This is a genomic window from Streptomyces sp. NPDC057950, assembly GCF_042887295.1.
In the GTDB taxonomy this organism is placed as follows: domain Bacteria; phylum Actinomycetota; class Actinomycetes; order Streptomycetales; family Streptomycetaceae; genus Streptomyces; species Streptomyces kaempferi.
Genome location: NZ_JBHVPP010000021.1, coordinates 113,320 through 170,050, shown reverse-complemented (window position 1 = coordinate 170,050; position 56,731 = coordinate 113,320). Strand labels below are relative to the sequence as shown.

The window sequence follows — 56,731 nt, the reverse complement described above, 5'->3', positions numbered from 1 at the left end:
GGCGCACGCGATGTCGGCGTGGCGCACGCGATGTCGGCGTGGCGCACGCGATGTCGGCGTGGCGCACGCGATGTCGGCGTGGCGCACGCGATGTCGGTGATGATCACCGACACGGGGGCGGTGAAGCAGGGGGTGGGCGTGGGTATCGCCTACTGGGCCGACGCGAATCGGCCCGACACGGCCTAGAGGCGCACGCCGACCGTCACCGGTTCGTTGACCAGGGTGATCCCGAAGGCGTCACGCACCCCGGCGACGACCTCCCGGGCCAGCGCGAGGAGGTCCTCGGTGGTGGCCCGGCCGCGGTTGGTGAGGGCCAGTGTGTGCTTGGTGGAGATCCGGGCGGGCCCGGAGCCGTACCCCTTGGTGAATCCTGACTTGTCGATCAGCCAGGCCGCGGACGTCTTGGTGTGTCCTTCGCCAGCCGGGTAGGCGGGCGGCACGACGTCGAAGCCGAGTCGCCGCGTCACGCGCGCGTGGAACGCGGCGAACTCCTCGTCGGTGAGGATCGGATTGGTGAAGAACGACCCGGCGGACCAGGTGTCGTGGTCCTCGGGGTCGAGCACCATGCCCTTGCCGGAGCGCAGCTTCAGGACGGTCTCGCGAGCGGCGGTGAGGGGCACGCGGTCGCCGGGCTCCACGCCCAGCGCGCGGGCCGTCTCGGCGTACTTGACCGGTGCCGACAGCCCCGCCGCGTCCTCCAGCTCGAAACGGACGCGCAGCACGACATGACGCTCCGGGTCGGCCTTGAAGCGGCTGTGGCGGTAGGAGAAGGCGCAGTCGGCGTTCGTGAGGGTGACCGTCTCGCGCGTCTTCCGGTCGTACGCGATCACTTCGGTGATGGTCGACGACACTTCCTGGCCGTACGCGCCGACGTTCTGGATCGGGGTCGCGCCTGCGGAACCGGGGATGCCGGCGAGGCACTCGACGCCCGCGAGTCCGGCCTCGACGGTGCGGGCGACCGCGTCGCTCCACACCTCGCCCGCGGCCAGCTCCAGCCCCGTCCCGTCGAGCGCGAACCCGCTCGTCGCGATGCGCAGGGCGGTTCCGGCGAAGCCGTCGTCGCCGATGACGAGGTTCGATCCGCCGCCGATCAGCAGCAGCGGGGCACCGGTGTCGTCGGCCTCGCGGACCGCGGCGATCACCTCGGCGTCGGTCGTGGCGGTGATCAGCCGGGTCGCGGGCCCCCCGAGCCGGAAGGTGGTCAACGGGGCGAGCGGGGCGTCGTGGAGTTCCTGCACGCGCCCAAGACTACGAGAAGGCTGGGCGCTCCCGGCCCGCGGTACGCGCGGTGCGCGCCGTGCGGACGGCGGGCCACCGCTCGCGTCGACGGATTGCATGCGCAGGGCGCGGGACGGACGGCGTGCGGCGCTGGCGTGCGGCGTGCGGGGCTGGCGTGCGGCGTGCGGGGCTGGCGTGCGGCGTGCGAACGGCCCCGCCGAGGAGGCGGGGCCGTTTCATGTCGTACGGGCCGCGGGGTCGTACGGGCCGCGGGCAGGCGGTTCAGCGGGAGGCGGTCTCCAGGGCCGGGGTGAGGATGGGGACCGGGCCCTCGGCCACGGTCTGCGACCGCGCCGCACGCCGTGCCGACGGGATGAGCAGCACCGCGACTCCCGCCAGGGCGACCATCGCGGAGCCCACCACCAGTGCGGGCCGCAGGCCGTCCACGAAGGTCTTCGCCGTCTCGTAGCCGCCCTGCGCGGAGAAGATCGACGACATCACCGCGATGCCGAGCGCGCCGCCCACCTCGCGCAGCGCGTTGTTGGCGCCGGAGGCGATGCCCTGCTCCTGCGGACGGACGCTGGACATGACCAGGTTGGACGCCGGAGCGAAGTACAGGGACATCCCGATGCCGCTGATGATCAGGGCGGGCAGCTGCTCGGCGTACGAGACGTCGGCGGCGACCACCACGGCGTAGTAGGCGAGCCCGACGGCTTGCAGGAAGAGGCCGGTGGCGACCACGGGGCGTCCGCCGACGCGGTCGGAGAGGTAGCCGGCGATCGGCGCGACGAGCATCGGCATACCGGTCCAGGGCAGCATCCGCAGCCCCGCCTCGGTGGGCGAGTAGCCGAGGACGCCCTGCATGTACTGGCTGAGAAGGAAGATCGAGCCGAACATCCCGAGGAACATCAGCAGGCTCGCGGCGTTGATCCCGGCGAAGGCGCGGGAGCGGAACAGCCGCATCGGCAGCATCGGGTTCTTCGCCCGGATGCCGTGCAGGACGAAGGCGGTGAGCAGCGCGGCGCCGGCGAGCAGGCCGGTCAGTACGACCGGGCTGGTCCAGCCGTCGGCGGGTCCGCGGACCAGGCCGTAGACGATTCCGAAGAGGCCGCCACTGGCGAGCAGTGTGCCGGGGATGTCGAGCCGGGCACCGGCGCCGTGGGACTCGGCCAGCCGCAGCCGGGCGAGCGGGAGGAGGGCGAGGCCCAGCGGAACGTTCAGCCAGAAGATCCAGTGCCAGGACACGTGTTCGGTGAGGCTGCCTCCGATGAGGGGCCCGGAAGCGACCGCGAGTCCGTTCACGGCCCCCCAGATCCCGTACGCCATCCCGCGCCTGACGGCCGGCACGGCGGCCGTCAGCAGGGTCAGCGTCAGCGGCATCATGATGGCGGCGCCGACGCCCTGGACCGCGCGGGCGGCGATCAGCGAGTCGATGCCGGGGGCCATGGCCGCGGCCGCGGAGGCGCCGGTGAAGACGGAGAGACCGACGAGGAAGAGCCGGCGGCGGCCGAAGCGGTCACCCAGCGCCGCGCCGAACATCAGCAGGACGGCGAAGGTGAGCGTGTACGCGCTCACCGTCCATTCCAGGTCGTCCAGCGCTCCCCCCAGGTCCTTGCGGATGGAGGGCAGCGCGGTCGTGACGACGAGATTGTCGAGAGCCGCCATGAATCCGGCGACGCTGGTGATGACGAGGGCCCAGGTGGCTCCCCCGCGCCGTGCTGTCTGCTGTGACATCGCTCCCCCAAGAGTGATTCACTCGAGTTGATTAGTTATTGATGACTAACTTTCGCGCTCATGAAAAGGCGAGACCCGCCGCCTTCCCCATGAACGTCTATCCGCCCGAAGCCCCGGCGCGTCCGGCCACTCGCGCCTCCGGATAGATCCCTTCCCAGACCCGGTGGCCGGCCGGAAACCCCATGGCCACGAAGCAGTTGATGAGCATCCCGTACGCCAGGAAGTTCGTCGTCTCACCCACGTCGGCCCCGAGCGGCAGATGAACCGTGTCCCACAGCCGCGTCCAGCCGCCCCGCACCGCCTCGCCGAACTCCCGGTCGCCCGCCTCCTCGGCGGCCGCCACCGCGGTGTACGTCTGCATCTGCATGAGCAGCCGCTCCGGATGCTCCGCGATGACCCGCGTGTACGCGGTCGCCATGGAGTGCAGGGCCTCCTCGCCCTCCAGCCCCTCGGAGGCATCCTCGAAGGTGCGGCGGATGTCCTCGAGACAGCGTTCGGCCGCCGCGAGGAAGATCGCCTTCTTGCCCGGGAAGAGCCGGAAGAGGTACGGCTGCGAGACGCCCACACGCTTGGCGATCGCCTCGGTGGAGGTGCCGTAGTAGCCGCCGCGGGCGAACTCGCTGATCGCCGCGCGGATGACGCTTTCGCGCCTGTCCTCTGCGCTCATCCTGACCATGCGAGAAAGTTAGTACTCAATCACTAACTACGTCAAGAGGGTTCTGGGAATGGGGCGGAACGTGTCCCGTGGGGCTCGTGGGGCCCGGTGTGACGCGTGCGGGGCGCGCAGCGAAGTGAGCGGGGCGCGCCGTGAGCCGAGCGGTGGGGGCCGCGAGCCGAGCGGTGGGGGCCGCGGACTGAGAGCCGTGGGGCCGCGAGTCGCATGGTGAGGCGTGCCGGTGAGGACGGGTAAGGGGCGTCCGCTAGGGACGGACGCCCCTTACCGCTGCCGGATGGCGGCTGCCGGATGCCGGTCGCAAGTCACCGGTCGTTAGTCGCCGGTTGCTGACTGCCGGTCGACGGTCACGTCGCCGGTGCCGGTCGCCGGTCGGCCCGGACATACGAGCCGCCGCCGGAACCGAACCGGTCGCCCGACCCGCCGTCAGGCCAGTCGTACGACCGCTCGCGACATGCCCAGGACCTTCTGGCCCGCGCTCATGGCGGTGAGGTCGACGCGGACGGTGTTGTCGTCCAGCTTGGCCCCGACCTTGGCGCTGACCTCGACGGTCGCCCCCTTGTCGTCGTTCGGCACGACGACGGGCTTGGTGAACCGCACGCCGTACTCGACCACCGCGCCCGGGTCGCCGACCCAGTCGGTGACGACGCGGATCGCCTCGGCCATGGTGAACATGCCGTGCGCGATGACGTCGGGGAGACCGACCTCGACCGCGAACTTCTCGTTCCAGTGGATCGGGTTGAAGTCCCCGGACGCGCCCGCGTACCGCACGAGTGTGGCGCGAGTCACGGAGAAGGTCTGGGGCGGCAGCTCCGTACCGACCTCGACGTCACCGTAGGTAATCTTCGCCGCCATGATCAGCCCTCCGCCCGCGCCACGAGTTTGGTGATGGCCGTCACCACGTGCTCGCCCGTCTCGTCGTGGACCTCACCCCGGATGTCCAGGATGTCGTTGCCGGCCATGGACTTGATCGCCTCGATGGTCGAGGTGACCGTGAGCCGGTCGCCCGCGCGCACCGGGCGGGTGTAGGCGAACTTCTGGTCACCGTGCACCACGCGGCTGTAGTCGAGACCCAGCTGGGGGTCCTCGACGACCTGCCCCGCGGCCTTGAAGGTGATGGCGAACACGAAGGTCGGGGGGGCGATCACATCGGCGTGCCCGAGCGCCTTGGCGGCTTCCGGGTCCGTGTACACCGGGTTGGTGTCCCCCACGGCTTCCGCGAATTCGCGGATCTTCTCCCGGCCCACCTCATAGGGCTCGGTGGGCGGGTAGGACCGCCCCACGAAGGACTGGTCGAGCGCCATGGGCCCGGAACCTCCTGGTCTTCAGCCGGTGCGGCGTCTGCCGCGGTGCAGCGGATCCCGGCCGGTGTCCGGCGCCGTCGCTACGGCACGCGGAACTGGCCGGCGGCCGATGCCGGGCGTTCGACACGCCCGGCATCCGACCGTTGAACGACGCGAGGCCGCCCCCGTTACTGGGGACGGCCTCGTGTACGAGCCTGAAATTATCGCGTTTCGCGGTGCGCGGTGTGCGCGTTGCAACGCGGGCAGTGCTTCTTCATCTCCAGTCGGTCCGGGTTGTTACGCCGGTTCTTCTTGGTGATGTAGTTCCGCTCCTTGCACTCCACGCAGGCCAGCGTGATCTTCGGGCGGACGTCGGTGGCAGCCACAGGAGTGCTCCTTGACGAACGGATGGGACATTAAGACGTTTAACGCATAGAAGAGTAGCCGATCGAAGGACCGACCCCACAATCGGCTACTGTCTGTAGCGGTGACCGGACTTGAACCGGTGACACAGCGATTATGAGCCGCTTGCTCTACCGACTGAGCTACACCGCTGTGATGCGATCGGACCCCGTCTCGCGACGGGGACCTCCCACACCAGAGCCCCAATACGGAATCGAACCGTAGACCTTCTCCTTACCATGGAGACGCTCTACCGACTGAGCTATTGGGGCGAGCGATGAAGACATTACACGCTCGCCCGCCGATCGCCCAAATCCGTTTCGCGGCACCCGCCCCGGCCTGTTCCCGGCCGCTTCCCGACCGCTCGGCGGCCCGTCTCCCACCCGTTCCTCACGCCCCTCGCGGACGGTGCGCCACACCCGCGACACACGGATCTCACGCCCCCCGCGTCACGACGCATCCCCAGGTCCGGGGCCCTCTCCCGAGCGAGGGACCACACCGGTACGACTATTGCGCTCCTCCCCGACGAGAGCGGGTCGCCACCCTAGGCTCGACCCACACTGCGTGATCTTGACCGCCTACCCTCCGTCACTGAACCGTCCGCGACAGCACTCTCCGCAACCGACTCCCCGCAGTCGCCCCCGAGCCCCAGGAGCGCGATGCCCGACAGTCAGTCGCAGCCGCCCCACTCCTCGTCCTCCCCCTGCGGGCGGACCGACACCGCCACCCTGTTGCTGTGCGGAGCGCGGCTCACCGACGGCCGGACCGTGGACGTGCGGCTCGGCGGCGGGCGCATCGAGGCGGTCGGCACCGCGGGCAGCCTGGCGACGGAGTCCTCCGGAGCACGGACCCCGAAGGTGGACCTCGACGGCCATCTGCTCCTGCCGGCCCCCGCCGAACCCCACGCACACGGCGACACGGCCCTGACGGCCGAGGGCGACGGCCCGGTCTCGTACGACCCGCACGAGGTCCAGCGCCGGGCCACCGAGGCCGCGTTGCTGCAGCTCGCGCACGGGGCGACGGCACTGCGCTCGCACGTGCGCGTCGGCGACGTACAGGGGCTCGGCGCACTGGACGCGGTGCTCCAGGCACGGCGGGCGCTGCGAGGGCTCACCGAACTGTCGGTGGTGGCGATGCCGCGCGTACTCAGCGGGATCGCCGGGGCCGACGGTCTCGCGATGCTGCGGGACGCCGTGAAGATGGGCGCCTCGGTGGTGGGCGGCTGCCCGGATGCCGACCCCGATCCGACGGGGTACGTGGAGGCGGTCCTCGAACTCGCCTCCGAGTACGGCTGCCCGGTCGACCTGCACACGGACGCCACCGACGCCGCCCGGCTCGGACGGCTCGCGGCGATGGCGGGCGGGCTGCGGTCCGGGGTGACGCTGAGCCCGTGCGCCGGGCTCGGCCGGCTGCACGCCGGGGCGGCCGCCCTGGCGGCCGACCAACTCGCCGCAGCGGGCGTCACCGTGGTGTGCCTGCCGCAGGGCGGCTGCGGGGCTTCGGAGCGTCGCGGGACGGCCCCGGTACGGCTGTTGCGGGCTGCCGGAGTACGGGTCGTGGCGGGCGGCGGCGCACTGCGGGACGTGGCGAACCCGGTGGGCCGCGGGGACCCCCTGGACACGGCGTACCTGCTGGCCTCGCGGTACGGGCTGCGCCCCGAGGACGCCTACGACGCCGTGAGTTCCGGGGCGCGATGCGCGCTCGGGCTGCCCGAGGTGCGCGTGGAGGCGGGATTCCCGGCCGAGTTGCTCGCGGTGCGCGGGGACGGGCTCGCGGGAGCGCTGTCGCTCGCGTACAGCCGGATCGTGGTGCACCGGGGGCGCGTGGTGGCGCGGACCAGCGCTGTGCGTGAGTACTGCGACTCGGTGGTGGGCCTGGACCTGCCACGGCAGGGCTACGGGGATCCCTCTTGAGCGACTCTCGATCTTTCGGACCCTCAGAAGCGTTCCGCTGAACGTGCGTTGGGAATCGGGACACGGGGCGCGAGAAGCGAGAGGCGAGAAGCGGAAAAGGCCCGCCCTTCTCGTGTCCGATCACCCGTTCGCAAGATCACTCTCGTGACCGGTGAGTTGTCCACAGGTCATGCGGCGAACGCGTGCGTCCGGGCGTACGGTCGGAAACATGCGCATTGTCATCGCTGGAGGTCATGGTCAGATCGCGCTGCGGCTGGAGCGCCTGCTCGCCGCACGCGGTGACGAGGTCGCGGGGATCATCCGCCGCGCCGAGCAGGGCGACGATCTGCGGGCGGCCGGTGCGGAACCGGTTCTGTGCGATCTGGAGTCGGCCTCGGTGGAGGAGGTCGCGGCACATCTGCGGGGTGCGGACGCGGCCGTCTTCGCGGCGGGCGCGGGGCCGGGCAGCGGCACGGCCCGCAAGGACACGGTGGACCGCGGCGCCGCGGTCCTGTTCGCGGACGCGGCGGAGCAGGCGGGCGTGCGGCGCTACGTGGTCGTGTCCTCCATGGGCGCGGACGCGTCCCATCGGGGCGACGAGGTGTTCGACGCGTACCTGCGCGCCAAGGGCGAGGCCGACGAGTACGTGCGCGGCCGTACGGCCCTGGAGTGGACGATCGTGCGTCCCGGCGGCCTGATCGACGACGCCGGAACGGGCCTCGTACGCCTGGAGGCCTCGACCGGCCGCGGCACGGTTCCGCGCGACGACGTCGCGGCCGTCCTCGCGGAGCTGGTGGACACACCGGCCACGGCCGGGCTGACCTTGGAGCTGATCAGCGGTTCGACGCCCGTCTCGGTGTCGGTCAAGTCAGTGGCTGGGAACTGACCGCGTACGCCCATCCGGGCCGCGGAAAGGGGACAGGGATCCGGGACGCGGAACCGGAACGGGGAACTGGTCGCCTGTCCCGGGCTCCCGGTGTTCCGATGTCCCGGGCTCCCGGGCTCCCGGTGTTCCGACGTCCCTGTGTCCCAGGTCGCCGCCAGGCTGTCTGCGGCGCGTGGCCGGAACCGAACCGTTCAGAACAGCGGGAGCTGACCGGGGAACTCCGCGACGACGTAACCGTCCAGTGCCGGCTGTGCGGCCCCCAACTGCGCCTGCCTGCGCGAGCCGGGACACGAGACCAGTTCCCCGTTGCCCCGCGCGCCCGGCGGATCGTGACGGGCGAACCGTCCGGCGACAACGGCGATCTCCCGGCGGCACTCGGGGCAGTTCCTGCGACGCGACGACATGAGATCAGTGTGCCCTCGCGACACCCGGCCGTAGGGACAGCAGCCGCCGCGAGCACACGGGCCCGACAACGAAGAAACCCCCTCTGATCTGCTTCAAAGCAAATCAGAGGGGGTTTACCTTCATGTGGCGGCGCCAGGATTCGAACCTGGGAAGGCGAAGCCGGCAGATTTACAGTCTGCTCCCTTTGGCCGCTCGGGCACACCGCCGGGGTCGCTGCCCTGAGACCGCTTTTCGGCGGTGCTCTCTGGCAACGACGTAAACGATACCTGATGCCCAGGGGTGCTCCGCCACCCGATTGATCTGCGCTCGAAGGGGAGCGGGTGACTAGGCTTATGCGGATGCGGCCGGGGGCCTACGCCGGGCTCGACCGCCGCCCCTACGCACCCCGATACAAGGAGCCACAGGACATGGCCGACTCCAGTTTCGACATCGTCTCGAAGGTCGAGCGGCAGGAGGTCGACAACGCCCTCAACCAGACCGCCAAGGAGATCTCGCAGCGCTACGACTTCAAGAACGTCGGTGCCGCCATCTCCTGGTCCGGCGAGAAGATCCTCATGGAGGCGAACTCCGAGGAGCGGGTGAAGGCCATCCTCGACGTGTTCCAGACCAAGCTGATCAAGCGCGGCATCTCGCTGAAGTCGCTGGACGCCGGTGAGCCGCAGCTCTCCGGCAAGGAGTACAAGATCTTCGCGTCGATCGAGGAGGGCATCTCCCAGGAGAACGCGAAGAAGGTGGCAAAGATCATCCGTGATGAGGGCCCGAAGGGCGTGAAGGCTCAGGTGCAGGGCGAGGAGCTGCGCGTCAGCTCGAAGAGCCGTGACGACCTGCAGGCCGTCCAGGCCCTGCTCAAGGGCAAGGACTTCGACTTCGCACTGCAGTACGTGAACTACCGGTAGTCGTCGGTCCGTTGCGCGTGCGGCGCGTGCGACCGCGTGTACGAGGAAGGGTGGGCGCCCGGAGTGCCCACCCTTCGCGTCTGCCGGCCGCGGTCCCAGGGACGCGCGGTCAGCGGCGCGAGTCGCCGAACAGGATGCGGTAGAGGATCAGCAGGACGAGCGAGCCGCCGATCGCCGCCGCCCACGTGGCACCGTCGTAGAAGTGTTTGCTGACCGGGTGGTCCAACCAGCGCGCGGATATCCAGCCGCCCAGGAATGCCCCCGTGACCCCGATGAGGGTCGTGCCGATGAAACCGCCCGGGTCACGACCCGGCAGCAGGAATTTGGCGATGGCTCCGGCCAACAGTCCCAGAATGATCCAGCTGATGATGCTCATGCCCTGAACCTGCCTCTCCGCGCTGTGCCTGTGCTGTCCTCCTGCTCCGGCCTGGCCGTGTCCATGCCTTTCACTTCGAGCAGTCGGTGGTGGATACCGGTGTTCGTGGCGCGTTGCCGGGGAGGACGCCTGGTCGGCACCGGGTGGTTGCAACGATCAATAGGGTGCGGCACATGACACACTCCGGTTCTTCTCTGCGGCGCACGCTGGGCACGGTGGACGCCGTGGTCGTCGGCCTCGGCGCGATGGTCGGAGCGGGGATCTTCGCGGCGCTCGGCCCCGCGGCGAGGGCGGCCGGTTCGGGGCTGCTTCTCGGGCTCGCGGTCGCCGCCGTGGTCGCTTACTGCAACGCGATGTCCTCGGCGCGGCTGGCCGCCCTGTATCCCGCCTCCGGCGGCACCTATGTGTACGGGCGCGAGCGGCTCGGAGCCTTCTGGGGGTATCTGGCGGGCTGGTCGTTCGTCGTCGGGAAGACGGCCTCCTGCGCGGCGATGGCGCTCACCGTCGGCGCGTACGTCTGGCCGGAGCAGGCGCACGCGGTGGCGGTCGCGGCCGTGGTGGCCCTCACCGCGGTGAACTACGGCGGCGTGCAGAAGTCCGCCTGGCTGACGCGGGCGATCGTGGCGGTGGTCCTCGCGGTCCTCGCTTCCGTGGTGGTCGTATGTCTCGGCTCGGGCGCCTCCGACGCCGGACGGCTGGAGGTCGGGGTCTCCGACGGCGTGGGCGGCGTGCTCCAGGCGGCAGGGCTGCTGTTCTTCGCCTTCGCGGGGTACGCGCGGATCGCCACGCTCGGGGAGGAGGTTCGGGATCCCGCACGCACCATTCCCCGCGCGATCCCTACGGCACTGGGCATCACGCTGGTGGTGTACGCGGCGGTCGCGGTTTCGGTCCTTTCTGTGCTGGGTCCGCACGGGCTCGGGCAGGCTCCGGCGCCCCTCGCCGACGCGGTACGGGCGGCCGGTGTGCCGGGTCTCGTGCCGGTGGTGCGGATTGGTGCGGCCGTCGCGGCGCTGGGTTCCCTCCTCGCTCTGATCCTGGGTGTGTCACGGACGACGCTGGCCATGGCCCGCGACCGTCATCTGCCGGGTGCCCTGGCCGCCGTGCATCCCCGCTTCCACGTGCCGCACCGGGCGGAGCTGGCCGTGGGCGCGGTGGTGGCGGCGCTGGCCGCGACGGTGGACGTCCGGGGTGCGATCGGGTTCTCCTCCTTCGGTGTGCTGGCGTACTACGCGGTGGCCAACGCGGCCGCCTGGACGCTGAGGCCGACTCCGGTGGCGCGGGTCGTTCCGGTCGTGGGATTCGTCGGATGCGTGACGCTGGCGTTCGCCCTGCCCTGGGTTTCCGTGGTCGTGGGTGCGGCCGTACTGGGGGTCGGCGCGGCCGCGTACGGCGTGCGGAAGAGAGTGGCTTCGCAGTAGTCGCGGGCGCGGGCCGCCGCCGACTGTCGGTCGTTGCTTGTCGGTCGTTGCGGTCGTTGCTTGTCGATCAACAGTTGTCGGTCGACGGTTGTCGGTCGTCGGTCGCGGTGGCTCGAGGGCGGAGGAGCGGCAGGGCTGGGAAAGGGTGGACCTGGGAAGCGGTGCAGCCCCGCTCGTCGCAAGGCGAACTGCTACGAGGTCGGTGCCGCCGTCGTGCGGGTGCGGAAGTCGGGCCAAGGGGACAGGTCCGCGTCGTCGCTGGACTCCTCGTACCAGCCAGTGCCTTCCAGCCAGATACGCAGCCATGCCTCGAGGTCGGGTGCGTCCACGTACCACGCGTGGTCGGCCTCGTCGGCGTTCGGCTCGAACAGCAGGACCGTGGCCCGGGGGCTGCGGCAGTCCACGCACGCGTACATCCCGCAGCCCCAGTGGGATATCGGCAGGACGCCCTCTGGCCAGGGCCAGTCCGGGTCCTTGCGTCCGCTCTCGCGGTGCGCGAGGTACTGCGGGACGGCGGCCGGCTCACCGGACGGGGAGCCGTCGAGCAGCGGCAGCAGACCGTACTCCGGGCCGAATCCGCCGTCCCCTATCCGCAGATAGAGCGTGGCGAGCAGGGGCGGCAGCGCGAAGCCCAGGGCGGCCTCGGCACGGACGACCGACGCCGCGTCCACGGGCTCGGGGAGCGAAGGCCAGCCCCACGGACGGGTGTTGTGGGCCTCCGTGCCGACCCTTGCCAGCAACTGCTCGATTTCGGTCATGGATTCATGATGCAGCGCGCCACCGACATTCGGGCAGCCTGTGGATAACCCTCTGACGGGGATGGACAGCCTTCGCGGGCGACGCGGGCACCGACGCGCTCTTCGCCGCGCGCCGGGAGGGGCCTAACGTGCAGCGAACGGCTGGTCAGTCCGCACGATTTCGCGGCCCAGCGGGAGCAGCGAGACCGGGATGAGCTTGAAGTTGGCGATGCCGAAGGGGATGCCGATGATCGTGACGCACAGCAGGACGCCGGTGACGATGTGGGCGAGGGCGAGCCACCAGCCGGCGAGGACCAGCCACAGGACGTTGCCGACGCAGGAGGGCGCGCCCGCGTCCTGACGCTCCACCGTCGTATAGCCGAAGGGCCACAGGGCGTAGACGCCGATACGGAAGGCGGCGATGCCAAAGGGAATGCCGATGATCGTGACGCACAGGAGCACGCCCGCGGCGAGGTACGCGAGAAACAGCCAGAAGCCGCTCAGGACGAGCCAAATGACGTTCAGAATTGTCTTCATCGCTGGCGACCTGCCATCTGCTCGAGCCGGGAGATGCGCTCCGCCATGGGCGGGTGCGTGGAGAACATCTTCGACATTCCCTGCCCGGGACGGAAGGGGTTCGCGATCATCATGTGACTCGCCGTCTCGATGCGCGGCTCCGGGGGCAGGGGCAGTTGCTTGGTGCCCGCGTCGAGCTTGCGCAGGGCGCTCGCGAGGGCCAGGGGGTCGCCGGTGAGCTGGGCGCCGGAGGCGTCCGCCTCGTACTCCCTGGAGCGGCTGATGGCGAGCTGGATGAGGGACGCGGCGAGCGGGCCCAGGATCATGATCAGCAGCATGCCGAGAATGCCGGGGCCTTCGTCGTCGTTCGAACGTCCGATCGGGATCAGCCAGGCGAAATTGACCAGGAACATGATCACGGAGGCGAGGGCGCCCGCGACCGACGAGATCAGGATGTCGCGGTTGTAGACATGGCTGAGTTCGTGGCCGATGACACCGCGCAGCTCGCGCTCGTCCAGGATGCGCAGAATTCCTTCGGTACAGCACACCGCCGCGTTGCGTGGATTGCGGCCCGTCGCGAACGCGTTCGGTGCCTCCGTCGGTGAGATGTACAGGCGCGGCATGGGCTGGCGGGCCTGGGTCGAGAGCTCGCGGACCATGCGGTACAGCGCCGGGGCCTCGAACTCGCTCACCGGGCGCGCGCGCATCGCGCGTAGAGCCAGTTTGTCGCTGTTCCAGTACGCGTACGCGTTCGTCCCGATCGCGATGAACAGCGCGACGACGAGGCCGGTACGCCCGAAGAAGCTGCCGATGACGATGATGAGTGCGGACAGTCCCCCGAGGAGTACGGCGGTCCTGAGCCCGTTGTGCCGGCGGTGCACGGTACGCCCTCCAAGTGGTGCGGCAGGGGAACCCTTTGCTTGTCGAATGTGCTCTGCTTCCACTCTTCAGTGGACCCTCCCGTACTGGTCAACGCCAGGCGGGGAGCACTAGTTCCCTTGTGCGCACGGCGGCGCGTGTCGGCCGTCCGGGTGACTGCCGACGCCATCCCACGCGTCGGAGGCTCCTGCGTGCCGCGCGCGTGGACCCCACGACCGCCGCACGCGGGCGCCACGGGAGCGTCAGAACAAGCTGGTCGCCGAGAAGCGCAGGATCAGTTGGGGCGCCCCGGAAAGGGCGATGCCCAGGACCGCCGTCAGAGCGATCGCCGCGGTCAGCGGGGCCGGTGCCGGGTGCCTCGCGGCCTCGCCATCGGGGGCGCGGAAGAGCAGGGTCGTCCATTGGAGGTAGTAGAAGAGCGCGATGACGACGTTCACGGCCATGACCACGGCGAGCCAGCCGAGTCCCGCGTCGACGGCCGCCGAGAAGACGGTGACCTTGGCGAAGAGCCCGATGATGCCCGGTGGCAGTCCTGCCAGGCAGAGCAGGAAGAAACCGAGGAGGAGGGCCGAGAGGGGGCTCTCCGCGTACAGGCCCCGGTAGTCGCTGATGCGGTTCAGGGGCCTTGTGCGGGCGACGAGGGCGGCCACCGCGAAGGCGCCGAGGTTCACGGCCGCGTACATCAGGGCGTACGCGACGGTGGAGCCGATGGCCTTCTCGGCGTCCTTGGAGTAGGCGGCGGACGCGATCGGCACCAGGAGGTACCCGGCCTGGCCGACCGAGGACCAGGCGAGCAGCCGTACCGCGCTCTGCGCGCGGGTGGCCCGCTGCCGCAGGGCGCCGACGTTGCCGACGGTCATGGTGAGGGCGGCCAGCGCGGCGAGCGCCGGGCCCCAGACGTCCGCGTAGGACGGGAAGGCGACGACGGTGACGAGGATCAGTCCGGAGAAGCCGACCGCCTTGCCGACGACCGACAGGTAGGCGGCGATCGGCAGGGGCGCCCCCACATAGGTGTCGGGCACCCAGAAGTGGAAGGGCACGGCGGCCGTCTTGAAGGCGAAGCCGACGAGGGTGAGGACGACGCCGGCCTGGGCGAGCGTGTGGAACTGTCCGTCGACGTGCTGGATCCTGTCCGCGATCCGGGTGAGGTAGAGGGTCCCGGTGGTGGCGTAGACGAAGCTGACGCCCATGAGGCTCACGGCGGTGGCGGTGACCGAGGACAGGAAGAACTTCAGGGCCGCTTCGGAGGACTTCTTGTCGCCGTGCTTGATGCCGACGAGCGCGAAGGCGGGCAGTGAGGCGACTTCCAGGGCGACGATGAGGGTCGCGAGGTCCCGGGAGGCGGGCAGCAGGGCGGCGCCCGCGGCGGAGGAGAGCAGCAGGAACCAGTACTCCCCCTCGGGCAGTCCCTTGTCGGCGTCCTTCAGTGCGGTGACCGAGAGGAGCGCGGCCAGGAGGGCTCCGCCGAGGACGAGGAGCTGGATGACGAGCGTGAAGCGGTCCGCCGTGTAGCTGCACAGGCGGGTGTCGCCCGTCAGGCAGAAGGTGGCGCGGTCGCCGCCGCGGAGGGGCAGCAGCATGAGCGCGGAGGCGGCGAGTCCGGCGACCGAGACCCAGCCGAGGAGCGCCTTCCTGCCGTCGCCCACGAAGAGGTCGGCGACGAGCACGACGAGTCCGACGACCGCGGTGATGGTGGGCGGCGCGATCGCGAGCCAGTCGACGGACTGGACCATGGAGCTCATCGGGTGCCTCCTGCGAGGAGCTGCTGTACGGCCGGGTCGGTCAGCCCGAGGAGGGCCTTGGGCCAGAGGCCGGCGACGACGGTGAGGACGACGAGCGGCGTCCAGGCCGCGAACTCGTAGCTGTGGACGTCGGCGAGCTTCGGGGTCTCCGGCCGCGGGGTCGCGCCCATGCACACCCGGCGTACGACGAGGAGCATGTACGCGGCGGTGAGGAGGGTGCCGAAGGCGGCGATGGCCATGAAGGTCAGGAACGCCGGACGGCTGAGGTCGTCGGCGGGCTTGAACGCGCCGAACAGCGCCAGCATCTCGCCCCAGAACCCGGCGAGGCCCGGCAGTCCGAGCGAGGCGACGGCGCCGAAGGCGAGCAGCCCGCCGAGCCGTGGGGCCTTGCCGTACAGCGCGGCTCCGGTCTCCTCGGCGAGGCTGTCGAGGTCGGTCGTGCCCGTACGGTCCTTCAGCGCCCCGACGAGGAAGAAGAGCAGGCCGGTGATCAGGCCGTGGGCGATGTTGGCGAACAGCGCGCCGTTCACTCCGGTCGGGGTCATGGTGGCGATGCCGAGCAGGACGAAGCCCATGTGGCCGACGGACGAGTAGGCGATGAGCCGCTTGAGATCGCCCTTCGCACCCTGTTTGACCAGGGCCAGACAGGCCAGGGATCCGTAGATGATCCCGACCACGGCGAAGGCGGCGAGGTAGGGGGCGAAGGTGTGCAGGCCGTCCGGTGCGATCGGCAGCAGGATCCGGACGAAACCGTACGTGCCCATCTTCAGCAGCACACCGGCCAGCAGTACCGAGCCGACGGTGGGCGCGGCGGTGTGCGCGTCCGGCAGCCAGCTGTGCAGCGGCCACATCGGCGTCTTGACCGCAAGCCCGATCCCGATCGCCAAAACGGCGATGACCTGCACGGACGTGGTCAGCGACCGGCCGTTGTCAGTGGCGAGTGCCACCATGTCGAACGTGCCCGCCTTGATTCCGATCAGGAGCAGGCCCAGCAGCATCACGACCGACCCGAGCAGGGTGAAGAGGATGAACTTCCAGGCGGCCGCCTGGCGCTGTGCACCGCCCCAGCGGGCGATGAGGAAGTACATCGGGATGAGCACCATCTCGAACGCGAGGAAGAACAGCAGCAGATCGAGGACGGCGAAGGTCGCGAGGGTGCCGGACTCGAGCACGAGGACGAGTGCGACGAATGCCTTCGGGGTCGGGCCCGCGGGCATCTTGAAGTAGCTGTACAGCGCGCAGAGGAAGGTCAGCAGCGCGGTCAGGACCAGAAGGGGGAGGGAAATGCCGTCGGTGCCGAGGTGGATCCGCACGTCGAGTGCGGGGATCCAGCTGATGTCCGTCGTGGCCTGCATCTTCGACGGGTGGTCGTGGTCGAAACCGAGCGCGAGGACGATCGCCGCGATGAGCACCGCGCCGGTGACGATCACACCGTGCCGCAGCACGGCCTGCTCGGGCGACTTCCCCTTCAGTCCGGGCGGGGCCGGCAGCAGAGCGGCGGCGGCGCCGATGAGCGGGCCGACGACGATGAACGCCAGAAGGATCTGCATCACGGATTCACTGATATCGATCACGCCAGCTCACGCTCCTGTGGCGACGAGGAGGGCGGCGACCACCAGGACGACGGTGCCGGCGAGCAGCGCGCTCACATAGGTCTGCACATTGCCGGTCTGCGCGCGCCGTACGGCGGCACCGAGCCAGCGGGGTAGGTCGCCCGCGGCGCGGACGTAGGTGTCGACGACCTCGCGGTCGAGGAACCGGACGAGTGAGGCTGCGGCCTGGACCGGGCGGACGAACAGCACGGTGTACACGGCGTCGAGGTGGAAGCCGACGGCCGCGTGCCGGTGCAGCGGGCCGAGCAGCAGCCGGCCCGGGTCCGCGGGATCGGGCACGTAGGCCACGTCTCCGAAGGCGGGCTCGTGACCGGCGATCGCCTCGGCCTCGACCTGTCCGCCGTCGGCGTCGGGGTGGGCGGCGACGGCGCCCAGCGGGACGCGGGCCGCGAGCACGGTGGTCTGCCGCCAGGCGCCATAGGTGACGAGTCCGCCGACCAGGGCGAGTCCCGTGCCGAGGACGGAGGTGGTGAGTACCGGTGTCAGGTCGCGGCCGTCGAACCAGTCGGGCAGCGGCCCGTACAGCAGGCCGAAGGCGAGGGACGGGACGGCGAGCACCCACAGTACGGCGGTCATGGTGACGGGCTGCCTGCCGTGGTCGGGAGCTTCGGCGCCCTGCCCGCGGAAGGCCAGCAGCCACAGTCGGGTGGCGTACGCCGCGGTGAGCACGGCCGTGATCAGACCGGCGACGAGGACGATCCAGCCCGCGGCGCCGGGGGCGTGCTCGGTGTGGCCGGTGGCGACGTGTTCGGCGGCGCCGAGGACGGCTTCCTTGGAGAAGAAGCCGCTGAACGGCGGGATCGCGGTGAGTGCGAGCAGTGCCACCGTCATCGTCCAGTAGGCGTCCGGGACGCGGGTGCGCAGGTCCTTCATCCGGGACATGACGGCGAGTGAGTTGGTGCCGGAGGCGTGGATGATCACGCCGGCGGCGAGGAACAGCAGCGCCTTGAAGGCGCCGTGCGCGAGGAGGTGGAAGACGGCGGCACCGCGGTCGCCGACGGCGAGGGCGCCGGTCATGTAGCCGAGCTGGCCGATCGTGGAGTACGCGAGGACGCGCTTGATGTCGTCCTGGGCGAGTGCGGCGAGTGCGGAGCCGGCCATCGTGACGGCGGCCATGACGGCGAGGACGGTCATCGCGGCCGACGATGCCTGGAAGACGGGGAGGAGCCGGGCGACGAAGTAGACACCGGCGGCGACCATCGTCGCGGCGTGGATCAGCGCGGAGACGGGCGTCGGGCCGGCCATGGCGTCGGGCAGCCAGGTGTGCAGCGGGAACTGCGCGGACTTGCCCGCGACACCGGCGAGGAGCAGCAGGGCGATCAGCGTCGGATGGTGCAGTCCGCCGCTCGCGACGGTGCCGAGGACCGTGCTGACGCGGAAGGACCCGGCGTCGGTGGCCAGGGCGAACAGGCCGATGAGGAAGGGGACGTCGCCGAGTTTGGTGACCAGGAATGCCTTGAGGGAGGCGGCGCGGGCCTCGGGGGTCTCCCAGTAGTGGCCGACCAGGAAGTACGAACAGATGCCCATGACCTCCCAGCCGACCAGCAGCACGATCAGGTCGCCCGAGTACACGACTAGGAGCATCGCGGAGGTGAACAGGGAGACGAGAGCGGCGTAGGAGGGGTAGCGGGGGTCGTCGCGCAGATAGCCGGTCGAGTAGATCTGCACGCAGGTGGCGACGACGCCGACGAGTACGGCGACGAGGGCGGCGAAGCCGTCGATGTACAGGGCGAGCTCGATCGGGACCGAGCCGGTGGGCGTCAGCTCGGCGGCGGCGCTGATGGCCTGGTCGCCGCCCTGGCGCACGGCGACGAGGACGGCGATGACGAGCGACGCGAGGGGCGGGAGTACGGCGAGGGGACGCACGAAGCCGGGGGCCGTGCGGCCGAGGAGGAGTCCGGCCACGGCGCCGAGGAACGGCAGGAGGGGGACGAGGACGGCGAGGCTGGTCGTGGTCACGCGGCGGCCTCGGCCTTCTCGTCTGCCGGGACGGGGGCTTCTTCGGAGCCGTCGTCGGGGCCGTCGCTGTCCGGGCCGTGACGGTCCGGGCCGCCGCCGTCGGGGCCGCCCGTCTCGGGGCCCTCGGCCGTGTCGCGGAGTCGGTCGATGTCCGAGGTGCCGCGGTTGCGGTGGACGGCGAGGACGATCGCCAGGCCGATGCCGATCTCGGCGGCGGCGATGGCGATGGTGAACAGGGTCAGTGCCTGTCCGGAGTGGAGCGTGTCGCGGGCGGCTTTGGAGAGCCAGACGTCGAAGGCGACGAGGTTGAGGTTGACGGCGTTGAGCATCAGCTCGACGGACATCAGGACCAGGATCGCGTTGCGGCGCGCGAGGACTCCGTACAGGCCCGTGCAGAAGAGGAGGGCGGCGAGCACGGCGGGATAGGCGAGGTGCATCAGCGGGCCTCTTCCTTCTCCGAGGACTTCGCCTTGCGGGAGAGGACGATCGCCCCCACCAGGGCGGCGAGGAGGAGGACGGACAGCGCTTCGAAGGGGAGCACCCAGTTCTGGAAGAGGCTCGCTCCGGTCACTTCGGTGGAGCCGGCGGCGGGACCCGCCAGGTCGACCCAGGTGGTGCGGAAGGCGTCGACGACGACCCAGACGAGGGCGGCGGCCGCGGCGACGGCCACCGTCAGGGCCGCCCAGCGGTTCCCGGAGTCGGCGTCCGGGGAGCGGCCGATCGGGGCCCTGGTGAGCATCAGGCCGAACAGGAGGAGGACGACGACGGAACCGACGTAGATGAGGACCTGCACCCAGGCGATGAACTCGGCCGTGAGCAGGAGGTATTCGACGGCGAGACCGCCGAGCGCCACCACCAGCCACAGGGCGGCGTGCACCAGCTGCTTGGTGGTGACGGTGACGATCGCGGCGCCGAAGGTGACCAGGCCGACGAGGAGGAAGGCGATCTCGACGCCGGTCGGGGAGAGGAAGCCGTGGCTCCCGGCGGCGGTGGTCGTGACGCGCGCCGCGAGGGTGGTGGCTGCGGTGGCCGCGGTGGCTGCTGCGAGGCTCACGCGTCACCGTCCCGTGGTGCGGCGGGCTTGGACGGATCCGATGCCTCGGCCGCTTCGGCCGCCTGGGCGGCGAGTTTCTCGGCCTCGGCCGCGAGCTTGTCGGCGGTCTTGCGGGCGGCGGCCAGTTCCTTCGGCTCCTCGGCGCCGGCGTCGAGGGCGGGCGGGGCCGGGACCGTCCACATCCACTCGCGCAGCTTGTCGCGCTCGTGGGTGAGTTCGTGGATGTCGGTCTCCGCGTACTCGAACTCCGGTGACCAGAACAGCGCGTCGAAAGGACAGACCTCGATGCAGATACCGCAGTACATGCACAGGGAGAAGTCGATGGCGAAGCGGTCGAGGACGTTGCGGCTGCGCTCGCGTCCACCGGGGGCGGCGGCCGGGACCGTCTCCTTGTGGGAGTCGATGTAGATGCACCAGTCCGGGCACTCGCGGGCGCACAGCATGCAGACCGTGCAGTTCTCCTCGAAGAGGCCGATGACGCCGCGGGAGCGGGGCGGCAGTTCGGGCTGGACGTCCGGGTACTGCGCGGTGACGGTCTTCTTCGTCATCGTGCGGAGGGTGACGGCCAGGCCCTTGGCCAGGCCTGAGCCGGGGAGGGGGGCCATGGTTACGAGATCACCACCTTGACGATGCCGGTGAGGGCGATCTGGGCGAGGGAGAGGGGGACAAGGAGGGTCCAGGAGAGTTTCTGGAGCTGGTCCTCGCGCAGGCGGGGATAGGTGACACGGAGCCAGATCACGACGAAGGCGAGGACCGCGGCCTTCAGCAGGGTCCAGACCCAGCCGAGGCCGTCCGCGCCCCAGGGGCCGTGCCAGCCGCCCAGGAAGAGAACGGTGGTCAGACCGCACAGGACGACGATCCCGGCGTATTCGGCGAGGAGGAAGAGCGCGAAGCGCAGGCCCGTGTACTCGGTGTACGCGCCGAAGATGATCTCCGAGTCGGCGACCGGCATGTCGAAGGGGGGACGCTGGAGTTCGGCGAGGCCCGCCACGAAGAAGACGATCGCGCCGACGATCTGCCACGGCAGCCACCACCACTGGAACGCGTCGACGATGCCGGGGAGGGAGACCGTGCCCGCCGCCATCGCGACGGAGGCGGCGGTCAGCAGCATCGGGAGTTCGTACGCGAGCAGCTGGGCGGCGGTACGCAGGCCGCCGAGGAGGGAGAACTTGTTGGCCGAGGCCCAGCCCGCCATGAGCGAGCCGAGGACGCCCACGCCCATCACGGCGAGGACGAAGAAGACGCCCGCGTCGACGACCTCGCCGACGGCTCCCTCGCCGGGACCGATGGGAATGGCGAGCAGGACGAGGAGGTACGGGAGGAGAGCGACGGCCGGGGCCAGCTGGAAGATACGGCGGTCCGCGCCCGCCGGGACGATGTCCTCCTTCTGCGCGAACTTCACACCGTCGGCGACGAGCTGGGCCCAGCCGTGGAAACCGCCCGCGTACATCGGGCCGAGGCGGCCCTGCATGTGGGCCATCACCTTGTGCTCGGTCTGACCGACGATCAGGGGGAACGTCAGGAAGACGACGAAGACGACGACGAGTCGCAGGGCGACGTCGAGGGCGTCGTTCACTGCGTGCCTCCAGAGGGGTCGTCGGGGTCGGGCTGACGTTCGGCGGGCTGACGTTCGGCAGGGTGCTGCTGCTCGGACTCCGGTGTGCTCTCGGCCGTGCTCTTCGAGGTGTCCTCGGGCGCACCTTCCGTCGGCTCGGTCGGCTCCGGCGGCCCGGTCGGGCTCTTCGGCGCTTCCTCGCTCTTCGAGGTGTCCTCGGGCGCACCTTCCGTCGACTCGGTCGGCTCCGGCGGCCCGGTCGGGCTCTTCAGCGCTTCCGTGCTCTTCGAGGTGTCCTCGGGCGCACCTTCCGTCGACTCGGTCGGCGCCGGCGGCCCGGTCGGGCTCTTCGGCGCTTCCTCGGGCGTGCCCTCAGCCCTGTCCTCAGCCGTGTCCTCAGCCGTGTCCTCGGAAGGCGGCTCCGACCGTGGCTGGGGCTGCGGCCGTGGTTCTGGTTCCGGCTCGTCGAAGGCCGGGCGGGCGTGGTGCCACGGGGCGTCCGAGTCGCGTGGCGCTGTGGGCCTCGGCGGCGCCTCGGGGGCCGTCGGCCCGTCGGCGCTCATGGGCGTCGCCGCCGGGGTCTCCCCCGTTCCCTCGGCCCGCTGGGAAGCCGACCCCTGACCCGCACTGCGCGCGCGACGGGGGCCGGCAGGCGCTGCCGGAGCCGTCGGCCGGTCGGCGTCCGGAACCGCGGTCTGTTCGTTCGCGGAGCCTCGACCCACGGGTGCCTGACCCGCGGGGCTCTGGCTCGCGGGACTCTGGCTCGCGGAACCCTGACTCGCGCTGCGCGCGCGACGGGGCGATGCCGCGGCACCCGTGCCGGCACCCGCACCTGCACCTGCACCCGCACCCGCACCCGCACCCGCACCCGCACCGACTGCATCGACGCCGGCCCCAGCACCGGCATCGGCACTGCCACCGCTACCCCCCGCTCCAGCGGTGGGCGCCTGGCCGGCGGGACCGTCTCCCGCCGTACGCGCCCGGCGCACCGGGCGGTCACCCGCGGCGGCGCGGGCGCCGCCTCGGGCCGGACGGGCGGGAGCCGGCGGGAGCTGGCCCTTCAGCGGACCCCAGTCGTTGGGGTCGGGGACGCCGGGCGGAAGCATCTGGCGGCGCTTCGGACCGCCGTGGTCGGACTCCCCCGGCTCCTTGGCGCCGGGCCATGCCTTGGCCACGCGGGCGGCGAGGACGAAGTCCTTGCGGAGGGGGTGGCCTTCGAAGCCCTCGGGAAGGAGGAGCGGGTCGAGGCCGGGGTGGCCCTCGAAGGTCACGCCGAACATCTCGTGGGTCTCGCGCTCGTGCCAGCCGGCGCCCGCGTACACGGAGACCGCCGACGCCAGGACGGGCGCCGCGTGCGGGACGGTCGTACGGACGAGAAGGCGGCGTACCGGGGACAGGGCCACCACGTGAGCCGCGACGCGGAAGCCCGTACCGGGTTCGTCGACGGCGCTCAGCCAGTCGAAATAGCTGCAGCCGAGGGTGGTCCGGGCCGTGTCGAGGGCCGCGATCCAGGAAGCGGGCGGCACGTCGACCGTCAGGACGTCGTACGACTCCTCGGCCGTGGCCTCCGGGCCGAAGAGTTCCTCGACGGGTGCGGGGAGCCAGCCGGTCACTTGTCGCCCTCCCCGGAAACCGGATTCCCGCCGGAAACCCCGTTCTCGCCGGAAACCCCGTTGCCCCCGGAAACCGGTGTCTCCGCGGACACCCGGGTCTCCTCGCCCGGCGCGACCGGCGGAGTCACCAGCCCGCTCTGGAGCGCGGCCGCCGACGGCCGGTGCGAGGAGCCGTAGCGCTCTCCCAGCGACTCCCTGGCGATCTTCTCCTGAAGCTTGAGAATGCCCTGGAGCAGCGCCTCGGGCCGGGGCGGGCAGCCGGGCACGTAGACGTCGACGGGGATGATCTGGTCGACGCCCTTGGTGACGGAGTAGGAGTCCCAGTAGGGGCCGCCGCAGTTCGAGCACGCGCCGAAGGAGATGACGTACTTGGGCTCGGGCATCTGCTCGTACAGGCGCTTGACGGCCGGGGCCATCTTGTCCGTGACCGTGCCGGAGACCACCATCAGGTCGGCCTGGCGCGGGCCCGGCGCGAACGGGATCACGCCGAGCCGGATGAAGTCGTGCCGGGCCATCGACGCGGCGATGAACTCGATCGCGCAGCAGGCGAGGCCGAAGTTGAAGACCCAGAGCGAGTAGCGGCGGCCCCAGTTCAGGACGACCTTCATGGGCTCGGGGGCGAGGCGCGAGAGCACGCCCAGCCGCTTCGGTTCCGGCAGCAGAACCGGCTGCCCCGAGGTCGCGCCAGAGATCTTGCCGGAGGTCTCGCCCGAGGGATGGCCGGAGGGATGGCCCGAGGTCTTGGGGGTCACGTCCATGTGAGGACGCCCTTCTTGTATGCGTACAGCAGGCCCACGGCGAGGAAGCCGAGGAAGATGAACATCTCCGCGAGCGTCGCCGCGCCGTAGCCGGGGGCGGCGAAGACGGTCGCCCAGGGGAAGAGGAAGATCGAGTCGACGGCGAAGATCACGTAGAGGAACGCGTAGACGTAGTAGCGGACCTGGGTGTGGGCCCAGCCCTCGCCGACGGGGTCGACGCCGCACTCGTACGTCAGGAGTTTCTCGGGCGTGGGGACGACCGGCCGCAGCAGTCGGCCCGCCCCGAAGGCGATGGCGACGAAGAGCACGCCCACGACGGCGAGCAGTCCGACGACCGAGTAGGACTGGAAGTAGCCCGCCGCGACGACGGTCGGTTCCGGCACGTCAGCCCCTCGCTCCCTGACCTCGTGGCGCACGTCGCGCGCAGGCCGCGCACGCTGCGATACGCCCTGTTCGACGATCTGTACGGACGGGAGTCTAGGGCCTGCTAAAGAAACGGTAAGCAGGCCGTCACACCCTGATTATCGTGCACACGTCATGGTCGAGTGCAGGACTCGTCCGGCTCGTGCGCCACGGGATTCCCGTCCGTCTCTCGCGATCGCTTCCCATTTGACCGCAGCACGGCGCCCGGCACAGCACGGAACGTCACGAAGGTAGGGCTTTCCCCAGTGGATCGGGGCGGGTCACCTCATGGCGCGGTGGCTCGCCGCCGGGCAGGCTAGCGAATATGACCGAACGCATCACCGCCGTCGCCCCGCAAGGCGGGACATCCCCCGGGACGACTGCCGGAACACCCGACGAGCCGTCCGACGGCACGCCCGGCGCGGCGCCCGACGGCGACCGGCTGCCGTCCCCGCGCCTCGCCCTCGGCCGCCGCACCTGGCAGGAGATCGCGCACCTGCTCGCCAATCTGCCGGTCTCGATCTTCGGCTTCGTGTACGTCGTGACGATGGTGTCCACCGGCTCGGCGCTCGCGGTGACGGTGGTGGGACTGCCGTTGCTCGCGGGCGGCCTGCTGGGCGCACGACAGCTGGGCAAGCTGGAGCGGGCGCGGGCACGCGCGCTGCTCGGCCTGCGGATCGACGAGCCGAGCCCGCTGCCGGTACGCCGGACCGGCTTCTTCTCCTGGCTGTGGTCGAGCCTGAAGGACCCGGTGGGCTGGCGGACGGTGCTGTACGACCTGATCAGGCTGCCGTGGGGTGTGCTGACGTTCACGGTCACGCTGGTGTCGTTCTTCGTACTGTGGCCGGTACTGCCGTTCATCGCCCGGGGGCTGACCAACGTGGACCGGGCGATGGTGCGCGGGCTGCTGTCGCCCTCCGACGAGCTGGAGCGGCGCATCGCCGAGCTGGAGTCCGACCGGGGGGTCGTGGTCGACACGGCCGCGGCGGACCTGCGGCGCATCGAGCGAGACCTGCACGACGGTGCCCAGGCCCGGCTGGTCAACCTCGCGATGGGACTCGGCCTGGCCAAAGAGAAACTCCTTGAGGGCCAGGCCGACGAGACCGTCGCGGCCATGGTCGACGAGGCGCACGGCGAGGTGAAACTGGCCCTGCAGGAGCTGCGCGACCTGGCCCGGGGCATCCACCCGGCGGTCCTCACCGACCGCGGGCTCGACGCGGCCCTCTCCTCGGTCGCGACGCGCTGCACGGTGCCGGTGAAGGTGACCGCGGACCTGCCGTCGAGACCGGCCGCGGCGATCGAGGGCATCGCGTACTTCACCGTCTCCGAGCTGCTGCAGAACATCAGCAAGCACAGCGGGGCGAGGTCCGCGTCCGTCGACGTGTGGCGGACGGACCAGCGGCTGCTCATACAGGTCCAGGACGACGGGCGGGGCGGCGCGCGGCTCGACGGGGGTACGGGGATGGCGGGGCTCGCGGACCGGCTCGGCGCGGTGGACGGGCTGTTCGTCATCGACTCACCGCCCGGCGGCCCGACCACCATCACGGCGGAACTGCCCTGGCGGGACAGGCAGGACGAACCGGCGCGGTAGGCGTGCCGCGTCGATCAGGTGGGCCCGACCGGGCGGGCGGCGCGCCCGGCCGGTCACGAGCGCCCCACCGCATCCCCGCATCCCCGGGCTTCCGGGCCTCCGGGCTTCCGGGCCTCCGCGCCTCCGGGCCTCCGGGCCTCCGCGCCTCCCTGCCTCCCTGCCTCCCTGCCTCCCTGCCTCCCTGCCTCCCTGCCTCCCTGCCTCCGGGGTCACCCAACACCCCGGGGACCCCGGAGGCCTGTACCCATGCGCCCCCGCACTCCTGTGTCTCGCACCTCCGCGGCCCCGCACTCCTGCGTCTTGCACCTCCGCAGCCCGCATCTCCGGGGCCCCGCACTCCTATGTCTTGCACCTCCGCGGCCCCGCGCCTCCGCGAGCCGCCCCGCAGCCCAGGTGGCCACGGTGACCCGCGGGAGCACGGCCACCCGACGCCCCTGCCGACCCGACGCCCGGAACGACCCGCCCCCCGACCGCCACTCCGCCCACGCGGACCCGACGCCCCCGACCCCCGACCGCCCTACCCGGGGTAGGGAAAACCCCCGCCCCAAGACGCCGACCCGCTCCATGTCCCCCACGCTCCCCAGCCAGCAGGGTTGGGGTACGAGCCGATGAGCAGGACGAGAGAACGGACGACGCCGATGGCCACCGAGTACGGACAGGGGTACGGGCACGGGAGCGGGCCCGGATTCCACGGGGCGGCTGCCGGGGAGCGGCGCCACCGCCTCCCCGCGGCGCTGCGGGCGCCGGTCGAGGCCCGCAGCTGGCGCGAGTTCGGCTACGTGATGCTGGGCCTGCCGCTCAGCATCACCATGTTCACGTTCGCCGTCACGATGTTCTCGCTGGGCGCCGGCCTGCTGGTCACCTTCCTGGGGGTCCCGGTGCTCGCCGGAGCGCTGGCGGGCTGCCGCGGGTTCGGCGCGCTGGAGCGGGCGCGGGCGCGCGGGCTGCTCGGGGTCGAGGTCGCCTCGCCGGAGCCCGTGCTCGTACGCAGGCAGGGGGCGATGGCGTGGATGGGGGCGATCCTGAAGAACGGTTCGTCGTGGCGGCATCTGCTCTACGCGGTGCTGCAGTTCCCGTGGGCGGTGTTCTCCTTCGTGGTGGCGCTGACCTTCTGGGCGTACGGCTGGGCGATGCTGACGTATCCGCTGTGGTTCTGGCTCTTCCCCGTCTACGGCGGGCAGGGCGGCCTTCAGCTCTACGGCGACGGCACTCACAGCATCTACCTGGACAACCCCTTCGAGATCACCGTGACCGCGCTGCTCGGACTGCTGATCACCATGGCGACGCCGTGGATCGTACGGGCGCTGACGACGGTGGACCGGCTGATGGTGCTGGGGCTGCTCGGGCCGTCACGGCTGGCGACCCGGGTGGTCGAGCTGGAGTCGGACCGGGGGGTCGTGGTCGACACGGCCGCGGCGGACCTGCGGCGCATCGAGCGGGACCTGCACGACGGTGCCCAGGCCCGGCTGGTCAACCTCGCGATGGGACTCGGCCTGGCCAAGGAGAAGCTCACCGAGGACCCGCGGGCGGCCGCGCGGATGGTGGACGAGGCGCACGGCGAGGTGAAGACGGCGCTGCAGGAGCTGCGCGACCTGGCCCGGGGCATCCACCCGGCGGTCCTCACCGACCGCGGGCTCGACGCGGCCCTCTCCTCGGTCGCGACGCGCTGCACGGTGCCGGTGGCCGTGGACGTGGACCTTCCCGCCCGGCCCGCCCCGGCGATCGAGGGCATCGCCTACTTCACCGTCTCCGAGCTGCTGCAGAACATCAGCAAGCACGCGCGGGCGACCCGGGCCACGGTCGACGTCTGGCGCATCGAGAACCGGCTGATGCTTCAGGTCGTCGACAACGGAGTGGGCGGCGCCGACGCCTCCGCCGGCTCGGGTCTGGCGGGGCTCGCGGAGCGGCTGGACGCGGTGGACGGGATCCTGGTCGTGGACTCCCCCGCGGGCGGCCCCACCAGGATCACGGCGGAGCTGCCCTGGCGGGGCTGATCCGCCCCGTACTACCGATGCCGCGGCAGGCGAACGTCCGCCGCGGCACCGGCCGGGCGTCGTGATCCCCCCTGACGCCCCACGCGCCACCCGATGACGCCCCTCGCGCCACCCCCTGAGCCCTCTCCGACCCGGCTCGCCCCGGCGATTCCCGTTGCCCGGGGGCCCGCCGGCCCGAATGCTGAAATGCTGAGGGCTGTCGTACGAGCGGGGCGCAACCGGCGCCGGCCGGGTACGGGCTGTGGGGGGCCGAACATCGTGGAGGACAGGGTGCGGGTGGTCATCGCCGAGGATTCAGTGCTGCTGAGGGAGGGCCTGACCCGGTTGCTGACCGACCGTGGGCACGACGTCGTGGCCGGTGTCGGTGACGGCGACGCACTGATCAAGACCATCACCGACCTGGCGGCCGGGGGCGCGTTGCCGGACGTCGTGGTGGCCGACGTACGGATGCCGCCGACGCACACCGACGAGGGCGTCAAGGCGGCCGTGCAACTGCGCAAGCATCACCCGGGACTCGGAGTGCTGGTTCTGTCGCAGTACGTGGAGGAGCGCTACGCCACCGAACTGCTGGCCGGTTCCAGCCGTGGCGTCGGCTATCTGCTCAAGGACCGGGTCGCCGAGGTGCGCGAGTTCGTGGACGCGGTGGTCCGGGTGGCCCAGGGGGGTACCGCGCTCGATCCCGAGGTGGTCGCGCAGTTGCTGGGGCGCAGCCGCAAGCAGGACGTGCTGGCCGGGCTCACACCCCGGGAGCGGGAGGTGCTGGGGCTGATGGCCGAGGGCCGGACCAACTCGGCGATCGCGCGACAGCTGGTGGTGAGCGACGGAGCGGTGGAGAAGCACGTCAGCAACATCTTCCTGAAGCTGGGGCTGTCCCCGAGCGACGGGGATCACCGGCGTGTTCTGGCGGTTCTGACCTACCTCAACTCCTGAATGCCTGACACTGTGTCAGGCACACGGAAGGCGGTGGCCGGGAGGCCGGTACGAGGTTCGCACGAGGACGGCGCAAGGTCGGCGTGAGAACCAGAAGGTGAGTGGGGAGCATCTTCGGGAGAAACATCGGGGGGCGAGCAAATCATGACAAGTCATGGCGTCGAACCGTCTCAAAACGGTGTCCATCATGCGAACCGCCGAGGGAAGGCGACCCTTACGGACGTAGGGTTGGTCTTGGGAAGGCCTTCGGGAAGGCCGCTCCCGGACAGCCGCCTCGAAGGAGGTCCAGTTAAGTGACCAGCCAGGTCAGTAGCCCAGCGGAGCAGGCCGACGAAGCCGTCGTAGGAGAACAGCGCAACCCGGCGGGAGCGAAGGACGTTCGTCGGCTCGACCGGGTGATCATCCGGTTCGCGGGCGACTCAGGTGACGGAATGCAGCTCGCCGGCGACCGTTTCACCTCCGAGACCGCGTCCTTCGGCAACGACCTCTCCACGCTGCCGAACTTCCCCGCCGAGATCCGAGCGCCCGCAGGCACCCTGCCGGGCGTTTCTTCGTTCCAGCTGCATTTCGCGGACCACGACATCCTCACCCCGGGCGACGCGCCGAACGTTCTCGTGGCCATGAACCCGGCCGCCCTGAAGGCGAACATCGCCGATGTGCCGCGCGGCGCCGAGATCATCGTCAACACGGACGAGTTCACCAAACGGGCGATGTCGAAGGTCGGTTACGCGACGAACCCGCTGGAGGACGGCTCCCTGGACGGCTACAGCGTCCACCCGGTGCCCCTGACGACGATGACGGTCGAGGCGCTCAAGGAGTTCGAGCTGTCCCGCAAGGAGGCGGAGCGCAGCAAGAACATGTTCGCGCTGGGCCTGCTGTCCTGGATGTACCACCGGCCGACCGAGGGCACCGAGAAGTTCCTGCGGACCAAGTTCGCGAAGAAGCCCGACATCGCGGCGGCCAACCTCACCGCGTTCCGGGCGGGCTGGAACTTCGGCGAGACGACCGAGGACTTCGCCGTCTCGTACGAGGTCGCCCCGGCCGAGCGCACCTTCCCGACCGGCACCTACCGCAACATCTCCGGGAACCTGGCGCTGTCGTACGGTCTGATCGCCGCCTCCGAGCAGGCCGACCTGCCGCTCTACCTCGGCTCGTACCCGATCACGCCCGCCTCCGACATCCTGCACGAACTCAGCAAGCACAAGAACTTCGGCGTGCGCACCTTCCAGGCCGAGGACGAGATCGCGGGCATCGGCGCCGCGTTGGGCGCCGCCTTCGGCGGCTCGCTGGCGGTCACGACGACCTCGGGGCCGGGGGTGGCGCTGAAGTCGGAGACGATCGGGCTCGCCGTCTCCCTCGAACTGCCGCTGCTGGTCATCGACATCCAGCGCGGCGGCCCCTCCACCGGGCTGCCGACCAAGACCGAGCAGGCCGACCTGCTGCAGGCGATGTACGGCCGCAACGGCGAGGCGCCCGTCCCGGTCGTCGCGCCGCGCACACCCGCCGACTGCTTCGACGTCGCGCTGGAGGCGGCGCGCATCGCCCTCACGTACCGCACCCCCGTCCTGCTCCTGTCGGACGGCTACCTGGCCAACGGCTCGGAGCCGTGGCGCGTCCCGGACATCGACGAACTCCTGGACCTGCGGGTGCGGTTCGCGCAGGGCCCGAACCACACACTGGACGACGGCACCGAGGTCTTCTGGCCCTACAAGCGTGACCCGGGGACCCTGGCCCGCCCCTGGGCGGTCCCGGGCACGCCGGGCCTCGAACACCGCATCGGCGGCATCGAGAAGCAGGACGGCACGGGCAACATCTCCTACGATCCCGCCAACCACGACTTCATGGTGCGCACCCGGCAGGCCAAGATCGACGGCATCGACGTCCCGGACGTGGAGGTCGACGACCCCTCGGGCGACGCCGACACGCTGGTGCTGGGCTGGGGTTCGACGTACGGCCCCATCACCGCGGCGGTACGGCGGCTGCGGACGGCCGGGGACTCCGTGGCCCAGGCCCATCTGCGCCACCTCAACCCCTTCCCGCACAACCTCGGCACGGTGCTGGGACGGTACGACAAGGTGGTGATCCCCGAGATGAACCTCGGTCAGCTCGCCACCCTCGTCCGGGCCAGATACCTGGTCGACGCGCGTTCCTACAACCAGGTCAACGGCATGCCGTTCAAGGCCGAACAGCTCGCCAAGGTGCTCAAGGAGGCCATCGATGGCTGAGACGACCACGGAAGGCGCGGACACGATCGAGGCACTCACTCTGGTGCCCAAGGCGGGCGCCAGGCAGTCCATGAAGGACTTCAAGTCCGATCAGGAAGTGCGCTGGTGCCCCGGCTGCGGGGACTACGCGGTCCTGGCCGCCGTACAGGGCTTCATGCCCGAACTCGGCCTCGCCAAGGAGAACATCGTCTTCGTCTCGGGCATCGGCTGCTCGTCCCGCTTCCCGTACTACATGAACACGTACGGCATGCACTCCATCCACGGCCGCGCGCCCGCTATCGCCACGGGGCTCGCCTCCTCCCGCCGCGACCTGAGCGTGTGGGTGGTGACCGGCGACGGCGACGCGCTGTCGATCGGCGGCAATCACCTCATCCACGCGCTGCGCCGCAACGTGAACCTGAAGATCCTGCTGTTCAACAACCGGATCTACGGCCTCACCAAGGGCCAGTACTCGCCGACCTCCGAGGTCGGCAAGATCACCAAGTCGACGCCGATGGGCTCGCTGGACGCGCCCTTCAACCCGGTGTCCCTGGCCATCGGCGCGGAGGCATCCTTCGTCGCCCGGACCGTGGACTCCGACCGCAAGCACCTCACCGACGTCCTGCGGCAGGCCGCCGCCCACCCGGGCACGGCACTGGTGGAGATCTACCAGAACTGCAACATCTTCAACGACGGCGCCTTCGAGGTGCTGAAGGACAAGCAGCAGGCCGAGGAGGCGGTCATCCGTCTCGAACACGGGCAGCCGATCCGTTTCGGCACGGACGGCGCCAAGGGTGTCGTACGGGACGCGTCGACCGGCGAGCTGAAGATCGTCGCCGTCACCCCGGAGAACGAGTCGCGGATCCTGGTCCACGACGCCCACACACCGTCACCGACCACCGCCTTCGCGCTCTCCCGGCTCGCCGATCCGGACACCCTGCACCACACGCCGATCGGTGTCCTGCGCTCCGTGGACCGGCCGGTCTACGACACCCAGATGGCCGACCAACTGGACGCGGCCATCGAGCAGAACGGCAAGGGCGACCTGGCCACGCTGCTCGCCGGCGGGGACACCTGGACGGTCGTCGGCTGACCGGACCCGGCGGTTCAGGAGGCCCGGGTGCCTGACGCCCGGGCCTCGTCGTACGCGTGGCGGGCCTTCTCGACGTCGTCCATCCGGTCCGTGGTCCAGACGGCCAGCGCGCGCACCTGCTCGGCGGCCTCGCGGCCGAGTCCGGTGAGCGAGTAGTCGACGCGCGGCGGGATCACGGGCTTCGCGTCGCGGTGGACGAGACCGTCGCGCTCCAGTGTCTGGAGGGTCTGGGTGAGCATCTTCTCGCTGACCCGGCCGATCGCCCGGCGCAGCTCGCTGAAACGGTGGGGGCGGTCGAGGAGCTCGATCAGGACGAGCACACCCCAGCGGCTGGTGACGTGTTCCAGGACGAGGCGGTAGGGGCACATCGCCTCGCCGGTGTCGTACTTGCCGGCCGCCGGCTCACCGGCGACGGCCTTGCTGACTGCTCGGGTACTTACGGCCATGTATGTACCTTACTTCAAAGTGGGTACTTTCCCATAGTTAGCGCACCTCCTAGGGTTAGTGACAGATCACCCCACAAGGAGCTGACCCATGAGCATCGTCATCACCGGAGCCACCGGACACCTCGGCCGCCACGTCGTCGAAGGACTGCTGGAGAAGGTTCCCGCCGACCGGATCACCGCCGTCGTCCGCGACCCGGAGAAGGCCGCCGGCTTCGCGGCCCGCGGCGTGCGGATCGCGGTCGCCGACTACAACGAGCCCGATACCTTCGGCACCGTCTTCTCCCCCGGCGACAAGGTGCTGCTGATCTCCGGAAACGAATTCGACAAGGGCCGCGTGCGCCAACACCAGGTCGTCCTCGACGCCGCCAAGGCCGCCGGGGTCGCGCTCTTCGCGTACACCAGCGCCCCGGGCAGCCTGACGGCCGCCCTCGCCGACGACCACCGCGGCACCGAGCGGGCCATCGCCGACTCCGGCATCACCTACGCCCTGCTGCGCAACGGCTGGTACAACGAGAACTACACCGAGAACCTCGCCCCGGTCCTCGAGTACGGCGCCGTCACCCAGGCCGCCGGAGAGGGCAGGATCGCTCCCGCCGCCCGCGCCGACTACGCGGCCGCCGCCGTGGCCGTGCTGACCGGCGAGGGCCACGAGAACAAGACCTACGAGCTGAGCGGCGACACGGCCTGGAGCTTCGCCGAGTACGCCGCCGAGGTCGCGAAGCAGTCCGGCAAGGACATCGCCTACCACCCCGTCTCCGTCGAGGCCTTCACCGGCATCCTGGCCGGGGCCGGCCTGCCCGAGCCCCTCGCCGCGATCATCGCCGGTGTCGACGCGTCCATCGAGAAGGGCGAGCTCGCCGCGACCAGCGGCGAGCTGTCCCGCCTCACGGGCCGCCCCACCACGCCGATCGCCGAGTCGATCGCGGCGGCCCTGAAGGGCTGACCCGCCCGGACACCGGCCCGCCGGCCCCCCACCCCCGCCTGTCATGACCGTATGGCGATACGGACATGACAGGCGGGGGTGCGCGGCGCTACCTTCTTGGAGGCTGCACGCGGGAGCAGCCGTGCGAAAGAAAGGGCCGGTGGCCGTGCAGCATCAGGCGAGGGACGCGACCGGCTCCACCAACTCCAGGGCGGCCGGGAGCGAGCAGCGCATCGGGCTGCTGAACGGCTTCGCGGCGTACGGGATGTGGGGCCTCGTCCCCCTCTTCTGGCCGCTGCTCAAACCCGCCGGGGCCCTTGAGATCCTCGCCCACCGGATGGTGTGGTCCCTTGCCGTGGTCGGTGTCGCGCTGGTCGTGATGCGCCGCTGGGCCTGGCTCGGCGAGTTGCTGCGGCAGCCGCGCAAGCTCGGGCTGATCACCGTCGCGGCGGCCGTCATCACGGTCAACTGGGGCGTCTACATATGGTCCGTGAACAGCGGGCACGTGGTGGAGGCGTCCCTCGGGTACTTCATCAATCCGCTCGTCACCATCGCCATGGGCGTGCTGCTCCTCAAGGAGCGGCTGCGGCCGGTGCAGTGGGCGGCCGTCGGGGTCGGCCTCGGCGCGGTACTCGTCCTCACCATCGGCTACGGGCGTCCGCCGTGGATCTCCCTCACCCTCGCCTTCTCGTTCGCCACGTACGGGCTGGTGAAGAAGAAGGTCAACCTCGGAGGCATCGAGTCGCTCGCCGCCGAGACCGCGGTCCAGTTCCTGCCCGCGCTCGGGTATCTGCTGTGGCTCGGGTCGAGGGGGGACGCCACCTTCGCCGCGCACGGGGCCGGACATGCGACGCTGCTCGCCGCGACGGGGGTGGTGACCGCGGTACCGCTGGTCTGCTTCGGCGCGGCCGCCATCCGGGTCCCGCTGTCCACGCTGGGGCTGCTCCAGTACCTGGCTCCCGTCTTCCAGTTCCTGCTCGGGATCCTGTACTTCCATGAGGCCATGCCGGCCGAGCGGTGGGCCGGGTTCGCGCTGGTGTGGCTCGCGTTGTCGCTGCTGACGTTCGACGCGTTGCGGACGGCTCGACGGGGGGCGCTCGCGCTTCGCGGGCGGGCCGGTGTCGTCGGGCCCCGGGTCGCTCCGGCCGACGCGACGCCTGCGGACGCCAAGCCGTAACCCTGCCGGGGTGTTCTCGCCCCCTTCTCTTGGGTCTTCGCCCCGGTCCCCGCCAAGGGGCTGCGCCCCCCCGGACCTCCGCATCGCCCGAAGGGCTCGTCCTCGGACGCCGGACGGCTGGATACGCGGGCCCGCGCTTCAAGACCGAACGGGGATCTGGGAGCGGAGCCCCCGGGTACAGGGCGGTCCGGTGCGGCGGTTGCCGCGTCGTGGGCGGAACCACTATGAGTGACTCCATGACGCACACCCCACCCCTGCACTGGAAACTCGTCATCGACGCGGCCGACCCCCACGCCCAGGCCGACTTCTGGGCGGCAGCCCTCGGCTACCGCCTGGAGGACAACAGCGCCCTGATCGAACGTCTCCTGGCCCTCGGCGCCGCCCCGCCGGAGGCCACCCTCGAGTCCCACGGCCGCCGCGCCTGGCGGGACCTGATCGCCGTACGCCACCCGGACGACCCCTACGAGGAGGAGACCGGCATCGGGCAGGGCCGGCGGCTGCTCTTCCAGCGGGTACCGGAACTCAAGGCCTCGAAGAACCGGCTGCACCTCGACGTGCACGCGGGCCCCGGCCGCCGTGCGGACGAGGTGGCCCGCCTCCAGGAACTGGGCGCGAGCGTCCTCGCGCACGTCAAGGAGCCGGGCGGCGAGTGGGTGGTGATGGCCGACCCCGAGGGGAACGAGTTCTGCGTGCAGTGACGTACGGGCCGCCCCGGCGCGGCCGGATCGCGCTCTTGACGGCACGTCAGCCACAGCTTCACCATCAGGCACCCCATTCACTGTGGGATTCCCGTGGAATCCCCATGGAATTCGGAGCCCCCCACATGAAGCTCTCCGTTCCCGGGCGCGTCACCTCGGCCGCCGTCATCACGGCCGTCACGCTCCTCACGACCGGTGCGATATCCGGCGCGGCGCCCGCCCGCACCACCGCGTCCCCCACTGCCGCGGCCGCCGCTCCCGACATCCCCGTGGCCAACGTCAAGAGCCACCTCGCCCAGCTCCAGTCCATCGCCACCGCCAACGGCGGCAACCGCGCGCACGGCCGCACCGGCTACAAGGCCTCCATCGACTATGTGAAGGCGAAGCTGGACGCGGCCGGATTCACCACGGTCCTCCAGCAGTTCACGTCCTCCGGCCGCACCGGCTACAACCTGATCGCCGACTGGCCCGGCGGCGACACGGGTCATGTCGTCATGGCCGGCTCGCATCTCGACAGCGTGACGGCGGGCCCCGGCATCAACGACAACGGCTCCGGATCCGCCGCGATCCTGGAGACCGCGCTCGCCGTCTCCAGAGCTCAGTACCAGCCCACCAAGCATCTGCGGTTCGCCTGGTGGGGCGCGGAGGAGCTGGGCATGGTCGGCTCGAAGTACTACGTGAACAACCTGTCCTCGGCGAACCGGGCGAAGATCAGCGACTATCTGAACTTCGACATGATCGGCTCTCCGAACCCCGGCTACTTCGTCTACGACGACGATCCCACCATCGAGAAGACGTTCAAGGACTACTTCGCCGGCCTCGGTGTCGCGACGGAGCCGGAGACCGAGGGCGACGGCCGTTCGGACCACTCCCCCTTCAAGAACGCGGGCATCCCGGTCGGCGGTCTCTTCAGCGGCGCCGACTACATCAAGACGGCGGCGCAGGCGGCGAAGTGGGGCGGCACCTCGGGGCAGGCATTCGACCGGTGCTACCACGCCTCCTGCGACACCTCGTCCAACATCAACGACACGGCGCTGAACCGGAACGCGGACGCGCTGGCGTACGCGGTGTGGGGGCTGTCCTCCTAGCGGCGGTCAGGTCGCGCTCTCGCGGGCGCGGGCGCGTTCGGCGAGGCGGCTCATGCGGGTGCGGGCCGATTCGAGCTGGTCGAGGTCGTCGGCGGCGGGGCCGCCGTCGGCCACGAGCCCGGTCCACACCTCGATCAGAACGCGTCCGAGGTTCATCCCCTGCGCGGGATCACGCACGGCGCGCCAGGCCGTGGCCGCGCTCTGCACGTTGCCGTACGCGGCGTCCGGGTCCCGCTGCCGGCGGCGGACCCGGGCGAGGTCGAGCGACAGATGGAACGACCTGAGGGCGTCACCGGCCAAGTAGGCGATGTAAGCCGAGAGTTCGCCCAGGCGCAGCACCTCGGGATGGTCCGGTCCCAGCGACCGTGCCGCTTCCGCCACGGTCCGCGCGGCCATCGCCGCGGCCTCTTCGATCCTGCCCTCCTTCACGGCTTCGTTGATCCGCGTCACCGGCTCCGCGAGGAACGCGGCGCCCTCCGTCTCGACCACCGGTGTCAGCACCGACTCGGCGACGGCGTCGAAGCCCCGCGCCGGCGTGGGCTTCGGCTCCGGCTCGGGCTCCATCACGGTCATGGCCTCCGCGGCCAGCGACGGATTCCGCGCGAAGACCACTCCGGCCGCCGGGGTGGCCCGCGCGGGGGCGGGAGGCAGCGGCTCGGGGGCGGGAGGCATCTCGGGTGCCGGGCCGAACTCGCCCGTCGGGGCTACCGCGACCCCGGGCCGGGCGTCCGCCACCGGCCCCTGGATCACCCGTAGGACGTGCGTCGACGGCGCCTCGGGCCAGACCGTGGGCTCTGGGAGGGACCCTGACACGGGCTCCGGCCCGAGCGCCACATCGGAGACCGGCTCGGGCCACACCTGGGCGACCGGCTCCAGGACCGGCTCGACCACCGGCTCGACGACCGGCTCCGAGACCGACCCAGGGCCTTGATCCTGGCCTCGGTCCGAAGCCAGACCCGGGCCTCGGTCCGAAGTCCGACCCGGACCTCGATGCGAAGCCCAGCTCGGGACCCGGTCCGAGACCAGATTCGAGGCCGACTCCGAGGCCCGATCCGAGTCCGATCCCGAAGCCCGATCCGAGTCCGACCCCGAAGCCCGATCCGAGTCCGACCCCGAAGCCCGATCCGAGTCCGACCCCGAAGCCCGATCCGAGTCCGACCCCGAGGCCGAGATCGGTCCTGAGATCGGTCCTGAGTCCGGTTGGGAGTCCGGCTCCGAGGCCGACTCCGGGTCCGGGTCCGGGACTCGTTCCGGTACCGCGCCCGAGTCCGGCTCCAGGACGGCTTCCGGGGCGGCTTCCGGGACCTGTCGGGAGACCGGTTCCGGAGCCGGCCCGGGAAGCGGATGCCCGGCCCGCTCGGGCGTCGGCACGGACTCCGGGCCGAGCATCGCCGCGGGGTCCGGACCGAGTGCCGGCTCGGGCGACCGGTCCGGCACCGGTCGCGGCGCCTGCGTGCCGGCGTCCCGACGCACCACGGGCGCCGGGGACCGCGTCGGTGGCGGCGGGGCCGGAAGGGCCGACGGCAGCGGCGGCGGAGCCGAAGGCGGCGTTCCCACCCGTACCGGCTCGCCCGCGTACCGGCTCGATCCGTCGCCGTACACCTGGAGCGGGACGACGAAGCCGATGCGTTCGTCGTGGACCCTGGCGAGGACGGGGTGCCCGGTGGCGCGGGCGATCCGGTGCAGGTGGTTCAGGACGGCGCCCTGGACGGTCTCACCGGGCGTGACGGCCAGGGGCACGCCCCCCACGGTGGCGCCCACGGCGGACGTCGGCACATGGACCTCGATGGCCGGCGCCGGCTCGCCCGCGTGTCCCCCCGGGACGCCCGCCGAGCGCTGCCGCTTGATTTCCCGCTTCTGTTCGCGGCTGAGTCGAGACATTGGTTCCCTCACTCGGGGGTGATCAGGGGAGGGTGATCAAGGGAGAACGGAGCGGCGGACCGCCCGGTCCACGGGATCGCTCCCGCGCCGGGCAGGGCCAAGGCGGCAACGTCCTCGTACGCATCCTCGACTCCCTTCTGCGGGCCCGTCGCCGTGGTGCCGGCCCAGCCTGCCCACCAGTCTCCCGGTTCCCGCCCGGTGCTCGCGTCACCATGGCGTCACAGGCTCGTTCCAGGAACCCGTCCCGCGCTGCTTAACCTGTCCGGGCGCCGTGTACTCCGGCGCTTCACGACCGGTGCGCCGTTGACGGAGGGGACTGGCGATGGGAATCGCGCAGCAAGGGCCGGACGGCCCCGAGATCTGGATCCGCGGGCCGGTGGGCGAAGCCGCGCCGCCGCGGGCGGAGCACGGACAGGTCCTCGCGGGAGCGCGGCGGTTCGCCTGGGTCGCCACCCACGGCGGGGCCGGCACCTCGACCCTCGCGACGGTCTTCGGCGGCCTGGACGCGGGCCGCGACTGGCCGCGGTCCGAGCGCGGCCAGCCGTGGTCGGTCTTCCTCGTGGGACGTACGCACGCGGCGGGGCTGGAGGCCGTCTCGTACACCCTGGACATCTTCCGCCGGGGCGAGGCGCCGCCGGGGCTCGACCTCGAAGCGGTCGTTCTGGTGGCGGACGCGCCCGGCCGGCTGCCCCGCCCGCTCGCCCAGCGGGTCAAGGCGCTGGCCTCGGCGATCGACGTCCACCAGGTGCCGTGGGTGCCGTCCTGGCGGATCGGCGACCTCGGTGCCGTGCCGCCGCGCGAGAGTGCCGCGCTGGCCCGGCTGACCGCGTCCGCGAAGCGCCCCTGAGGATTCCCGCTCCGGTCGCTCCGCCCACCGGGCGCCGCTCCGCCCGCTAAGCAGTGATGTCCTTCGCCGTGAACCGCGCCCATGCCGCCGAGCCGAACACCACCGCGTACAGCCCCTGGAGGCCGAGGTTCCGGACGAGGTCGTCCCAGTACACCGGGTCGCGCATGAGGTCGGCGAAGGACAGCCAGTAGTGGGAGAAGAAGTACGGCTGGAGGGCGTGCAACTGGGGGATCTGGTCGAGGATCTGGACGGTGATGAGGAGCCCGACCGTCGTCGCCATGGCCGCGATGCCGCTGTTCGTCAGCGTCGAGACGAACAGACCGAGGGCCGCCACGCCGATCAGTGACGCGGCGACGACCAGCGCGATGAGGAACGCCCGGCCGAGCCCCTCGGCCAGACCGATCCGCGTTCCGGAGATCGTCGTCAGCTCGCCCAGCGGGAAGAGGAGCGCGCCCACCGCTAGCGCCGAGACCGCCACCACCACGGTCGCGACCAGGCAGAACGTCATCGTGGTCGCGTACTTGATGAGCAACAGACGGGTCCGGCCCGCGGGGGCGACGAGGAGATAGCGCAGGGTCCCGGAGTTCGCCTCGCCCGCGATGGCGTCGCCCGCGATGACACCGATCGCCATCGGCAGGAAGAAGGGCAGCGTCGCGGCGAGCGCCGTGAACACCAGGAACAGGCCGTTGTTGGTGACCTGCGTGATGAAAGCCGGTCCCCCGCCGCCTCCGCCGCCCGCCGACGAGCCGTCCCGCGTCTCGATCCTGATGGCGACACCGATGAGGACCGGTACGGCCGCGAGGACGCCCAGCAGCGCGATCGTCCGCCAGCGCCGGAAGGTCGTGACGAGCTCGCTGCGCAGCAGCCCGAACGTCCACAGCGCGCGCGGCGCCCGCACGGCCTGCGTCCCGCTGCCCGGGGCCTGTGCCCCGCCCTGTGCCGCCGGCGCGTTGTCCCGCGCGGCCTGCGCCCTGTTCCGCCCGGCAGGCACCTCAGCCCGCGACATCGAATCCCTCTCCCGTCAGCGCCAGGAACGCGTCCTCGAGCGAGGCCCGTTCCACCCCGAAGCCGCGTACCCGGACGCCCGCCGTGACCAGCGCGGCGTTCAGTTCGGCGAGTTCGCGGTCCCGGTCCGGCGGCTCGGCCGTCACGCCCGTCTCGGTCACCACCACGTCCCCCACCCCCTGTTCCTTCAGGACGCGCGCCGCGTCCCCGGGGTCGGGCGTGGTCACCACGAGGCGGCCCCGCGCGCCCGCCGCCAGATCCGCCACCACGCCCTGCGTGATCAGTCTCCCCTGCGCCATCACGGCCGCATGGGTGCACACCTGTTCGATCTCATCGAGCAGATGTGAGGAGAGGAAGACGGTGGTGCCGTCCGAGGCCAGTTCCCGCACCAGGGAGCGGATCTCCCGCATGCCCTGCGGGTCGAGGCCGTTGGTCGGCTCGTCCAGGACCAGCAGCCGGCGGGGCTGGAGGAGCGCTGCCGCGAGCCCGAGCCGCTGCTTCATGCCGAGCGAGTACGCCTTGGCCTTCTTGCCGGCGGCGGCGGTGAGTCCGACCCGGTCGAGGGCGGACGCGACCCGAGCGCGCCGGGTGCGCGGGTCGGCGGTCGGGTCGGCGGCGTCGTACCGCAGGAGGTTGTCGCGGCCGGAGAGGAAGCCGTACAGCGCGGGGCCCTCGATGAGAGCGCCGACCTGCGGGAGCACGGCGCGGGCGGCGCGGGGCATGGGCCGGCCCAGTACCCGCGCCGTGCCCGAGGTCGGCTCGATCAGGCCCATCAGCATGCGGATGGTGGTGGTCTTGCCCGAGCCGTTCGGTCCGAGGAAGCCGAAGACGCTGCCCTCCGGAACGGTCAGGTCGAGGCCGTCGACGGCGAGCTGCCCGCCGCGGTAGCGCTTGGTGAGCGCACGGGTGGCGATCACCGTCTCCACCATGTCCGGTTCCGCGGCGGACAGTTCCTCCATGGGCTCCCTCGATTCGAGCTTCGCGGACGCGCCTGCTACTGGGCGGCGTCGGCCGCCTTCACCAGCGCGGACTTGGTGACGGCGCCCGCGTACACCTTGCCGTCGTCCGTGATCAGCGCGTTGATCAGGCGGGTCGAGAAGACCGTGCCCGAACCGAACTTGCCGGAGACGTGGTCGCCGAGCGAGTCCAGGAACCCGGAGACGGGGCTGTTGTCCGAAGCGGAACCCGAGGGCACGCCCTGGCCGCCCGTTTCGAACTCGACGATCGAGCTCCAGCCCTCACCGATGGTCTTCATTCCGTCGAGCCCCTTGCCGGGGTTCTCACCGGGCTTCGGGGATGCCTCCGGGAGCTTGCCGTGCCTGCCCTCGTCCTTGTTCGCGCCCTTGTCGCCCCTGTCGCCCTTGTCCGCGTGCTTGCCGAGTTCCTTGCCCAGCTCGTCGCCCTCGGTGACCTTCGCACCCTTCGGCGGGGTGAAGTCGAAGGTCGAGGCGGCCGGCCTGGAGAAGTCGACCTTGGTGAAGCCCGCGTCCACGACGGCCGCACCGCCACCGGCCGGCGTGAGCGTGAACTTCAGCGGCACCCCGGTCTTGGCGTCCACCGCGACGCTGATCGCGCCGACCGTGGAGCCGGACTGCCTGGGCTTGATGAGCAGCTTGTAGGCATCCCGGCCCGCGACCTGCGCCGTGCCGTCCACGGTCACGGAGGTCGTGTCGTCGACGGACTTCAGGGCCTCGTCGGCCAGTTCCTTGGGCGTGCTCGGGACGTCCTTGGGCACCGCCCCGCGCCGCTCGTCGGACGCGGGCGCCTTCGAGTGGTACACCTCGTTCGACTTGCTGTCGTACGCCCATACGTCGTTGCCGTTGCGGATGACGCTGTACTCGGCGGCGCTCTCCAGCAGGGAGACCTTGCCCTTGTCCGGGCCGTCGGCCGCGACCCGCAGCGTGTGCGTGCCGGAGGCCAGCTCCATGAGTTTGGACTGCGGGTCGGCGGAGGAGCCGCCGGCGCCCTGGGCGGCGCCCGACATCAGGCTGTTCTCCAGACCGCCCAGATCGGGCAGCCCGAGGTCGGTGCTGATCTTGACCGTGCCGGAGAGCTGCTGGACGTCGGACTTGGCGATCTTCTCGACGAGCTGCTGCGCGGTGATCTTCGGCAGGCTGGGGTCACCGGAGTCGGCGAGCGCCGGGACGAGCCCGATGGTCACCGCCGCCACCCCCACCACCGCGACCGGGACGACGTACCGCGCCGCCTTGCGGCGGCCGGTGCGCATCTCGTCGGCCTCGTCGCGCAGCCTTTCCGCCCCGGCGGTCCTGTCGGAATCGTTCGGTGCCATATGTGCCTTACCTCCGTCGTCGGCGGCGGCCTGCCATCCTGCGCTTCCCCACCCCTATAGCCGCCATTCTCACCCGAACCGGTGAGGAGTGGTGCTCTCCATATGACCAAATCGGGCGGAGAGATGCGTCAGACCCCGGACGCAACTCCACGTACTCCTGCGGTATGACACGGGGAGGCGGTGCCGCCCGTGACCCGTAGGGGTCGGCGAGGACATCGCGGCACGGGACAGGCTCAGGTTTTCCAGCTACACGTACTGAACGTACGTAACGTACCTAAAGTGCATACCGTACGGAACGTACGGAACGGGCAGAGCGCACTCCCGCACGCCCGCACAGAACACATCGAAATGGCGGTCGATTACATTCTTCCGCTTTCCCTCGCCGCCGACGCCACAGACGCCACAGACGCCACAGACGCGAGCTTCCGCGCATCGACACGGACCATTCCGGGCCTGGACTCCATCCGATCGTGTGACGGACGTCACACCGAGGGGACGTCAGCCCGCCCGGTGCACCACCGCGTCCACGAGCTCCACCAACGCCGCCTTCGCGTCGCACTCCGGCAACGGAGCCACCGCCGCCCGAGCCTCCTCCGCGTAGCGCACGGTGTCCCGCCGCGCCTGCTCGAGCGCCGGGTGCGCCCGCAGCCGGGCCAGCGCCTCGGCGTGCCGGTCGTCGTCCGTGAGGTCGGAGTCCAGCAGCTCGCACAGCGCGATGTCCTCGGCGAGACCGAGCCGCTCCGCCCGCTCCCGCAACCGCAGCACCGGCAGCGTGGGAATGCCCTCGCGCAGATCCGTCCCGGGCGTCTTGCCCGACTCGTGCGAGTCGGACGCGATGTCCAGCACGTCGTCCGCGAGCTGGAAGGCCACGCCCAGCCGCTCCCCGTACTGCGTCAGCACGTCCACGACCGTCTCGTCGGCCCCGGACATCATCGCGCCGAACCGGCACGCCACGGCGACCAGCGAACCGGTCTTGCCGCTGAGCACGTCGAGGTAGTGCTCGACCGGGTCCCGCCCGTCGCGCGGACCCGCCGTCTCCAGGATCTGTCCGGTGACCAGCCGCTCGAACGCCTCGGCCTGGACACGGACGGCCTCGGGCCCGAGGTCGGCCAGCGTGTGCGACGCGCGCGCGAAGAGAAAATCGCCGGTGAGGACGGCGACCGAGTTGCCCCAGCGGGTGTTCGCGCTGGGCACCCCGCGCCGCGCGTCGGCCTCGTCCATCACGTCGTCGTGGTACAGCGTGGCGAGATGGGTCAGTTCCACGACCACGGCCGAGGGCACGACACCCGGCGCGTAGGGGTCACCGAACTGGGCCGCGAGCATCACGAGCAGCGGACGGAACCGCTTCCCGCCGGCCCGCAGGAGATGCTGCGCGGCTTCCGTGATGAAGGGGACCTCGCTCTTGGTGACTTCGAGCAAGCCCTCCTCGACAGCCGCCAATCCGGCCTGGACATCGGCTTCGAGAGCCTGGTCCCGCACGCTCAGCCCGAACGGCCCGACGACGGTCACGAGAGGTTCTCCTGTCTGCTGACGATCACATGGCGAACTCGGTCGATCATTCGGTCGATGACACGGTTTGTCGATGTGTCGCTGCCATCACTCAAGTCAGCGTATCCGGTCACGTTTCGATCACCACGAGCGCCCACCGTCCCCACTGTCGACTTCCTCCCGACTTCCCTCTCCCTCGACGTCCGATGCCCCCCGAGAGGCAGCCGGCCCACGCAGCCCCCGTCCGGGCGGCGGCCCGTCACGGGCGGTATGTTCTTAATGAGACGGTATGGCGGTAGACGGACCGAATCACGCACGAGCGCTGAGAACCCGAGAACACCGAGAACACCGAGAAGAGCATGTACACCCGTACGGCGTTCCCCTACGAGACGACTCACGAGGACGTCCGGATCCCTCCGGCGGACGACACGCGGCTGCACGCAGACCGCGGGACTCGCCCACGTCGCCCGGCCGCCGGACCTCGCGCACGTCGACCAGGTGATGTGCCGCGACATCCGGGTGAAGCGCCCGGACACGGTGCACCCGTTCATCCATACGTGGCTGTCACCCCCGACCCAAGACCCGTACGGGGGGAGATGACGGAGTCCTGTGGGGCGGCTCCGTTGTCCGTTGGGGCGGCTCCGTCATCCGTGCGGCCGTCCTGACGGTGGGCGGTGGGCGTCACCGCCTGCCCCTCCCTCCTGGTCCTCTCTCTTGATCCTCCCCCTTGGTCACCCCCTTTGGTCACCCCGGCGCGTACGCGCTCCGGGGGTGCGCCGGTGCTCGTGCGCCCTCTCAGCACACCGGCGTGGACGCGGGTCGCTTCCGCCCCGCCGGAGGCGACGCGGACCTGCCGCCGGACCACCGGGAGGGCAGGGCCCGGGTGATCGCCCTGGCGTGCGACGCGGCCCCCGACGGCGCCTCGGCCCTGGTCACTCGGGGTGCTCTGCACATGCCAGCGTGCGATCGCCGTGATCAGGCGGTCCCCCCGAAGCCGAGCACTACGGAGATCGCGCATTTCGAGCCGCCCGCCATCGGCCACGCCGTCCCGCCCGGCCGTCACACCCCTCGCTCCCTCTCTCCCCACCCCCCTCCTGACCGTCCCCGGACCTGGCCCGAGCCGGGCCCGGAGGCCGACTTCACCCTGACCCCTCGCCCAGCTCTCTCGAACTCCGGTTACAGGCAAGGGATTTCGACTCCACGACCACACGGATTCACCCCCGCCACCACGGCACCCACGCCCACCCGGACGGCCTCGAGCGCGGGGAGGGCGTACCGAGGCCGTACTCGGTCCAGGAAGCCGGCCTCCTGAGCGCCCGCGCTCTCCCCTCCCGGTCGATCCGTCCGCGCCGTCCGGAACCCGCCTGGGACGCGCGAAGCGAGTTCCGCTCCGAAGTCACCTGCGACACACGGGACTTCACCCCCCGGTGAGCCGGTCCGCGAGGACGGCGACGAGGTGGCCTCCCATCGGGCGCGGGAGCTGCGGATCCCGCGCGCCGCGGGCCGAAGCCCCGGCGGCCACCTCGGCTGCCCCGCGGGGCAGAGCGTGGACCGGTGAATCCCTGACGGACCCCGGCGAGGGACGCCCGCCCGCTCCAGCCGTCGACCTGGAGAGGGTCACGCGCTTCGGCATCACGCGGGCGGATGCCCCGGCCGGCGTCAACAGAGGCCACACGGGCCTGAGTTCATCCCTCATCCCGACCTGAAGCGGCAGGCACGTCCCGAACACCGGCCCTACGGACTCCACTTCAGGGTCATCGAGGGCCGGCCCCCCACGGCCACCCCGGCACGGACGCGTCCGTACGAACGGTGCGCACGGCTCCCACCGGGAGCTCAGCAGCCTTTTATTCGCGCCTTATATGCCCGACTTGCCGCCATTGCCGCTTTATTCCTGTCGGATCGAGTGAGTTGGGTCACGCGCGAAGGTCATCAACCCCACCGGGCCGCCAAGTGACTACCCGTTTGCATAAGCCAAGTTGAGCGAAGCATTCCGGATTAATCGGGCAATTCATCTGCCCTTATGCCCTGGTGAAAACGATCTACACCGCGACATCAAGGCTTGTTTCGGACATGTGCTGTCGCATACCTTCACGTCACTCCGGACGGACCGCCCAATCCTGCCGCCGACCGGAACCACACCCGACCACACACGCACGGCAGGAGCGGGGGACCCAGGTAAGCCGCCGATCCGAAGTCCGGAACGGCTAGGGGTGAAGTCGCACTCACCGTGCGGCCGGGCAGCTCCCGCCCGAACCCGACAGCTCACCTCGCAGGCACCGGAGAGGAACTCGTCATGGCCGCAGCAGGTAGACACTGCCACCCGAAGACTCGCAGCACCCTCGTTCGCGGCATTCTCGCTGCGGGCACGGGCGCGGCGGTACTCGCCATCCCGCTCCTGGGCGCCACCTGCGCGCAGGCCGCCACGGGCGCCTCCGACGTCCAGCTCGTCACCTACAAGGTGGTCACGGGCGACACCCTCGCCAAGATCGCGCGGAAGTACCCCTCCAGCGGCGGCTGGAAGAAGCTGTACGAGGCCAACAGCGCGGTCATCGGTTCCAACCCGTCGGCGCTCCGCCCGGGTCTCACCCTGACGGTCGGCACGAAAACCGTCCAGAACGCCACAAAGTCCGCAAAGGTCACGGCGGCGGTCGCCAAGACCACGAAGTCCACGACGACGGCGGCCAAGACCACGGCGGTCAAGACCGCGACCACCGCCGCCGTGAAGACGTACACGAACGACCTCGACGGCTGGATCAAGCAGTCGCTGGACATCATGGCCAAGAACGGGATCCCGGGCACGTACAACGGCATCTACCGCAACGTCATGCGGGAGTCCTCCGGAAACCCCAAGGCCATCAACAACTGGGACTCCAACGCCGCCGCCGGTATCCCCTCCAAGGGCCTGCTCCAGGTCATCGACCCGACGTTCAAGGCCTACCACGTGCCCGGCACGTCCATGGACTCCTACGACCCGGTCGCGAACATCACCGCCGCCTGCAACTACGCCGCGGCCAAGTACGGCTCGATCGACAACGTCAACGGCGCCTACTGACCGGACGCCACGAGACCGGGGTGCCGGACCGGACTTCCGGCACCCCGGGAAGCCAGAACCCCGGTGGTCCGCAGCCCCGGGCAGTCGGGGCTACGGACCACCAGGGCTACGGCGCGACCGGGGCTACGGCGCGGAGAGCGGGAACAGCCGCTCAAGCACCACCGCGATCCCGTCGTCCTCGTTCGACAGCGTCACCTCGTCGGCCACCGCCTTGAGCTCCGGGTGGGCGTTGGCCATGGCGACCCCGTGGGCGGCCCAGTCGAACATAGGTATGTCGTTGGGCATGTCACCGAAGGCGATGGTGGCTTCGCAGGACAGCCCGAGATGGGCGGCGGCGAGAGCAAGGCCTGTCGCCTTGGTCACCCCGCATGGCTGGAGTTCGACCGTGCCGGGCCCCGACATGGTGACGGTGGCCAGGGAACCCACCACCGCCCTGGCGGCCGCGGCCAACTCGTCGTCGGACAGCAGCGGGTGGCGCAGCAGCACCTTGCTGATCGGCTCCGTCCAGAGGTCGTCGCGACGACCGACCCGTACCGCGGGAAGCGTCGGGTGCGGCATCACGTAGCCGGGCTCGATGAGTGTCAGTCCGTCCACGCCGTCCTGGTCCACCGCGGCGTACAGCAGCCCGACCTCCGCCTCGATCTTTCCGAGCGCCGTCTCCGCGAGTTCCCTGTCCAGGGTCACCGACCACAGCAGACGGTCCTCGCCCGCGTCGTAGAGCTGCGCCCCCTGCCCGCACACCGCCAGTCCCGCACCGCCGAGTTCACCGAGGAGCGGGCGCACCCTCGGCGCCGGGCGCCCCGTCACGACCAGATGGCGGGCGCCCGCCTCCACCGCCCTCGCCAACGCGGCCCGGGTCCGGTCGGAGACCGTGTCGTCGCCGCACAGCAGCGTTCCGTCCAGGTCAGTGGCGATGAGTGAATATGCAGTCGGAGCGGCCATGATCCGAAGAATACGGATCCGACGACTCAGGGGCCCGGCGTGAACCGGACGACGTCCGGTATCCCGTCAGCAACGCCGTTCACCGCACGGGCCACGCGCGCCCGACGACGTCACACACACTCCGATCCGCCGTACCGGGCGCCCGAGACCGCCGCGACACCGGCTTCAACACCCGTCACGGACCGGCATGTCACGGAATGTGCCCGGCCGGCAATCTCCCGGTGACGTCGGGGCGGCGGCCCCCCGCCACCGCCCCGACCGCCGGGTGCCCGACGCCGTACGCCGACTCAACCGTGGGCCGCCGCCAAGTGCCTGGCCAGTCGCGGCGAAGCGAACTCCGTCCCGCACACGAATCGCATCACGGGCCCGTACGAGGCCGCCGCCGGCAACCCCGTGAAGTACAACCCGGGGACCGAGGACCGGTATCCGGCACCGAGCTTCGGGGTACCGCGGCTCACCGCCAGCTCCGTCCGCAACGCGTGTCCCAGGAAGTCCATCGCGGCGATGTCGACGCGATAGCCCGTCGCCGCGATGACGTGGTCGGCCGCGAGCTCCTCGGGCGCACCGTCCAGGGTCCGCACGGAGAGCACCGGGCGGCTCCCGGAGACCGCGGCCCGCTCGATCCCGGCGATCTCGCTGACCTCGACCTTGCCCTCGAAGCGGTCCCGGAGCCACCACGCGCCGAGCGGGCCGAGCACCCGGCGGACGAGATAGTGCCGGGTCTCGGCGGGCAGATAGCGGTAGGGATGCGGGTAGTAGCTGAGCGCCCACAGCGACCAGGCGCGCCCGAAGGGGGACTCCGGGCGCAGCTTCGGCTGTCCCCAGGGCGGTGCGCCGAAGGCGACCCTGCCCCGGCCCCGGGACACCACGCGCACCTGCGCGCCCGCCTCCGCCGCCAGTGCGGCCGTCTCCAGGGCGGACTGTCCCGCGCCGACGACGATCAGTTCCCTGCCGGAGAACCGGGTGAGGTCGTGGTGCTGGGAGCTGTGTGAGACGGGGCCGGTGGGCACCGGTCCGTCCGCCGCCGCCTCACCGAGCTCGGGCGGCAGATGGGCGAGGCCGTACAGCCCGGTGGCCACGACGACCGCGCGTGCCGTGAACGACTCCCCCGAGTCCAGCTTCAGCTCGAACCCGTCGCCGCCCCGTCGGTCGACGGAGACGACCCGCACCTGCTCCAGCTCGGGCACGAGCTGCCGCTGGAACCACTCCCCGTAGGCGATGAAGGTCTCGACCGGGATGATGTCCTCGTCCGTGACGAGCCGTGGTATCCCGGCCGCGTCGCAGTAGTCACGGAGTGTGTGGCCCGGCTGCGGGGCGTCGATGCTGGAAGCGGCCGGGGTCGATTTGAGGAGCATCCCCTCGGGCATGTGGTCGCGCCAGCTCACCATGGGCCGGCCGAAGACACGCACCGGAATGCCGCGCGCCCGCAGATGGGCGGCGGTGGACAGGCCGAACGGGCCCGCACCGATGACTGCTACCGGATGAATCACGAAGTCCCCTCCCCAGGACGTTCTTCCGTCACTTCGTGGTCGTACTGGTACTGCTGCCGCGACGGTTGGTCCGCCACAGCTGGTACAGATGTCTCGCGCCCGGCCGCACGAAGCGCGCGAGCATCGTGAAGAACGGCCGCAGGTCGTCACCCGCGAGCCAGGCCAGCTCCGTACCGCTCGCACGCGCCGGCGCGTGCGGGGTGGTGTAGCCGCTGCGCCGGTAGGCGAGCAGGGCCGGCAGGTCGATGTTCTCCACGATGTACCGGTGGCCGGCCCGCTGTTCCCCCTCGGGAACGGTGCGCCCGGTCAGGTCGAGGTGCATGGCCCGGACGACGTCGATCCCCGACTCGTTCTCGAAGAGCCGGAACTGCGCGCCCATGCGGGGGTTGAAGTCGAGAAGCTTGTACTGCCCGTCGCGGCGGTCGAAGCGCAGGTCGAGGTCGATGACGCCGCTGAAGCCGATCTGTTTGATGAAACGTGCGGCGAGGTCCGCGAGTTCCGGATTGTCGACGACGTACGCGTTCGCCGTCATGCCCGCGTGCGGTGGCCAGGAGCGGACCTTCACGCCCGTGAACATCGCGAGCGGCGTCGAGTCCGCGTCGAAGTACGCGTGCACGATCCAGTCCTCCGCCTCCTCCCTGGGCAGGTACTCCTGGAGGATCACACCCGGGTTCCCGCCCCAGTCCCGGGCGAGTGCCAGCAGCCCCTCCCGGGTCGCGATCCTCGTCGTCCCGTTGACCGCGGGCCGGCTGCGGCGCACGAACGCCTCCCGGTTCTTGGCCACGAGAGGGAAGCGGGCCGAGGCGGCGAAGCGCTCGATCTCCTCGTACGACTGGGGAAAGGCGGCCGCCGGACTGGGGATGCCGTGCTCCACGCACAGCTCGTGCAGGCCCTGCTTGCTGGCGAGGCGGCGGGGCAGTTTGGCGTCCACCCGAGGAAAGAGGAAGCGCTCCGCGAGTTCCTCCTGGTGTTCCGCTATCAGGACGGCGGCCTCCTCGTCCGTCGGGACGAGCACGGTCGGCCGCCCTATGCGACGGCCGATCCGCAACAGCCCCTCGACCAGGCGCTCCGGCTCCTCCGTCCCCGTCGTCGGCCAGACGAAGGCACGGCGCAGATAGCGTGAGGCCGCGGCGGGCGTGTAACGGTCCTCCGTGATCGCGTACATCGGTATGCCCAGGCGGCCCAGGCTCCGGATGGCGCCCACTCCTCCGTGATGCAGTGGATAGTCACCGAATTTCACTATCAGCCCAGGAACGTCCCGGTCGGCGTCGACCGGCACTCCACTGACGCCCCTGGCCACGGGTCCCCCCACGTGTCCCCCCTACGGACCGGACCCACCCCGTCCATGTCCCCAAAGGACGCTAAGCCGGAATTGCCGCGTCCGACAAGGCCTATTCGGACATTGCGAACTCTTTAGGCACTGCCACAGCACGGCCACTCCCCCGTAACGTGTGCCGCGACCACACGGAACGCGTGGAACACATGGATCACGGCGCGTACGACCACGAAAGCGAGGCACCACCCGATGCCCCCCTTCGATGTCCCCGAGGGCGATCCCTTCGGCCCGCACAACCTCCCCTACGGCGTCTTCTCCCGGGCCGGCTCGTCCGAACGGAGCGTCGGCGTCCGGCTCGGCGACCACGTCCTCGACGCGGGCGCGGCGGCCCGGGCACTCGGCTCCCCGTACGCCGAACTGCTCGCGCGGCCCAGCCTTAACCCACTGCTCGCGGCGGGCCGCACGGCCTGGTCCGACGTGCGCCGCGCGCTGACGGGCTGGGTGACGGTCCCGGCCCACCGGGAGACCGTGGAGCCCCATCTGTACCCCCTCTCCGAGGTGACCCTGCACCTCCCGTTCGAGGTCGCGGACTACGTCGACTTCTACGCCTCCGAGAACCACGCCCGTAACGTCGGACAGATCTTCCGCCCCGACGCCGCGGACTCCCTCACCCCCAACTGGAAGCACCTGCCGATCGGCTACCACGGCCGCGCGGGCACGGTGGTGGTGTCGGGGACGGAGGTGGTGCGTCCGTCGGGCCAGCGCAAGGCCCCCACGGACGCGGAGCCCGTCTTCGGTCCGTCCGTCCGGCTCGACATCGAGGCCGAGGTCGGCTTCGTGGTCGGCGCTCCCTCGCCCCTCGGCACTCCGGTGCCCCTCGCCGACTTCCGCGACCACGTCTTCGGCCTCTGCCTCCTCAACGACTGGTCGGCGCGCGACATCCAGGCCTGGGAGTACGTCCCGCTCGGTCCCTTCCTCGGCAAGTCCTTCGCCACCTCGGTGTCGGCGTGGGTCACCCCGCTCGACGCCCTGGACGACGCCCGTGTCGCGTCTCCGGTCCGCACGCACCCCCTTCTTCCCTACCTGGACGACTCCGCGGAGGACCCTGGCGGCTACGACCTCCGTATCTCCGTCGCCATCAACGGCCACGTCGTCTCGGAGCCGCCCTTCTCCACCATGTACTGGACGGCGGCCCAGCAACTGGCCCACATGACGGTCAACGGAGCCTCCCTGCGCACCGGCGACCTGTACGGCTCGGGGACGGTCAGCGGCCCCTCGCCGCAGGAACGCGGCTCCCTCCTCGAACTCACCTGGAACGGCCGCGAGCCCCTCGAGCTCCCCACCGGCAAGCGGACCTTCCTCGAGGACGGCGACGAGGTGACGATGACCGCCTGGGCTCCCGGCCCGAACGGCACCCGGGTCGCCCTCGGCGAGGTCACGGGCCGCATCCGCTAGTTCCCCCGCCCGCGCCCCCGCCCCCGCGCCCGCCCGCGCCCGGCCCAGCCCGGCGAGGCGAGGCGCGGCGCGGGGGCACTGCCCGACCACTGCCCGACGGGCCCCTGTCCCGTGGCCCGTGGCCCGGGGCCCGGGTTTCGGGGCCCGGGTTTCGGGCGCGGTGCTACATCCAGTCCTCAGGCTCCGGCTCCGCGTCCATCTCGGGCCAGTCCGGGTCCGGCGCCTCGTCGGCCGCGGGGGCCGGCGCCCCTCCGGGGGCGCCGCCCAGGGCGGCGAGCACCCCGACCACGCCCTCGCCGTACGTCGCGAGCTTCTTCTCGCCCACCCCGCTGATCCCTCCGAGGCCCGCCACGGAGGTGGGCCACACCGTCGCGATCTCCCGGAGCGTGGCGTCGTGGAAGATGACGTACGCCGGGACGCCCTGTTCCTTGGCCTGCTCGGCACGCCACGCACGCAGGGCCTCGAAGGCGGGGACGAGTTCCTGCGGCAGCTCCACAACGGCCTTGGCCTTGCGTTCCCCCCGTGGCGACGAGGAGGAGGAACGAGAGGCGGCCGGCTTCGGCTGCTCCTTGCGCAACGGCACGTCGCGCTCGCGCCTCAGCACCGTCCCGCTCTCCTCGGTCAGCACCAGCGTCCCGTACTCGCCCTCGACCGCGAGCAGCCCCTGCGCGAGCAACTGCCGTACGACACCGCGCCATTCGGGCTCCGACAGATCCTCACCGATGCCGAACACGGACAGCTGGTCGTGGTCGAACTGGATCACCTTGGCGGTCCGGCGCCCCAGCAGGATGTCGACGATCTGGAGCGCGCCGAACTTCTGCCCGCGCTCCCGCTGCAACCGCACCACCGTCGACAGCAGCTTCTGCGCCGCGACCGTGCCGTCCCAGGTCTCGGGCGGCGTCAGGCACGTGTCGCAGTTGCCGCACGCCGGGGTGTGCGGGTCCTGGCCGAAGTACGCCAGCAGCTGGGAACGCCGGCACTGGGCCGTCTCGCACAGCGCCAGCATCGAGTCCAGGTGGGCGGCGGCCCGCCGGCGGAACGCCTCGTCACCCTCGGAGCCCTGGATCAGCTTGCGCTGCTGCACGACGTCCTGCAGGCCGTACGCCATCCATGCCGTGGACGGCTGTCCGTCACGGCCCGCGCGGCCCGTCTCCTGGTAGTACCCCTCCACCGACTTGGGCAGGTCGAGGTGGGCGACGAACCGCACGTCCGGCTTGTCGATGCCCATGCCGAAGGCGATCGTGGCGACGACCACCAGGCCCTCTTCGCGCAGGAAGCGCGACTGGTGCGCGGCGCGGGTGCCCGCGTCCAGGCCCGCGTGGTACGGCACAGCCTCGACGCCGTTGCGGGAGAGGAACTCGGCGGTCTTCTCGACCGAGTTGCGCGAGAGGCAGTACACGATGCCCGCGTCGCCCGCGTGCTCCTCGCGCAGGAACGACAGCAGCTGCTTCTTGGGGTCGGCCTTCGGGACGATCCGGTACTGGATGTTGGGCCGGTCGAAGCTCGCCTCGAAGTGGCGCGCGTGCGGCATGGCCAGGCGCTGGGTGATCTCCTTGTGCGTCGCGTGCGTGGCCGTGGCCGTCAGCGCGATGCGCGGGACGTCCGGCCAGCGCTCGCCGAGCAGCGAGAGTGCCAGGTAGTCGGGGCGGAAGTCGTGACCCCACTGGGCCACGCAGTGCGCCTCGTCGATCGCGAAGACGGAGATCTTCGCCCGCGACAGCAGGTCCAGCGTGCTGTCCAGGCGCAGCCGCTCCGGGGCCAGGTAGAGCAGGTCCAGCTCGCCCGCCAGCAGCTCGGCCTCGACCACGCGGCGCTCGTCGAAGTCCTGCGTGGAGTTCATGAAGCCGGCGCGCACGCCCAGCGCGCGCAGCGCGTCCACCTGGTCCTGCATCAGGGCGATGAGTGGCGAGACGACCACACCCGTGCCCGGTCTGACCAGGGACGGAATCTGATAGCAGAGTGACTTGCCGCCACCCGTCGGCATCAGGACGACAGCGTCACCGCCCGCCACCACGTGCTCGATGATCTCTTCCTGCTCGCCGCGGAAGGCGTCGTACCCGAAGACCCGGTGGAGCGTGGCCAGTGCCTCGCCCTCCCCCAGCTGCTCCGTCGCGTCCGCTTCGGTCATCACACCCGTCCCGCCCATCGTCCAGTCCCCCGTACGTCGCGCCTCGACCACTGCGTCCACGATAGGGGTCCGCGCCGACAGCCTCGGAGTTATCCACAGGCTGCGACCGTTCGGCTCCTCTGCGCGTCGTTGTCCGCCCGCGCTCACTCCACCGGGCGGCGCACCTCACCCGCGTTCCACCCGTTGGCTCCTCTCGTATGGCGACCCCTCACGACCGCGGGACATGCTGCTCGGGCCGGCGGAGGGGCCGCAGCCGACGGACCGGCACCGTCCCGTACACCGCTCTCGCGCCTCTAGGAGTCATCGCATGTCCCAGCGTCCGCTCAGGACCGCCTTCGCCCTCATGACAGCCGTCGCCGCCTCGCTCGCCCTGGCCGCCGCGCCCGCCCCGGCCGCGGGCGGGCCCGCGGCTCCCATGGACCCCTCGGCCGTACGGGACCTGGACACGGCGTACGCGGCCAGCGTCAAGTATCTCGACGAGTCGACCGCCCTCGCCGACGGCTACGTTCCCTTCGCGTGCTCGGCGGACCCCGCGGGCCACGGCGCCATGGGCTACCACTACTTCAACGAGTCCCGCTACGGCTCCCTCGACCCGGCGAAGCCGGGAGCTCTGCTCTTCGAGGACGGACCGGGCGGAAGGCGCAGGCTGGCGGGGGTGGAGTGGATTGTGGTGGACAAGGACCAGAACATGAAGACCAGCGGCGACCGGCCTTCGCTGTTCGGCCAGAAGTTCGAAGGCCCGATGCCTGGTCATTACCCCGGCATGCCGGTCCACTACGACCTCCACGTCTGGCTCTGGAAGCACAACCCCGCCGGCCTCTTCAACCGGTGGAACCCCCGTGTGTCGTGTCCGGCCGTCTCGGCGCACTCCGCGCCGGCGGCCCACACGGCCCACATGGCCCACTGACGACGGCTCGGGCCCCGCTCCTGGGAAGGAGCGGGGCCCGAGCCGTGGGCGGTCCCGGTCAGCGGACGAAGACGCCCGCCTGGCTCGCCAGGTCGAGGAAGTACTGCGGCGCGACTCCCAGCACCAGCGTGACCGCGACGCCGAAAGCGATCGCCGTCATGGTCAGCGGCGAGGGCACCGCGACCGTGGGCCCTTCCGGCTTGGGCTCGCTGAAGAACATCAGAACGATCACCCGGATGTAGAAGAACGCCGCGATCGCCGACGAGATCACACCGACCACGACCAGTGCGCCCGCGCCGCCCTCCGCCGCCGCCTTGAACACGGCGAACTTTCCGGCGAAGCCCGAGGTCAGCGGGATGCCCGCGAAGGCCAGCAGGAAGACCGCGAAGACGGCCGCCACCAGCGGGGAGCGGCGTCCGAGGCCGGCCCACTTGGACAGGTGTGTCGCCTCGCCGCCCGCGTCGCGGACCAGGGTCACGACCGCGAAGGCCCCGATCGTCACGAACGAGTAGGCGGCCAGGTAGAAGAGGACCGACGAGACGCCGTCCGGCGAGGCCGCGATGACACCCGCGAGGATGAAGCCCGCGTGTGCGATCGACGAGTACGCCAGCAGGCGCTTGATGTCGGTCTGGGTGATCGCGACGATGGCACCGCCGAGCATGGTGACGATCGCGACGGCCCACATGACCGGCCGCCAGTCCCAGCGCAGGCCCGGCAGGACGACGTACAGCAGACGCAGCAGCGCCCCGAAGGCGGCCACCTTCGTCGCCGCCGCCATGAAGCCGGTGACCGGTGTCGGTGCTCCCTGGTAGACGTCCGGCGTCCACATGTGGAAGGGCACCGCGCCGACCTTGAAGAGCAGGCCCATGACGACCATCGCGGCGCCGATCAGCAGCAGCACGTCGTTGCCCATGGTGCCGGCGAGTGCCGGGTCGACGTTGGTGACCGTGCCGTCGACGACCTGCGCGATCCTGGCGTACGACACCGAGCCCGCGTAGCCGTAGAGCAGCGCGATGCCGAACAGGGTGAACGCGGAGGCGAAGGCGCCGAGCAGGAAGTACTTGACCGCGGCCTCCTGCGACATGAGTCGCTTGCGGCGGGCCACGGCGCACAGCAGGTACAGCGGCAGCGAGAAGACCTCCAGCGCGATGAACAGCGTCAGCAGGTCGTTGGCCGACGGGAAGACCAGCATGCCGCCGATCGCGAAGAGCAGCAGCGGGAACACCTCGGTGGTGGTGAACCCGGCCTTCACCGCGGCCTTTTCACTGTCGCTGCCGGGCACGGAGGCGGCCTGCGCGGCGAACGAGTCGACGCGGTTCCCGTGCGCCTCCGGGTCGAGCCGGCGCTCGGCGAAGGTGAAGACGCCGAGGATGCCCGCCAGCAGGATCGTGCCCTGCAGGAACAAGGAGGGCCCGTCGACGGCGATCGCGCCCATCGCCGCGATGTGCGCCTTCGTCGTGCCGTATCCGCCGGCCGCCATCGCGACCACCGCCGCGAAGGCGGCGGCGAGCGCGACGACGGACACGAACACCTGGGTGTAGTAACGGGACTTGCGCGGGACGAAGGCCTCGATCAGCACCCCGACGAGCGCCGCCCCGATGACGATCAGGGTGGGCGACAATTGCCCGTATTCGATCTTCGGCGCGTCGATCTTCGCGATCGGCTCCGCCGCGGTTGTCCACAGGCTGTGGACGGCTGCTGCGCTCACTTGGCCGCCTCCACCTCGGGCTGGGGGTCCTTTTTGTGTACATCCGACATGGTCTGCTGGACCGCGGGGTTGACGATGTCGGTGACGGGCTTCGGATAGACGCCCAGG

The 56,731-nt window shown here is 70.9% G+C and carries 50 protein-coding genes, 3 tRNA genes and 1 riboswitch (1 of these 54 cut by a window edge); of the genes, 17 read left to right on the top strand and 36 right to left on the bottom strand.

Translation table 11 applies throughout. The features are described from left to right. Window positions 1–182 precede the first annotated feature (182 nt). The 8 genes from ACFVTC_RS31195 to ACFVTC_RS31160 form a co-directional block, all read right to left on the bottom strand. Window positions 183–1,238, bottom strand: coding sequence for a UDP-N-acetylmuramate dehydrogenase (locus ACFVTC_RS31195; RefSeq protein WP_390131819.1), 1,056 nt, complete (start codon window positions 1,236–1,238; stop codon window positions 183–185). Between the two features lie 262 nt (window positions 1,239–1,500). Then, complete coding sequence (locus ACFVTC_RS31190) at window positions 1,501–2,952, bottom strand: DHA2 family efflux MFS transporter permease subunit (RefSeq protein WP_390131818.1); 1,452 nt, start codon at window positions 2,950–2,952, stop codon at window positions 1,501–1,503. Between the two features lie 97 nt (window positions 2,953–3,049). Beyond that, a complete protein-coding gene (locus tag ACFVTC_RS31185; RefSeq protein WP_390131817.1) occupies window positions 3,050–3,628 on the bottom strand; it encodes a TetR/AcrR family transcriptional regulator in 579 nt (192 codons plus the stop codon). A gap of 423 nt (window positions 3,629–4,051) precedes the next feature. Further along, window positions 4,052–4,480 (bottom strand): MaoC family dehydratase, encoded by a 429-nt coding sequence (locus ACFVTC_RS31180; RefSeq protein WP_390131816.1) that lies wholly within the window; start codon window positions 4,478–4,480, stop codon window positions 4,052–4,054. Between the two features lie 2 nt (window positions 4,481–4,482). Continuing rightward, entirely contained in the window at window positions 4,483–4,929 is a 447-nt protein-coding gene (locus ACFVTC_RS31175; RefSeq protein ID WP_168529603.1) for a MaoC family dehydratase N-terminal domain-containing protein, read from the bottom strand. A 200-nt stretch (window positions 4,930–5,129) separates the two neighbouring features. Beyond that, window positions 5,130–5,294: a 50S ribosomal protein L33 gene (gene rpmG / locus ACFVTC_RS31170; protein WP_003948671.1), complete on the bottom strand. Its 165-nt coding sequence runs from the start codon at window positions 5,292–5,294 to the stop codon at window positions 5,130–5,132. 96 nt (window positions 5,295–5,390) lie between these two features. Further along, a tRNA-Met gene (locus ACFVTC_RS31165) sits at window positions 5,391–5,463 on the bottom strand. 46 nt (window positions 5,464–5,509) lie between these two features. Continuing rightward, window positions 5,510–5,582, bottom strand: a tRNA-Thr gene (locus tag ACFVTC_RS31160). 387 nt (window positions 5,583–5,969) lie between these two features. On the opposite strand from ACFVTC_RS31160, the gene ACFVTC_RS31155 reads away from it, so the two are divergent. Next, window positions 5,970–7,223, top strand: a complete 1,254-nt coding sequence (locus ACFVTC_RS31155; RefSeq protein WP_390131815.1) for an amidohydrolase family protein — start codon at window positions 5,970–5,972, stop codon at window positions 7,221–7,223. Window positions 7,224–7,392: 169 nt separating this feature from the next. Beyond that, window positions 7,393–8,088, top strand: coding sequence for an SDR family oxidoreductase (locus tag ACFVTC_RS31150; protein ID WP_390131814.1), 696 nt, complete (start codon window positions 7,393–7,395; stop codon window positions 8,086–8,088). 191 nt (window positions 8,089–8,279) lie between these two features. Here ACFVTC_RS31150 and ACFVTC_RS31145 read toward each other — a convergent pair whose 3' ends face one another. Continuing rightward, window positions 8,280–8,492, bottom strand: a complete 213-nt coding sequence (locus ACFVTC_RS31145) for a hypothetical protein (protein WP_168529599.1) — start codon at window positions 8,490–8,492, stop codon at window positions 8,280–8,282. Between the two features lie 125 nt (window positions 8,493–8,617). Next, window positions 8,618–8,699: transfer RNA gene (locus ACFVTC_RS31140), tRNA-Tyr, on the bottom strand. Between the two features lie 201 nt (window positions 8,700–8,900). On the opposite strand from ACFVTC_RS31140, the gene ACFVTC_RS31135 reads away from it, so the two are divergent. Then, complete coding sequence (locus ACFVTC_RS31135) at window positions 8,901–9,389, top strand: YajQ family cyclic di-GMP-binding protein (protein ID WP_153289149.1); 489 nt, start codon at window positions 8,901–8,903, stop codon at window positions 9,387–9,389. A 109-nt stretch (window positions 9,390–9,498) separates the two neighbouring features. On the opposite strand, the gene ACFVTC_RS31130 is transcribed toward ACFVTC_RS31135, so the two are convergent. Continuing rightward, the gene (locus ACFVTC_RS31130; protein ID WP_153289150.1) at window positions 9,499–9,765 is read right to left on the bottom strand and encodes a GlsB/YeaQ/YmgE family stress response membrane protein; all 267 of its coding nucleotides are present in this window, start codon (window positions 9,763–9,765) and stop codon (window positions 9,499–9,501) included. Window positions 9,766–9,938: 173 nt separating this feature from the next. Here ACFVTC_RS31130 and ACFVTC_RS31125 point away from each other — a divergent pair, with 173 nt between their 5' ends. Beyond that, complete coding sequence (locus ACFVTC_RS31125; RefSeq protein WP_390131813.1) at window positions 9,939–11,183, top strand: APC family permease; 1,245 nt, start codon at window positions 9,939–9,941, stop codon at window positions 11,181–11,183. A gap of 191 nt (window positions 11,184–11,374) precedes the next feature. Here the strand turns inward: ACFVTC_RS31125 and ACFVTC_RS31120 are convergent, their stop codons facing one another. The 13 genes from ACFVTC_RS31120 to ACFVTC_RS31060 all read right to left on the bottom strand — a co-directional run bounded on the left by ACFVTC_RS31120 (window position 11,375) and on the right by ACFVTC_RS31060 (window position 24,025). Next, a complete protein-coding gene (locus ACFVTC_RS31120) occupies window positions 11,375–11,941 on the bottom strand; it encodes an SMI1/KNR4 family protein (RefSeq protein WP_390131812.1) in 567 nt (188 codons plus the stop codon). Window positions 11,942–12,064: 123 nt separating this feature from the next. Next, entirely contained in the window at window positions 12,065–12,457 is a 393-nt protein-coding gene (locus ACFVTC_RS31115) for a YccF domain-containing protein (protein WP_390131811.1), read from the bottom strand. Continuing rightward, window positions 12,454–13,317 carry a zinc metalloprotease HtpX gene (gene htpX, locus ACFVTC_RS31110; protein WP_168529590.1) on the bottom strand — a complete coding sequence of 288 codons (864 nt, stop codon included), beginning with the start codon at window positions 13,315–13,317 and terminating at the stop codon, window positions 12,454–12,456. The genes ACFVTC_RS31115 and htpX overlap by 4 nt, the downstream gene beginning before the upstream one ends. Window positions 13,318–13,557: 240 nt before the next feature. Continuing rightward, window positions 13,558–15,057 (bottom strand): NADH-quinone oxidoreductase subunit N, encoded by a 1,500-nt coding sequence (locus tag ACFVTC_RS31105; protein ID WP_390131810.1) that lies wholly within the window; start codon window positions 15,055–15,057, stop codon window positions 13,558–13,560. Next, window positions 15,054–16,631 (bottom strand): NADH-quinone oxidoreductase subunit M, encoded by a 1,578-nt coding sequence (locus tag ACFVTC_RS31100; RefSeq protein WP_390131809.1) that lies wholly within the window; start codon window positions 16,629–16,631, stop codon window positions 15,054–15,056. The genes ACFVTC_RS31105 and ACFVTC_RS31100 overlap by 4 nt, the downstream gene beginning before the upstream one ends. Before the next feature lie 6 nt (window positions 16,632–16,637). After that, window positions 16,638–18,629, bottom strand: a complete 1,992-nt coding sequence (locus tag ACFVTC_RS31095; protein ID WP_390131808.1) for an NADH-quinone oxidoreductase subunit L — start codon at window positions 18,627–18,629, stop codon at window positions 16,638–16,640. Next, the gene (gene nuoK / locus ACFVTC_RS31090; RefSeq protein WP_390131807.1) at window positions 18,626–19,066 is read right to left on the bottom strand and encodes an NADH-quinone oxidoreductase subunit NuoK; all 441 of its coding nucleotides are present in this window, start codon (window positions 19,064–19,066) and stop codon (window positions 18,626–18,628) included. Before nuoK ends, ACFVTC_RS31095 begins: the two co-directional genes overlap by 4 nt. Then, window positions 19,066–19,683, bottom strand: a complete 618-nt coding sequence (locus ACFVTC_RS31085; RefSeq protein WP_390131806.1) for an NADH-quinone oxidoreductase subunit J — start codon at window positions 19,681–19,683, stop codon at window positions 19,066–19,068. Before ACFVTC_RS31085 ends, nuoK begins: the two co-directional genes overlap by 1 nt. Next, window positions 19,680–20,288, bottom strand: a complete 609-nt coding sequence (locus ACFVTC_RS31080) for a NuoI/complex I 23 kDa subunit family protein (RefSeq protein WP_390131805.1) — start codon at window positions 20,286–20,288, stop codon at window positions 19,680–19,682. Before ACFVTC_RS31080 ends, ACFVTC_RS31085 begins: the two co-directional genes overlap by 4 nt. Window positions 20,289–20,290: 2 nt before the next feature. After that, complete coding sequence (locus tag ACFVTC_RS31075) at window positions 20,291–21,259, bottom strand: NADH-quinone oxidoreductase subunit H (protein ID WP_390131804.1); 969 nt, start codon at window positions 21,257–21,259, stop codon at window positions 20,291–20,293. Continuing rightward, entirely contained in the window at window positions 21,256–22,851 is a 1,596-nt protein-coding gene (locus tag ACFVTC_RS31070; RefSeq protein ID WP_390131803.1) for an NADH-quinone oxidoreductase subunit C, read from the bottom strand. Before ACFVTC_RS31070 ends, ACFVTC_RS31075 begins: the two co-directional genes overlap by 4 nt. Further along, a complete protein-coding gene (locus ACFVTC_RS31065) occupies window positions 22,848–23,609 on the bottom strand; it encodes an NADH-quinone oxidoreductase subunit B (protein WP_390131802.1) in 762 nt (253 codons plus the stop codon). The genes ACFVTC_RS31070 and ACFVTC_RS31065 overlap by 4 nt, the downstream gene beginning before the upstream one ends. Then, window positions 23,600–24,025, bottom strand: a complete 426-nt coding sequence (locus ACFVTC_RS31060) for an NADH-quinone oxidoreductase subunit A (protein ID WP_390131801.1) — start codon at window positions 24,023–24,025, stop codon at window positions 23,600–23,602. Before ACFVTC_RS31060 ends, ACFVTC_RS31065 begins: the two co-directional genes overlap by 10 nt. A 311-nt stretch (window positions 24,026–24,336) precedes the next feature. Between ACFVTC_RS31060 and ACFVTC_RS31055 the strand changes: the two genes are divergently transcribed. From ACFVTC_RS31055 to ACFVTC_RS31035, 5 genes are all read left to right on the top strand, one after another. Next, window positions 24,337–25,602, top strand: a complete 1,266-nt coding sequence (locus ACFVTC_RS31055) for a sensor histidine kinase (protein WP_390131800.1) — start codon at window positions 24,337–24,339, stop codon at window positions 25,600–25,602. Between the two features lie 638 nt (window positions 25,603–26,240). After that, entirely contained in the window at window positions 26,241–27,596 is a 1,356-nt protein-coding gene (locus ACFVTC_RS31050) for a sensor histidine kinase (protein ID WP_390131859.1), read from the top strand. 270 nt (window positions 27,597–27,866) lie between these two features. Beyond that, on the top strand, window positions 27,867–28,526 hold the full coding sequence (locus ACFVTC_RS31045) for a response regulator transcription factor (RefSeq protein WP_329323727.1): 660 nt from the start codon (window positions 27,867–27,869) through the stop codon (window positions 28,524–28,526). 293 nt (window positions 28,527–28,819) lie between these two features. Beyond that, entirely contained in the window at window positions 28,820–30,751 is a 1,932-nt protein-coding gene (locus ACFVTC_RS31040) for a 2-oxoacid:acceptor oxidoreductase subunit alpha (RefSeq protein WP_390131799.1), read from the top strand. Further along, entirely contained in the window at window positions 30,744–31,823 is a 1,080-nt protein-coding gene (locus tag ACFVTC_RS31035) for a 2-oxoacid:ferredoxin oxidoreductase subunit beta (RefSeq protein ID WP_390131798.1), read from the top strand. Before ACFVTC_RS31040 ends, ACFVTC_RS31035 begins: the two co-directional genes overlap by 8 nt. A 14-nt stretch (window positions 31,824–31,837) precedes the next feature. On the opposite strand, the gene ACFVTC_RS31030 is transcribed toward ACFVTC_RS31035, so the two are convergent. Next, entirely contained in the window at window positions 31,838–32,269 is a 432-nt protein-coding gene (locus ACFVTC_RS31030) for a winged helix-turn-helix transcriptional regulator (protein WP_390131797.1), read from the bottom strand. Window positions 32,270–32,357: 88 nt separating this feature from the next. Here ACFVTC_RS31030 and ACFVTC_RS31025 point away from each other — a divergent pair, with 88 nt between their 5' ends. From ACFVTC_RS31025 to ACFVTC_RS31010, 4 genes are all read left to right on the top strand, one after another. Continuing rightward, window positions 32,358–33,212 carry an SDR family oxidoreductase gene (locus tag ACFVTC_RS31025; RefSeq protein WP_390131796.1) on the top strand — a complete coding sequence of 285 codons (855 nt, stop codon included), beginning with the start codon at window positions 32,358–32,360 and terminating at the stop codon, window positions 33,210–33,212. Between the two features lie 145 nt (window positions 33,213–33,357). Next, the gene (gene rarD / locus ACFVTC_RS31020) at window positions 33,358–34,368 is read left to right on the top strand and encodes an EamA family transporter RarD (protein ID WP_390131858.1); all 1,011 of its coding nucleotides are present in this window, start codon (window positions 33,358–33,360) and stop codon (window positions 34,366–34,368) included. Between the two features lie 236 nt (window positions 34,369–34,604). Next, the gene (locus ACFVTC_RS31015; protein ID WP_390131795.1) at window positions 34,605–35,066 is read left to right on the top strand and encodes a VOC family protein; all 462 of its coding nucleotides are present in this window, start codon (window positions 34,605–34,607) and stop codon (window positions 35,064–35,066) included. A gap of 125 nt (window positions 35,067–35,191) precedes the next feature. Further along, on the top strand, window positions 35,192–36,154 hold the full coding sequence (locus tag ACFVTC_RS31010) for a M28 family metallopeptidase (protein ID WP_390131857.1): 963 nt from the start codon (window positions 35,192–35,194) through the stop codon (window positions 36,152–36,154). Between the two features lie 6 nt (window positions 36,155–36,160). Here ACFVTC_RS31010 and ACFVTC_RS31005 read toward each other — a convergent pair whose 3' ends face one another. After that, entirely contained in the window at window positions 36,161–37,045 is an 885-nt protein-coding gene (locus tag ACFVTC_RS31005; RefSeq protein WP_390131794.1) for a hypothetical protein, read from the bottom strand. Window positions 37,046–38,357: 1,312 nt separating this feature from the next. Between ACFVTC_RS31005 and ACFVTC_RS31000 the strand changes: the two genes are divergently transcribed. Next, the gene (locus tag ACFVTC_RS31000) at window positions 38,358–38,882 is read left to right on the top strand and encodes a DUF6668 family protein (RefSeq protein ID WP_390131793.1); all 525 of its coding nucleotides are present in this window, start codon (window positions 38,358–38,360) and stop codon (window positions 38,880–38,882) included. A 46-nt stretch (window positions 38,883–38,928) separates the two neighbouring features. Here ACFVTC_RS31000 and ACFVTC_RS30995 read toward each other — a convergent pair whose 3' ends face one another. The 4 genes from ACFVTC_RS30995 to ACFVTC_RS30980 form a co-directional block, all read right to left on the bottom strand. After that, on the bottom strand, window positions 38,929–39,888 hold the full coding sequence (locus tag ACFVTC_RS30995) for an ABC transporter permease (protein ID WP_390131792.1): 960 nt from the start codon (window positions 39,886–39,888) through the stop codon (window positions 38,929–38,931). Next, a complete protein-coding gene (locus ACFVTC_RS30990; protein ID WP_390131791.1) occupies window positions 39,875–40,846 on the bottom strand; it encodes an ABC transporter ATP-binding protein in 972 nt (323 codons plus the stop codon). Before ACFVTC_RS30990 ends, ACFVTC_RS30995 begins: the two co-directional genes overlap by 14 nt. A 35-nt stretch (window positions 40,847–40,881) precedes the next feature. After that, complete coding sequence (locus tag ACFVTC_RS30985) at window positions 40,882–42,177, bottom strand: outer membrane lipoprotein carrier protein LolA (RefSeq protein WP_390131790.1); 1,296 nt, start codon at window positions 42,175–42,177, stop codon at window positions 40,882–40,884. Between the two features lie 498 nt (window positions 42,178–42,675). Next, on the bottom strand, window positions 42,676–43,686 hold the full coding sequence (locus ACFVTC_RS30980) for a polyprenyl synthetase family protein (RefSeq protein ID WP_148009971.1): 1,011 nt from the start codon (window positions 43,684–43,686) through the stop codon (window positions 42,676–42,678). Window positions 43,687–45,795: 2,109 nt separating this feature from the next. Continuing rightward, a riboswitch (cyclic di-AMP (ydaO/yuaA leader) is annotated at window positions 45,796–45,954 on the top strand. Between the two features lie 4 nt (window positions 45,955–45,958). Here ACFVTC_RS30980 and ACFVTC_RS30975 point away from each other — a divergent pair. After that, window positions 45,959–46,717 carry a transglycosylase SLT domain-containing protein gene (locus ACFVTC_RS30975; protein ID WP_390131789.1) on the top strand — a complete coding sequence of 253 codons (759 nt, stop codon included), beginning with the start codon at window positions 45,959–45,961 and terminating at the stop codon, window positions 46,715–46,717. 123 nt (window positions 46,718–46,840) lie between these two features. On the opposite strand, the gene ACFVTC_RS30970 is transcribed toward ACFVTC_RS30975, so the two are convergent. The 3 genes from ACFVTC_RS30970 to ACFVTC_RS30960 all read right to left on the bottom strand — a co-directional run bounded on the left by ACFVTC_RS30970 (window position 46,841) and on the right by ACFVTC_RS30960 (window position 50,428). Continuing rightward, on the bottom strand, window positions 46,841–47,659 hold the full coding sequence (locus tag ACFVTC_RS30970; RefSeq protein WP_390131788.1) for an HAD family hydrolase: 819 nt from the start codon (window positions 47,657–47,659) through the stop codon (window positions 46,841–46,843). A 287-nt stretch (window positions 47,660–47,946) separates the two neighbouring features. Next, the gene (locus ACFVTC_RS30965) at window positions 47,947–49,149 is read right to left on the bottom strand and encodes an FAD-dependent oxidoreductase (RefSeq protein WP_390131787.1); all 1,203 of its coding nucleotides are present in this window, start codon (window positions 49,147–49,149) and stop codon (window positions 47,947–47,949) included. Window positions 49,150–49,177: 28 nt separating this feature from the next. Beyond that, the gene (locus ACFVTC_RS30960) at window positions 49,178–50,428 is read right to left on the bottom strand and encodes an ATP-grasp domain-containing protein (RefSeq protein ID WP_168533935.1); all 1,251 of its coding nucleotides are present in this window, start codon (window positions 50,426–50,428) and stop codon (window positions 49,178–49,180) included. Window positions 50,429–50,674: 246 nt separating this feature from the next. Here ACFVTC_RS30960 and fahA point away from each other — a divergent pair, with 246 nt between their 5' ends. Further along, on the top strand, window positions 50,675–51,880 hold the full coding sequence (fahA, locus tag ACFVTC_RS30955) for a fumarylacetoacetase (protein WP_390131785.1): 1,206 nt from the start codon (window positions 50,675–50,677) through the stop codon (window positions 51,878–51,880). 163 nt (window positions 51,881–52,043) lie between these two features. On the opposite strand, the gene recQ is transcribed toward fahA, so the two are convergent. Beyond that, window positions 52,044–54,026, bottom strand: coding sequence for a DNA helicase RecQ (gene recQ, locus ACFVTC_RS30950; RefSeq protein WP_390131856.1), 1,983 nt, complete (start codon window positions 54,024–54,026; stop codon window positions 52,044–52,046). Between the two features lie 289 nt (window positions 54,027–54,315). Between recQ and ACFVTC_RS30945 the strand changes: the two genes are divergently transcribed. Beyond that, window positions 54,316–54,915, top strand: a complete 600-nt coding sequence (locus ACFVTC_RS30945; protein WP_390131784.1) for a hypothetical protein — start codon at window positions 54,316–54,318, stop codon at window positions 54,913–54,915. A 58-nt stretch (window positions 54,916–54,973) separates the two neighbouring features. On the opposite strand, the gene nuoN is transcribed toward ACFVTC_RS30945, so the two are convergent. Together nuoN and ACFVTC_RS30935 are read right to left on the bottom strand one after the other, a co-directional pair. Further along, on the bottom strand, window positions 54,974–56,623 hold the full coding sequence (gene nuoN, locus ACFVTC_RS30940) for an NADH-quinone oxidoreductase subunit NuoN (RefSeq protein ID WP_168529538.1): 1,650 nt from the start codon (window positions 56,621–56,623) through the stop codon (window positions 54,974–54,976). Further along, window positions 56,620–56,731, bottom strand: partial view of an NADH-quinone oxidoreductase subunit M gene (locus ACFVTC_RS30935; protein WP_390131783.1) — the 3' portion only. 1,460 nt of this gene lie beyond the right edge of the window; the window shows 112 of its 1,572 coding nt (coding positions 1,461–1,572); its start codon lies off the right edge, out of view; the stop codon is at window positions 56,620–56,622. Before ACFVTC_RS30935 ends, nuoN begins: the two co-directional genes overlap by 4 nt.

Bases quoted from the DNA above. Each gene is read 5' to 3' on its own strand.
- ACFVTC_RS31150 (WP_390131814.1), top strand. From the start codon at position 7,393: ATGCGGCGAACGCGTGCGTCCGGGCGTACGGTCGGAAACATGCGCATT.
- ACFVTC_RS31190 (WP_390131818.1), bottom strand. From the start codon at position 2,952: ATGTCACAGCAGACAGCACGGCGCGGGGGAGCCACCTGGGCCCTCGTC.
- ACFVTC_RS31055 (WP_390131800.1), top strand. From the start codon at position 24,337: ATGACCGAACGCATCACCGCCGTCGCCCCGCAAGGCGGGACATCCCCC.
- ACFVTC_RS31130 (WP_153289150.1), bottom strand. From the start codon at position 9,765: ATGAGCATCATCAGCTGGATCATTCTGGGACTGTTGGCCGGAGCCATC.
- ACFVTC_RS31115 (WP_390131811.1), bottom strand. From the start codon at position 12,457: ATGAAGACAATTCTGAACGTCATTTGGCTCGTCCTGAGCGGCTTCTGG.
- ACFVTC_RS31145 (WP_168529599.1), bottom strand. From the start codon at position 8,492: ATGTCGTCGCGTCGCAGGAACTGCCCCGAGTGCCGCCGGGAGATCGCC.
- ACFVTC_RS30945 (WP_390131784.1), top strand. From the start codon at position 54,316: ATGTCCCAGCGTCCGCTCAGGACCGCCTTCGCCCTCATGACAGCCGTC.
- ACFVTC_RS31015 (WP_390131795.1), top strand. From the start codon at position 34,605: ATGACGCACACCCCACCCCTGCACTGGAAACTCGTCATCGACGCGGCC.
- ACFVTC_RS31135 (WP_153289149.1), top strand. From the start codon at position 8,901: ATGGCCGACTCCAGTTTCGACATCGTCTCGAAGGTCGAGCGGCAGGAG.
- ACFVTC_RS31025 (WP_390131796.1), top strand. From the start codon at position 32,358: ATGAGCATCGTCATCACCGGAGCCACCGGACACCTCGGCCGCCACGTC.
- recQ (WP_390131856.1), bottom strand. From the start codon at position 54,026: ATGGGCGGGACGGGTGTGATGACCGAAGCGGACGCGACGGAGCAGCTG.
- ACFVTC_RS31185 (WP_390131817.1), bottom strand. From the start codon at position 3,628: ATGGTCAGGATGAGCGCAGAGGACAGGCGCGAAAGCGTCATCCGCGCG.
- ACFVTC_RS31035 (WP_390131798.1), top strand. From the start codon at position 30,744: ATGGCTGAGACGACCACGGAAGGCGCGGACACGATCGAGGCACTCACT.
- nuoK (WP_390131807.1), bottom strand. From the start codon at position 19,066: ATGCACCTCGCCTATCCCGCCGTGCTCGCCGCCCTCCTCTTCTGCACG.
- ACFVTC_RS31180 (WP_390131816.1), bottom strand. From the start codon at position 4,480: ATGGCGGCGAAGATTACCTACGGTGACGTCGAGGTCGGTACGGAGCTG.
- ACFVTC_RS30970 (WP_390131788.1), bottom strand. From the start codon at position 47,659: ATGGCCGCTCCGACTGCATATTCACTCATCGCCACTGACCTGGACGGA.
- ACFVTC_RS31105 (WP_390131810.1), bottom strand. From the start codon at position 15,057: ATGAGCTCCATGGTCCAGTCCGTCGACTGGCTCGCGATCGCGCCGCCC.
- ACFVTC_RS31010 (WP_390131857.1), top strand. From the start codon at position 35,192: ATGAAGCTCTCCGTTCCCGGGCGCGTCACCTCGGCCGCCGTCATCACG.
- ACFVTC_RS30990 (WP_390131791.1), bottom strand. From the start codon at position 40,846: ATGGAGGAACTGTCCGCCGCGGAACCGGACATGGTGGAGACGGTGATC.
- ACFVTC_RS31120 (WP_390131812.1), bottom strand. From the start codon at position 11,941: ATGACCGAAATCGAGCAGTTGCTGGCAAGGGTCGGCACGGAGGCCCAC.
- ACFVTC_RS30985 (WP_390131790.1), bottom strand. From the start codon at position 42,177: ATGGCACCGAACGATTCCGACAGGACCGCCGGGGCGGAAAGGCTGCGC.
- ACFVTC_RS31080 (WP_390131805.1), bottom strand. From the start codon at position 20,288: ATGGCCCCCCTCCCCGGCTCAGGCCTGGCCAAGGGCCTGGCCGTCACC.
- ACFVTC_RS31155 (WP_390131815.1), top strand. From the start codon at position 5,970: ATGCCCGACAGTCAGTCGCAGCCGCCCCACTCCTCGTCCTCCCCCTGC.
- fahA (WP_390131785.1), top strand. From the start codon at position 50,675: ATGCCCCCCTTCGATGTCCCCGAGGGCGATCCCTTCGGCCCGCACAAC.
- ACFVTC_RS30995 (WP_390131792.1), bottom strand. From the start codon at position 39,888: ATGTCGCGGGCTGAGGTGCCTGCCGGGCGGAACAGGGCGCAGGCCGCG.
- ACFVTC_RS30975 (WP_390131789.1), top strand. From the start codon at position 45,959: ATGGCCGCAGCAGGTAGACACTGCCACCCGAAGACTCGCAGCACCCTC.
- ACFVTC_RS31065 (WP_390131802.1), bottom strand. From the start codon at position 23,609: ATGGACGTGACCCCCAAGACCTCGGGCCATCCCTCCGGCCATCCCTCG.
- ACFVTC_RS31125 (WP_390131813.1), top strand. From the start codon at position 9,939: ATGACACACTCCGGTTCTTCTCTGCGGCGCACGCTGGGCACGGTGGAC.
- ACFVTC_RS31030 (WP_390131797.1), bottom strand. From the start codon at position 32,269: ATGGCCGTAAGTACCCGAGCAGTCAGCAAGGCCGTCGCCGGTGAGCCG.
- ACFVTC_RS31050 (WP_390131859.1), top strand. From the start codon at position 26,241: ATGGCCACCGAGTACGGACAGGGGTACGGGCACGGGAGCGGGCCCGGA.
- ACFVTC_RS31175 (WP_168529603.1), bottom strand. From the start codon at position 4,929: ATGGCGCTCGACCAGTCCTTCGTGGGGCGGTCCTACCCGCCCACCGAG.
- ACFVTC_RS31000 (WP_390131793.1), top strand. From the start codon at position 38,358: ATGGGAATCGCGCAGCAAGGGCCGGACGGCCCCGAGATCTGGATCCGC.